The sequence below is a fragment of the Prochlorococcus sp. MIT 1318 genome, from assembly GCF_047304505.1.
Classification (GTDB): Bacteria; Cyanobacteriota; Cyanobacteriia; order PCC-6307; family Cyanobiaceae; genus Prochlorococcus; species Prochlorococcus marinus_D.
This window is the reverse complement of the sequence record NZ_CP138958.1, coordinates 1,531,292-1,588,962: the sequence shown is the minus strand read 5'-3', so window position 1 is coordinate 1,588,962 and position 57,671 is coordinate 1,531,292. Positions and strand designations below refer to the sequence as shown.

General features: G+C 52.4%; 54 protein-coding genes, 1 tRNA gene and 1 pseudogene (1 of these 56 cut by a window edge). 25 read left to right on the top strand and 31 right to left on the bottom strand.

Annotated elements, in window-relative coordinates; genetic code table 11:
* Positions 1 to 385, bottom strand: partial view of an LCP family protein gene (locus tag SIB66_RS08000; protein WP_063406557.1) — the start only. Its footprint begins 512 nt before the window's first position; the window shows 385 of its 897 coding nt (coding positions 1-385); its start codon is at positions 383 to 385; the stop codon falls past the left edge of the window.
* Positions 386 to 750: 365 nt separating this feature from the next.
* Positions 751 to 2,553 (bottom strand): ABC transporter ATP-binding protein, encoded by a 1,803-nt coding sequence (locus SIB66_RS07995; protein ID WP_063406556.1) that lies wholly within the window; start codon positions 2,551 to 2,553, stop codon positions 751 to 753.
* A gap of 139 nt (positions 2,554 to 2,692) precedes the next feature.
* On the opposite strand from SIB66_RS07995, the gene SIB66_RS07990 reads away from it, so the two are divergent.
* Positions 2,693 to 2,893 carry a hypothetical protein gene (locus tag SIB66_RS07990; protein WP_063406555.1) on the top strand — a complete coding sequence of 67 codons (201 nt, stop codon included), beginning with the start codon at positions 2,693 to 2,695 and terminating at the stop codon, positions 2,891 to 2,893.
* A 54-nt stretch (positions 2,894 to 2,947) separates the two neighbouring features.
* Here SIB66_RS07990 and SIB66_RS07985 read toward each other — a convergent pair whose 3' ends face one another.
* The 10 genes from SIB66_RS07985 to SIB66_RS07940 form a co-directional block, all read right to left on the bottom strand.
* A complete protein-coding gene (locus SIB66_RS07985; protein ID WP_063400342.1) occupies positions 2,948 to 3,259 on the bottom strand; it encodes an RNA recognition motif domain-containing protein in 312 nt (103 codons plus the stop codon).
* 446 nt (positions 3,260 to 3,705) lie between these two features.
* Positions 3,706 to 3,933 carry a hypothetical protein gene (locus SIB66_RS07980; RefSeq protein WP_413410295.1) on the bottom strand — a complete coding sequence of 76 codons (228 nt, stop codon included), beginning with the start codon at positions 3,931 to 3,933 and terminating at the stop codon, positions 3,706 to 3,708.
* Positions 3,934 to 4,000: 67 nt separating this feature from the next.
* A complete protein-coding gene (locus tag SIB66_RS07975; protein ID WP_236070281.1) occupies positions 4,001 to 5,908 on the bottom strand; it encodes a DEAD/DEAH box helicase in 1,908 nt (635 codons plus the stop codon).
* Positions 5,909 to 5,959: 51 nt separating this feature from the next.
* Positions 5,960 to 6,343 (bottom strand): phosphomannose isomerase type II C-terminal cupin domain, encoded by a 384-nt coding sequence (locus SIB66_RS07970; protein ID WP_063396375.1) that lies wholly within the window; start codon positions 6,341 to 6,343, stop codon positions 5,960 to 5,962.
* 13 nt (positions 6,344 to 6,356) lie between these two features.
* A complete protein-coding gene (locus tag SIB66_RS07965; RefSeq protein ID WP_063406553.1) occupies positions 6,357 to 8,087 on the bottom strand; it encodes an ATP-dependent DNA helicase in 1,731 nt (576 codons plus the stop codon).
* Positions 8,084 to 11,908: a UvrD-helicase domain-containing protein gene (locus tag SIB66_RS07960; RefSeq protein WP_063421356.1), complete on the bottom strand. Its 3,825-nt coding sequence runs from the start codon at positions 11,906 to 11,908 to the stop codon at positions 8,084 to 8,086. Before SIB66_RS07960 ends, SIB66_RS07965 begins: the two co-directional genes overlap by 4 nt.
* A 427-nt stretch (positions 11,909 to 12,335) precedes the next feature.
* Positions 12,336 to 13,601, bottom strand: coding sequence for a YbfB/YjiJ family MFS transporter (locus SIB66_RS07955; protein WP_236070280.1), 1,266 nt, complete (start codon positions 13,599 to 13,601; stop codon positions 12,336 to 12,338).
* A gap of 250 nt (positions 13,602 to 13,851) precedes the next feature.
* Positions 13,852 to 14,424, bottom strand: coding sequence for a methyltransferase family protein (locus SIB66_RS07950; RefSeq protein ID WP_063406551.1), 573 nt, complete (start codon positions 14,422 to 14,424; stop codon positions 13,852 to 13,854).
* 87 nt (positions 14,425 to 14,511) lie between these two features.
* Positions 14,512 to 17,823, bottom strand: coding sequence for an exodeoxyribonuclease V subunit gamma (locus tag SIB66_RS07945; RefSeq protein ID WP_063406550.1), 3,312 nt, complete (start codon positions 17,821 to 17,823; stop codon positions 14,512 to 14,514).
* Entirely contained in the window at positions 17,817 to 18,722 is a 906-nt protein-coding gene (locus SIB66_RS07940; protein WP_063406549.1) for a metallophosphoesterase, read from the bottom strand. Before SIB66_RS07940 ends, SIB66_RS07945 begins: the two co-directional genes overlap by 7 nt.
* Here SIB66_RS07940 and SIB66_RS07935 point away from each other — a divergent pair.
* A complete protein-coding gene (locus SIB66_RS07935; RefSeq protein WP_011825614.1) occupies positions 18,721 to 18,939 on the top strand; it encodes a hypothetical protein in 219 nt (72 codons plus the stop codon). The genes SIB66_RS07940 and SIB66_RS07935 overlap by 2 nt on opposite strands.
* A 175-nt stretch (positions 18,940 to 19,114) precedes the next feature.
* Here the strand turns inward: SIB66_RS07935 and SIB66_RS07930 are convergent, their stop codons facing one another.
* Positions 19,115 to 19,852: a pyridoxine 5'-phosphate synthase gene (locus tag SIB66_RS07930; RefSeq protein ID WP_063406548.1), complete on the bottom strand. Its 738-nt coding sequence runs from the start codon at positions 19,850 to 19,852 to the stop codon at positions 19,115 to 19,117.
* 110 nt (positions 19,853 to 19,962) lie between these two features.
* Here SIB66_RS07930 and SIB66_RS07925 point away from each other — a divergent pair, with 110 nt between their 5' ends.
* From SIB66_RS07925 to SIB66_RS07905, 5 genes are read left to right on the top strand one after another with little or no spacing between them, the layout of a single operon-like run.
* The gene (locus SIB66_RS07925; RefSeq protein WP_063406547.1) at positions 19,963 to 20,700 is read left to right on the top strand and encodes a lysophospholipid acyltransferase family protein; all 738 of its coding nucleotides are present in this window, start codon (positions 19,963 to 19,965) and stop codon (positions 20,698 to 20,700) included.
* Positions 20,701 to 20,726: 26 nt separating this feature from the next.
* Positions 20,727 to 21,263 carry a hypothetical protein gene (locus SIB66_RS07920; RefSeq protein ID WP_063406546.1) on the top strand — a complete coding sequence of 179 codons (537 nt, stop codon included), beginning with the start codon at positions 20,727 to 20,729 and terminating at the stop codon, positions 21,261 to 21,263.
* A 56-nt stretch (positions 21,264 to 21,319) separates the two neighbouring features.
* On the top strand, positions 21,320 to 21,553 hold the full coding sequence (locus tag SIB66_RS07915) for a BolA family protein (protein WP_011130466.1): 234 nt from the start codon (positions 21,320 to 21,322) through the stop codon (positions 21,551 to 21,553).
* 21 nt (positions 21,554 to 21,574) lie between these two features.
* Positions 21,575 to 21,898, top strand: a complete 324-nt coding sequence (grxD, locus tag SIB66_RS07910) for a Grx4 family monothiol glutaredoxin (RefSeq protein ID WP_011130467.1) — start codon at positions 21,575 to 21,577, stop codon at positions 21,896 to 21,898.
* Positions 21,899 to 21,935: 37 nt separating this feature from the next.
* The gene (locus SIB66_RS07905; RefSeq protein ID WP_011825608.1) at positions 21,936 to 22,109 is read left to right on the top strand and encodes a hypothetical protein; all 174 of its coding nucleotides are present in this window, start codon (positions 21,936 to 21,938) and stop codon (positions 22,107 to 22,109) included.
* Between the two features lie 243 nt (positions 22,110 to 22,352).
* Here the strand turns inward: SIB66_RS07905 and SIB66_RS07900 are convergent, their stop codons facing one another.
* Positions 22,353 to 22,625 carry a DUF6761 family protein gene (locus SIB66_RS07900; RefSeq protein ID WP_011130468.1) on the bottom strand — a complete coding sequence of 91 codons (273 nt, stop codon included), beginning with the start codon at positions 22,623 to 22,625 and terminating at the stop codon, positions 22,353 to 22,355.
* Between the two features lie 146 nt (positions 22,626 to 22,771).
* On the opposite strand from SIB66_RS07900, the gene SIB66_RS07895 reads away from it, so the two are divergent.
* Entirely contained in the window at positions 22,772 to 23,476 is a 705-nt protein-coding gene (locus SIB66_RS07895) for a response regulator transcription factor (RefSeq protein WP_011825606.1), read from the top strand.
* A 600-nt stretch (positions 23,477 to 24,076) separates the two neighbouring features.
* Here SIB66_RS07895 and SIB66_RS07890 read toward each other — a convergent pair.
* The gene (locus SIB66_RS07890) at positions 24,077 to 24,502 is read right to left on the bottom strand and encodes a hypothetical protein (RefSeq protein ID WP_063406545.1); all 426 of its coding nucleotides are present in this window, start codon (positions 24,500 to 24,502) and stop codon (positions 24,077 to 24,079) included.
* Between the two features lie 457 nt (positions 24,503 to 24,959).
* On the opposite strand from SIB66_RS07890, the gene SIB66_RS07885 reads away from it, so the two are divergent.
* Both SIB66_RS07885 and SIB66_RS07880 read left to right on the top strand, forming a co-directional pair.
* Positions 24,960 to 26,072, top strand: a complete 1,113-nt coding sequence (locus SIB66_RS07885) for a histidine kinase (RefSeq protein WP_063406544.1) — start codon at positions 24,960 to 24,962, stop codon at positions 26,070 to 26,072.
* Positions 26,073 to 26,156: 84 nt separating this feature from the next.
* Positions 26,157 to 26,229 (top strand) — tRNA-Glu (locus tag SIB66_RS07880).
* Between the two features lie 130 nt (positions 26,230 to 26,359).
* Here the strand turns inward: SIB66_RS07880 and SIB66_RS07875 are convergent.
* Complete coding sequence (locus SIB66_RS07875) at positions 26,360 to 26,932, bottom strand: SRPBCC family protein (RefSeq protein WP_074160284.1); 573 nt, start codon at positions 26,930 to 26,932, stop codon at positions 26,360 to 26,362.
* Between the two features lie 171 nt (positions 26,933 to 27,103).
* Here SIB66_RS07875 and SIB66_RS07870 point away from each other — a divergent pair, with 171 nt between their 5' ends.
* From SIB66_RS07870 to SIB66_RS07845, 6 genes are all read left to right on the top strand, one after another.
* Positions 27,104 to 28,204 (top strand): FAD-binding oxidoreductase, encoded by a 1,101-nt coding sequence (locus SIB66_RS07870; RefSeq protein WP_063406603.1) that lies wholly within the window; start codon positions 27,104 to 27,106, stop codon positions 28,202 to 28,204.
* A gap of 171 nt (positions 28,205 to 28,375) precedes the next feature.
* Entirely contained in the window at positions 28,376 to 29,899 is a 1,524-nt protein-coding gene (gene zwf, locus SIB66_RS07865) for a glucose-6-phosphate dehydrogenase (RefSeq protein WP_063406543.1), read from the top strand.
* A gap of 41 nt (positions 29,900 to 29,940) precedes the next feature.
* Positions 29,941 to 31,230, top strand: coding sequence for a glucose-6-phosphate dehydrogenase assembly protein OpcA (locus SIB66_RS07860; RefSeq protein ID WP_063406542.1), 1,290 nt, complete (start codon positions 29,941 to 29,943; stop codon positions 31,228 to 31,230).
* A gap of 41 nt (positions 31,231 to 31,271) precedes the next feature.
* Positions 31,272 to 32,699 carry a cobyrinate a,c-diamide synthase gene (locus SIB66_RS07855; protein ID WP_063406541.1) on the top strand — a complete coding sequence of 476 codons (1,428 nt, stop codon included), beginning with the start codon at positions 31,272 to 31,274 and terminating at the stop codon, positions 32,697 to 32,699.
* Between the two features lie 69 nt (positions 32,700 to 32,768).
* On the top strand, positions 32,769 to 33,359 hold the full coding sequence (locus SIB66_RS07850; protein WP_063406540.1) for a histidine phosphatase family protein: 591 nt from the start codon (positions 32,769 to 32,771) through the stop codon (positions 33,357 to 33,359).
* A 79-nt stretch (positions 33,360 to 33,438) separates the two neighbouring features.
* Complete coding sequence (locus SIB66_RS07845) at positions 33,439 to 34,128, top strand: GAP family protein (RefSeq protein ID WP_063406539.1); 690 nt, start codon at positions 33,439 to 33,441, stop codon at positions 34,126 to 34,128.
* On the opposite strand, the gene SIB66_RS07840 is transcribed toward SIB66_RS07845, so the two are convergent.
* From SIB66_RS07840 to folD, 4 genes are read right to left on the bottom strand one after another with little or no spacing between them, the layout of a single operon-like run.
* Positions 34,103 to 35,578 carry an ATP-dependent DNA helicase gene (locus SIB66_RS07840; protein WP_063406538.1) on the bottom strand — a complete coding sequence of 492 codons (1,476 nt, stop codon included), beginning with the start codon at positions 35,576 to 35,578 and terminating at the stop codon, positions 34,103 to 34,105. The genes SIB66_RS07845 and SIB66_RS07840 overlap by 26 nt on opposite strands.
* A complete protein-coding gene (locus tag SIB66_RS07835) occupies positions 35,575 to 36,087 on the bottom strand; it encodes a divergent PAP2 family protein (protein ID WP_011825591.1) in 513 nt (170 codons plus the stop codon). The genes SIB66_RS07840 and SIB66_RS07835 overlap by 4 nt, the downstream gene beginning before the upstream one ends.
* The gene (gene crtE / locus SIB66_RS07830; protein WP_413410358.1) at positions 36,084 to 36,986 is read right to left on the bottom strand and encodes a polyprenyl synthetase family protein; all 903 of its coding nucleotides are present in this window, start codon (positions 36,984 to 36,986) and stop codon (positions 36,084 to 36,086) included. The genes SIB66_RS07835 and crtE overlap by 4 nt, the downstream gene beginning before the upstream one ends.
* 42 nt (positions 36,987 to 37,028) lie before the next feature.
* Positions 37,029 to 37,937 carry a bifunctional methylenetetrahydrofolate dehydrogenase/methenyltetrahydrofolate cyclohydrolase FolD gene (folD, locus tag SIB66_RS07825; protein WP_063406536.1) on the bottom strand — a complete coding sequence of 303 codons (909 nt, stop codon included), beginning with the start codon at positions 37,935 to 37,937 and terminating at the stop codon, positions 37,029 to 37,031.
* Positions 37,938 to 38,007: 70 nt separating this feature from the next.
* On the opposite strand from folD, the gene SIB66_RS07820 reads away from it, so the two are divergent.
* Positions 38,008 to 40,101: an HDIG domain-containing metalloprotein gene (locus SIB66_RS07820; RefSeq protein ID WP_063406602.1), complete on the top strand. Its 2,094-nt coding sequence runs from the start codon at positions 38,008 to 38,010 to the stop codon at positions 40,099 to 40,101.
* A 90-nt stretch (positions 40,102 to 40,191) separates the two neighbouring features.
* Here SIB66_RS07820 and SIB66_RS07815 read toward each other — a convergent pair whose 3' ends face one another.
* The 5 genes from SIB66_RS07815 to SIB66_RS07795 all read right to left on the bottom strand — a co-directional run bounded on the left by SIB66_RS07815 (position 40,192) and on the right by SIB66_RS07795 (position 42,170).
* Complete coding sequence (locus SIB66_RS07815; protein ID WP_063406535.1) at positions 40,192 to 40,815, bottom strand: RluA family pseudouridine synthase; 624 nt, start codon at positions 40,813 to 40,815, stop codon at positions 40,192 to 40,194.
* 68 nt (positions 40,816 to 40,883) lie between these two features.
* Positions 40,884 to 41,291: a hypothetical protein gene (locus SIB66_RS07810; RefSeq protein WP_063406534.1), complete on the bottom strand. Its 408-nt coding sequence runs from the start codon at positions 41,289 to 41,291 to the stop codon at positions 40,884 to 40,886.
* Between the two features lie 68 nt (positions 41,292 to 41,359).
* Positions 41,360 to 41,536, bottom strand: coding sequence for a hypothetical protein (locus SIB66_RS07805; RefSeq protein ID WP_236070276.1), 177 nt, complete (start codon positions 41,534 to 41,536; stop codon positions 41,360 to 41,362).
* A gap of 57 nt (positions 41,537 to 41,593) precedes the next feature.
* A complete protein-coding gene (locus SIB66_RS07800) occupies positions 41,594 to 41,743 on the bottom strand; it encodes a hypothetical protein (protein ID WP_236073606.1) in 150 nt (49 codons plus the stop codon).
* A 46-nt stretch (positions 41,744 to 41,789) separates the two neighbouring features.
* Complete coding sequence (locus tag SIB66_RS07795) at positions 41,790 to 42,170, bottom strand: hypothetical protein (RefSeq protein WP_236070274.1); 381 nt, start codon at positions 42,168 to 42,170, stop codon at positions 41,790 to 41,792.
* A 965-nt stretch (positions 42,171 to 43,135) separates the two neighbouring features.
* Here SIB66_RS07795 and SIB66_RS07790 point away from each other — a divergent pair.
* Positions 43,136 to 43,432 (top strand): hypothetical protein, encoded by a 297-nt coding sequence (locus tag SIB66_RS07790; protein WP_236070273.1) that lies wholly within the window; start codon positions 43,136 to 43,138, stop codon positions 43,430 to 43,432.
* A 324-nt stretch (positions 43,433 to 43,756) separates the two neighbouring features.
* On the opposite strand, the gene SIB66_RS07785 is transcribed toward SIB66_RS07790, so the two are convergent.
* Together SIB66_RS07785 and SIB66_RS07780 are read right to left on the bottom strand one after the other, a co-directional pair.
* Entirely contained in the window at positions 43,757 to 43,891 is a 135-nt protein-coding gene (locus tag SIB66_RS07785) for a hypothetical protein (protein ID WP_328585311.1), read from the bottom strand.
* Positions 43,892 to 44,424: 533 nt separating this feature from the next.
* A complete protein-coding gene (locus tag SIB66_RS07780) occupies positions 44,425 to 44,670 on the bottom strand; it encodes a Nif11-like leader peptide family natural product precursor (protein WP_063406532.1) in 246 nt (81 codons plus the stop codon).
* A gap of 142 nt (positions 44,671 to 44,812) precedes the next feature.
* Between SIB66_RS07780 and SIB66_RS07775 the strand changes: the two genes are divergently transcribed.
* Positions 44,813 to 45,175 carry a hypothetical protein gene (locus SIB66_RS07775; protein ID WP_063406531.1) on the top strand — a complete coding sequence of 121 codons (363 nt, stop codon included), beginning with the start codon at positions 44,813 to 44,815 and terminating at the stop codon, positions 45,173 to 45,175.
* A gap of 61 nt (positions 45,176 to 45,236) precedes the next feature.
* Here the strand turns inward: SIB66_RS07775 and SIB66_RS07770 are convergent, their stop codons facing one another.
* Together SIB66_RS07770 and SIB66_RS07765 are read right to left on the bottom strand one after the other, a co-directional pair.
* On the bottom strand, positions 45,237 to 46,076 hold the full coding sequence (locus SIB66_RS07770) for a carbohydrate ABC transporter permease (protein WP_196757490.1): 840 nt from the start codon (positions 46,074 to 46,076) through the stop codon (positions 45,237 to 45,239).
* Positions 46,077 to 46,103: 27 nt separating this feature from the next.
* The gene (locus SIB66_RS07765; RefSeq protein WP_063406529.1) at positions 46,104 to 47,726 is read right to left on the bottom strand and encodes a 2-isopropylmalate synthase; all 1,623 of its coding nucleotides are present in this window, start codon (positions 47,724 to 47,726) and stop codon (positions 46,104 to 46,106) included.
* A 147-nt stretch (positions 47,727 to 47,873) separates the two neighbouring features.
* On the opposite strand from SIB66_RS07765, the gene SIB66_RS07760 reads away from it, so the two are divergent.
* Positions 47,874 to 49,442 (top strand): glycoside hydrolase family 57 protein, encoded by a 1,569-nt coding sequence (locus SIB66_RS07760; protein WP_063421359.1) that lies wholly within the window; start codon positions 47,874 to 47,876, stop codon positions 49,440 to 49,442.
* On the opposite strand, the gene crtL is transcribed toward SIB66_RS07760, so the two are convergent.
* Positions 49,439 to 50,665 carry a lycopene beta cyclase gene (gene crtL / locus SIB66_RS07755; protein ID WP_413410293.1) on the bottom strand — a complete coding sequence of 409 codons (1,227 nt, stop codon included), beginning with the start codon at positions 50,663 to 50,665 and terminating at the stop codon, positions 49,439 to 49,441. The genes SIB66_RS07760 and crtL overlap by 4 nt on opposite strands.
* 2 nt (positions 50,666 to 50,667) lie before the next feature.
* The gene (gene gyrA / locus SIB66_RS07750; protein ID WP_063406599.1) at positions 50,668 to 53,295 is read right to left on the bottom strand and encodes a DNA gyrase subunit A; all 2,628 of its coding nucleotides are present in this window, start codon (positions 53,293 to 53,295) and stop codon (positions 50,668 to 50,670) included.
* Between the two features lie 158 nt (positions 53,296 to 53,453).
* Between gyrA and SIB66_RS07745 the strand changes: the two genes are divergently transcribed.
* The 5 genes and pseudogenes from SIB66_RS07745 to rsmD form a co-directional block, all read left to right on the top strand.
* Positions 53,454 to 54,593 (top strand): CAAD domain-containing protein, encoded by a 1,140-nt coding sequence (locus SIB66_RS07745; RefSeq protein WP_413681221.1) that lies wholly within the window; start codon positions 53,454 to 53,456, stop codon positions 54,591 to 54,593.
* 75 nt (positions 54,594 to 54,668) lie between these two features.
* Positions 54,669 to 55,832: a GuaB3 family IMP dehydrogenase-related protein gene (locus SIB66_RS07740; protein WP_063406598.1), complete on the top strand. Its 1,164-nt coding sequence runs from the start codon at positions 54,669 to 54,671 to the stop codon at positions 55,830 to 55,832.
* 224 nt (positions 55,833 to 56,056) lie between these two features.
* A complete protein-coding gene (trxA, locus tag SIB66_RS07735) occupies positions 56,057 to 56,380 on the top strand; it encodes a thioredoxin (protein WP_011130499.1) in 324 nt (107 codons plus the stop codon).
* Positions 56,381 to 56,474: 94 nt separating this feature from the next.
* Positions 56,475 to 57,116: an imidazole glycerol phosphate synthase subunit HisH gene (hisH, locus tag SIB66_RS07730; protein WP_011130500.1), complete on the top strand. Its 642-nt coding sequence runs from the start codon at positions 56,475 to 56,477 to the stop codon at positions 57,114 to 57,116.
* Positions 57,113 to 57,631: pseudogene (gene rsmD, locus SIB66_RS07725) on the top strand (16S rRNA (guanine(966)-N(2))-methyltransferase RsmD); the annotation flags it as partial. The gene hisH and the pseudogene rsmD, both read left to right, overlap by 4 nt.
* Positions 57,632 to 57,671 lie beyond the last annotated feature (40 nt).

Here is a 57,671-nt window from a genome sequence, read left to right as displayed (position 1 = left end):
GAGTCAACTCACTTTTTACCGCCTCGATACCACCATATGCATACAAAGCATTAACTTTCATTGGCCCAAAACTACGCGAATTGATATAACTATCACGTGGAATCTGGGTGATTCTTGTTTCGCCCCCCGTAACTCGAATTGTGAAGATCACATCAGTGTTACCACGCCCTGCATCCATGCCAAGCACAACCACATCACGATTACCAAAGCCCTGCCAGGCATTAAAGGGATTGCTAATCGGGAAAAGGGGAGTGGTTGTGCCTGCAGTCTTTTGCGAGAGTGATCGACTGAGTGGAATTGAAAGGAACAGGCCTGCGATCAACCCCACGCCAATGGCAGTGGTCATAGAACGCCAACCAGAACTGCCTTGATGCTTGGGAGTCATATCGCCATCTTAGAGCCCTTCAGATTTTTCTCTAATAAAAGTAGCCTGCGGCTTTAAAAATCACTCTAGCCAATGCTCAATTGTGTTGAACAGCTAGATTTAATCATAAGCTCAATTTGAATTGTTAACTGTTGCTTGCTTCAAGATCTTTAGTCAGTGCAAAGAAGATGCTGCTTTTATCTCTCAGCAGCAGCAGCGAAGGCTTATGAAAAGTCAAAGCTCTTTTTGGCAATCTGTGTCGACAAGACAACCAAATGCGCCATATTATAGTTAATTAACAACGAAACAATCGTGCCATGTGGATATTGCGCTAATCAGAAGACATCTCACAAATATGACAAACCAAAGACTCGAAAAGAGTTGATTCAGGCCAACAGCAATTCGTCAGCACGTAACCCAGCCTGAACTCGCCAGAGATCCCTATAGATACCTGATTGCTTCAAAAGTGAATTGTGAGTACCTTGCTCGACAATATTACCTTGATCCATAACAATAATCTGATCTGCATGCCTCACAGTACTGAGACGGTGAGCAATCACAACAGTGGTTCGGTTTTTGGTGATATGCATCAAAGAACGTTGAATCGCTGCTTCTGTCTCATTATCAACCGCAGCGGTGGCCTCATCCAAGACCAGAATCGGTGCCTGCTTGAGAATTGCCCTAGCCAGGGCAATTCGTTGACGCTGACCACCAGAAAGACGTTGCCCACGTTCACCCACCAACGTATTGAAACCATGCGGGAGGGCTTTAATAAACTCTGAGGCTTCAGCCAAATCTGCCGCATCATCAATTATTTTCTGAGTTGTCTCAGGACTGCCATAAGCAATGTTTTCAGAAACTGTTCCATGAAATAAATAAACTTCTTGACTGACCAGTGCGATTGAACGACGTAGATCCCTTAACTTGAGCATGTCAATCGGCTGTCCATCCAGAAGAATCCGTCCCGAGCTGAGTGGATAAAGCCTCAGCAAAAGTTTCACCAGGGTGCTTTTTCCTGACCCTGTAGCTCCCACAATTCCGATCGTGCAGCCAGCGGGAATATCAAGATTGAAGTGAGTTAGAAGAGGAGCGCGGCCTTGGTAATGGAAGCCCACATCCTCAAAGCACAAAGCGCCCCGCACTCGTGCTGTTATCAACGGCTGTGATCCTTCAACGATGGTAATCGGAGTATCGATCAAATCCAGCACACGATTGGTGGAGGCCATTGAACGCTGATATTCATCAAGTGTGCGACCAAGGGTTGTAAGAGGCCACAGCAAGCGTTGTGTAATAAAAACGAGCACGCTGTAAAGCCCAACAGCCATTTGCCCCTTCCATGCCTGAAGGCCTCCGATCACCAAGATGGCCAAAAAAGCAAACAAAATGGCAAAGCGAATCAGAGGAATGAAGGCTGCTGAAAGTTTGATTGCCTGCTTATTGCTGCAGCGATAGGCCTCACTGCGATAGCGAATCTGCTCTAGTTCCCAGGCTTCTGTAGCGAAACTCTTGATTGTGAACATCCCGCCGAGGTTGTTGCTGAGATGAGCAGCCAGCTCACCAGCTTTATCTCTGACCTCGCGGTAACGCGGAGCCAACCGCCGCTGAAATTGAATTGATCCCCATAAGATCACTGGGATAGGCAAAAAGGCGAACAAAGCAACACCTGGAGCGACGAAGACCATCGCCCCACCTACCAACAGCACAGTTGTAATCAACTGCAAGATCTGATTGGCCCCGTAGTCGAGAAATCGTTCTAATTGGTTGATGTCGTCATTAAGAACAGCCATCAGCCGCCCACTGCTATCTGCCTCGAAAAACGCCATCTCCAAATTCTGGAGGTGGTTATAGGCCTTCAGGCGAAGATTGTGTTGAGTTGTCTGGGCGAGATTGCGCCACAACACGCCATAAAGATATTCAAAGAAGGATTCAGCACTCCAGATCAGAAAGGAGAGCAACGCAAGAAATCCCAATTGGCTAGGGACAGTGCTAAAGCCAAGATTCGCCAACCAGGAGGTCTGTTCGTGTACGACGACGTCAATGGCCAAACCGATGAGTACCGGCGGGGCGAGATCAAACAGTTTGTTGAGAATGGAGCAAGTGGTTGCCGCAAGAATCAGGCGCCGATGAGGCTTAAGGCTGCTGAGCAGCCTTCTCAGGGGACTTGCAGTGCGCCGAACGCGAGAATCCATAAACCTTGGGCACTACCTTCATTCAAGCGCTACAAGGTTTCGGATCAAAGCATTGAGCTGAAACCTTGCTGAGCAATCCCGTCTGAACTGTTCATTTGGCCTGAAAGGGGGTAGAAATTAAAGACTTGAAGGAGGTTCGATGACCCGTTCGAGAGCGTTCAATCGATTCCATCGCTTCACCGCAAAGAAACGCAGGCTCAGTCTTCGTGCAGCGGTTCCAAATCTGCAAGACGACATTCGTTCTGGCAATGAAGCGGTTAACCACCGCGAAGAGCTCCACCAACGGGCTTGGCAAAAGGATCTAATGCTCGAATTAATCGATCCAGAAGAAGCTTATTAAGACGAATAAGGCCACCCACAGGGTGGCCTTATTGAAAAGGCTAAGGCTACTGATTTACCAGCGGTTCCCGCCACCGCCACCGCCACCGCCGTATCCACCACGGCCACCACCGCCACCTGTGCGTTCACGTGGTGTTGCTTTATTCACGCGAATCATTCGCCCCATCCATTCAACATCCTGAAGATCGTCAATCGCTTTTTGTTCGTCTGCATCGTTTGTCATCTCAACGAAGGCAAAACCACGCTTGCGCCCCGTCTCTCGATCGAGAGGGAGGCTGCATGTCTTGACTTCGCCGTATTGGCTGAACAGGTCGAGCAAGTCCTCCTGTTCCGCCTGGAAAGAGAGGTTGCCTATGTAAATGGTCATTCCTAAAAGGACCGATGGGATTTGATCAGTGAAGCCTTGGTCCGAAAAGGAAAGTCCTTGAATGCTGGAGCTGGAAAGCCGAAGCCTAGGGAGCGAGCCGTTTGGGGCCGGTGAGCTGATGCTGATGCTCACCTAAGTTACAGGGGAGCGAGTCAGAAGCTCTCAAAAAGCCATAAGACATACAAACAAGCTGTTGTCTGGCGACAAAATCAGGCGATTGTCAAGAGTGGCCAATCACTAGCTCTAGAGTGGATTGTCCTTCTTATCAATCTTGGTTGCAGCTGCGATGGTGTGCTGAACCAAGGGAATCATCAGAATCGGCCTAACATTCTTATGAGCAGAACAGAACTATTGAAGAAGTAGCGTTCGAATTGATCAGAATGACTGGGGTTCTTGATCTAAATCGCTTTCAGGCCAATGTTCAGATCAATACATTAAAAGCAAGTTTAAATGTCGTAGTGAGCACCTGCCTTGGCTTGGCATTTGGACTGCGCTGAACTGATGAATTCCCCGGCATTCACCTGATCTAGGAAACATTGACAGGTGAACTGGCCCATCCCTGCAGGGGGCGTCTTACCTGCATTGGCCATAGCTGCGTTAAAACCCAGCAAACACATTGTGGTAATAGCGTTCTCATCCTCGCTGCTTTGAGCTAAACCATCAGCCGTAGACATAGCAAAAAGGACACTGCTCAGACTGATAGATAGGCAGATTCGCTGCAAAAGAGCCATCGACGCTGAATTAAGAAGCACGCTGGATATGCAACTCTCGATTCATCACCTTGAGACGTTTTAGATCTTTAAAAACATCCTCAGGCATTCCTTTGGGAAGATCCACAAGACTGTGCGACTCAAAAATCTGAATGCGACCAATCATCCGTCCTTCTAGCCCGGATTCATTGGCGATGGCACCAACCAGATTGCCAGGCTTGACACGATCGCGATGACCGACTTCCACACGAAAGCGCTCCATGTGATCTTCCGGCGGTCTCGATGAACGCTCAGGCCTTCGGCCAGAGCCTCCACGACTTTCGTGACGATCGTTGCGACGGTTTCGCTGAGTTGATTGCTGCAACCAACCCTCATCAGCCTGCACCAAGATTGGGCCTGGGCCAACAGCAAGCTCTAATGCTGCTAGAGCCAATTGCTCTGGACTGAGGCTAAGCTCCTGCACAACACGCTGGATTAGCTCCTGGAGAAGGGCTGTCTCCTCGGAGTTATCTCTCTCCGTCTTAGCGGCAGTGGTGAGACGTTGACGAAGGCGATCAAGACGACTCTGGTTAATCGCTTCATTGTTGGGGATATCCATCGGTTCGATGGGTTGACCTACAGCACGTTCAAAGCCGCCCACAAAGCGACGTTCCCTAGGGTTCACGAACAAAATGGCCTCTCCACTGCGGCCAGCCCGGCCGGTACGCCCGATGCGATGCACATAGGCTTCGCTATCAAAGGGGATGTCGTAGTTGATCACCAGGCTGATGCGATCGACATCTAGACCTCGAGCGGCAACATCAGTAGCAACCAAGATATTCACGCTGCCTTTGCGCAAACGTTCAACCGTTCGTTCCCGTTGGTTTTGAGGGACATCCCCGTTCAGTACGGCAACATCGTGTCCAGCGGCTTCCAGTGCCTCAGCAACGGTGAGAGTGATCACCTTGGTGCGGGCAAAAATAATCACTCCCTCACCAGTGAAAGCCTCAAGAACCCTTCTAAGGGCTTCAAGTTTGTGGCTGTTCTGGAGAGTGATACATCGCTGACGGATGAGACGAGCCTCCTGATCACGGCTCTTGATCGTGATCTCTGCTGGTTCGTGTAGGTAACGCTTCGAAAGTCGACGGATCTCTGATGGCATCGTTGCCGAAAACAGCACCATCTGGCGCTCCTCAGGCAACTGCTCCAGGATCCATTCGACATCATCGATGAAACCCATACGCAGCATTTCATCGGCTTCGTCAAGCACCAAACACCTCAAACCAGAGGTGTCGAGAGTGCCCTGCCGCATGTGATCCATCAAGCGGCCCGGGGTGCCTACCACGACATCCACGCCACGTTTGAGGGTATTGATCTGAGAGCGGAAATCGGCTCCGCCATATACCGCCAAAACTTTGAGATGCGGATGGCCAACGGCATAAGCACGGAACGAATCCGCGACCTGCATCGCCAACTCCCGGGTCGGGGCCAGCACCAACACTTGGGGACGACTGCCATGATCATGAAGCCGCTCGATCAGGGGCAATGCAAAAGCGGCTGTTTTGCCTGTTCCAGTCTGAGCCTGACCAACTAGATCACGACCCAGCATCAATTCTGGAATAGCAGCTTTCTGAATTGGGGAGGGTTGCTTATAACCCTTTTCTGCAAGGGTCTTGAGCAACGGCTCGCTAAAGCCAAAACAATCGAATTCGGAAACTAACTCTGTCGCTTCAGTCTCTTCACAGGCCTCAGCGGCTACTGCGACCGAGCCATCGCCTGAATTGTTTTGATTGGTGGCCTCAGCCACAGTGGTTAAACCATCATCTGCGCTCGTTGAAGAGATCTCAGACGCACTCTTTTCAGGGGAACACGAGACATCCTCGTGCGCTTTTGTATGGGTCATCGAGAGAAGGCGTTGTCTGCCTGATTGATCCTTTAAATCAGGCAGACAACGCCCCATACGCGGATACCCGCGTTGTGCTGCCTCGCCTTTTCTTCAAAGGTTGATTTCCTAACTTATCACCCGTCCGTAGTCATCCTCGAGGCGTTCAATATCTGATTCCTGCAATAGCTGACCATGCTGAACCTCAATGACCACCAAATCGCTTTGGCCTCCACGAGCTCGGTGAAGCACTCCCAGAGGGATATACAAGGTGGTGCCAGCTTGAGCATCGTGCCAAGTGTTTTTACAGAAAAGCTGCCCCTGGCCTGAGACCACAGTCCAATTTTCACTGCGATGTTGATGACGCTGAAGGCTGAGCTGTTGACCGGCAAAGACCAAAAAACGCTTGACCTTATAGCCCTCTCCTTCGAGCAGATCTTCATACCAACCCCAAGGACGCTCAACTCTCTGGGGGGCCTTGCTCATGCCTCTGCTAGCAGTTGCATTCAGCATGGCGGTGTCAGCCTCAGCCGTCACTATGAGCAGATGGCATTGCAGTAATGAGATCCACTCGCTGTCGCGCGCGCGTGATAGCAGTGTAGAGAAGTTTCCTCTCGAAGCTAGAAGCGCTCTCACGACCATCAGCGCTGGTAGCCGACACAGCTGTGATTTCCGGCCAGAGAAGAATGACATGATCAGCCTCACTCCCCTGAGACTTATGAACCGTAAGAGCCAAAGCTGGCTCCACCATGCTCAATCGGGCCGGGTGGATGATGCGTGTGGTCAGTCCTCCCTGCTCAGAGAGCACGCGAAACAGGATGCGCAGATTGTCTCCTTGACCAACCACCAAGCCAATGTCACCGTTTGCTAGCCCCAGTTCCGCTTGGTTCTCGCAACACATCACCGGCGTTCCCAACGGCCAGCGCATCACTCCAGCCTCAAGGCTTTGACCCAACAATGCGCGATGCACATGATCGACTCCCCAAAAACCACGACGTTTCGGACAAAGCACCATCAACCGCTCGAGAGAATCCAGCAAAGACTCAGCTGCAACGGCAAGATTGGTGTTGATCATGGTTGAGGTATAAGCATCATCTGGCAGCTCGAGCATCAGTTCGGCAGTGAGTCGTTGCAGTGTTCTGCTGTGCTCCTGCAAGTGCTGAACTAAAAAGCTTGGCATGCTGCTGAGGTTGCATTGATGCTGCTCAACATTCGCTGATTTCGGCAGAAGAGAAAGTTGTTGCCAAAAAGCAGACAGGCCCTGATTACACAGAACTCTGCTCAACGTTGCTAGTGAACCGCGGTTGCGATAGAGCTGATGCAGGTGAATGGCACCATGATTGAACTGTTGGCGGATATCAGCCTGTTGGAGTTGATGCCAAACCGCTCCACTACCAACTGGAGGCAACTGATCGGGATCGCCAATCATTACAAGCTGACTATCAACAGGAAGAGCGTTTAACAACGCCTGCATCAGGGTGAGATCTACCATCGACATCTCATCAATAACGAGGAGATCAAGCATTAGGGGGTGTTGTTGATGCCTACCAAACCCACCAGGCCTGGCCTGAAGCCAGCGGTGAAGGGTGCTACAAGGGAGGCTGGTCAATGCCTGCCGCTGGGGGGGAGAGATTGTCTCAAGCCCCTTGCGAACAGCCTCCTCTAGGCGTCTTGCCGCTTTGCCTGTGGGAGCAGCAAGACCAATCTTCAGGCCTGGTCTCAACGTGACTGCCCGCGCCAACATTTGCACGATGGTGCTGGTTTTGCCCGTACCCGGACCGCCACTCAACAACACCACGCCATGGTGATCGATAGCTTCTACGGCAGCCTGCTGTTCAGGGTTAAGCCCATCCAACAAAGCAGGATGATGGGATGGTGTGGTGCAGATTGAAGTCGGTTGACCAACATTTGACCTGTTGATCAACTCCTTGATCACAGCGTCCATGTCACCATGCCAACGACGCCAACTCAATTGATTGCCGTTTAAAACCATCGGAGAAGCCGCGCCTTCCAGCCAGCCACTAGCCAGCAGAGCCTGACAATGAGCCTCAGGCCATCCCATCGCTTTGAGTTCTTGAGGGGGAGACATCGCAGTGAGATTCAGCTGCAGCTCACCGCGGGCTAATGCATCCATCAAGGCGTTGACCAAGTCCTCGAGATGAATTGATGAAGCCTTGGGCGGGAGACGCCTCAACAACGTTTGATGCAGTGCTCTGGGAAAACCTGATGGCCAAGTGGATGAATCGCTGCGAGTCATTGTCCTCCGTTCTTGAGCAAGCGATCCAAAAGCAAAACCCGCTCCAATGGTGCAGGCTCCACAATCAAGCCAGGCACTGATTTAGTAAGGGAGCGACCGTTGATGGCCTTAGCGCCTGGGAGACCTCTAAGAAAAACGTAGACGTATCCGCCTAGATGGCGCTGTGGTTCGTAACTTGGCAACCGCCAACGCAAAAAACGATGGAGTGCGACCAAATAAAGATGGGCTTGAAGAGGGTAATGATGAAGGAGCATCTGCTGCTCCATTGCGGAGTCGTCGTAATGGAGCGGACCACAAGCGACAGCCTGCCCCTCTGGATCACGCCGACCGATCCAGTTGCTTTTCCAATCAGCAACCCACCAACGAGCTTCTAAAGATTCTTCTGAATCGGTGAACACAAGATCAATCGAACCGGTAAGAAAACCACGACTGCAAACATTGAGACCTTGAATCATTTCGGCATAGGGCAAGCCAAAGCGAGCCAATGGATTCAGATGAAAAACACTGGCTAGATCAAACGAACGCAACACTTTGCCTTGATGAGCAATTGGCAAATCGAAGCTGAGTTCATGAATGCGACGTTGACCATGCAGTTGATTCAGTCGCAAGCCTCCCAGGGAACCACCAATTGGAGTACTCAACACCCTGTCAAGACCATCCTGAACTGAGGCGAGCAGAGTGATGTCAAGGCTTGCGCGTCGGAGCTCTTCTTCAATCACGATGACGGCATTCGGATCTTGCAATGGCTTGCAAAAATCCAGTCGTTCAAGAATCCGGTGTAAGCAATCCCCTGCTGCAGCACCACGAGGGAATTGCCCCAGAGGGCTCTGGTCAGACCAGTTCAACGTTGGAGTTGAGCGAGAGGCATCAGCAATCGCACTCTGATCTTGAAGTTTGAGCATGGGTTCAAGCTTCTGCTGATCGCTATCTCGACCTTCTTCCAACTCCAAAGGATCAGCAGGAGCACTGCCGTCATAAGTGTGTGTAGCAGACACCCAAGCGGAATAACTACTGCGACCCCAAGACAGATCAAGGCGCCGTTGCGGTGTTGGGCCAAGAGTTAACTCACCTTGAAGCGGCGGCGGTTGCCAGCGCTGTTGCATCGAATTCAGCTGAGCCGGAACAACAGTGATCGGCAACTGCTGGCGATCAAGCCAAGCACTCATTCGTTCTGGAGTGAGATCCTGCATCGCTGCATCGATGGCATCAACACCAAACAGCCAAGCGCTGAGGGGATTGCCTTCCTGTTTGGCGCCCCGAGCCCAAATCAACATCAACAGAGAGCAGGCTCTTGTGATCGCCACATAGGCAAGACGTTCGGCTTCCTGCAGGGATGCTTGATGAGCCTGCTGTGAAAGCTGCCACCCTTTCCCCCAGCCTGTGCTGAGTGCTACACACCAACGCGACTCTGAGCCGGATCTCCACAGGGGGCCGTGGGGGAGGGAGGGGGCTTGCCAGAGGTAGGGACAAATCACAACGGGATATTCCATCCCCTTGCTGCGATGCACTGTGACCACAGCAACCGCACTCTCGGCTACATCACTGTGAGGTTGTCGAACCTCTGGAACCGGATCAACAGGTTGTAGTCGTTGGCGACGCAACCAATCAGCTGCAGTAGCCGCATCCAAGCCTTGACGATGAATCACCTCCTGTACAAGCTGCGCACATTGATATAAGTCGCCTAAAAGACGTCCGCGTTCTGAGAGATCAGCCATTGTGCGGCCTTCAAGTAACTCAGCTAGGCAGCCCATAAGACCAAGGCGGGGAAGATTCATGGCCCAATTACGGAAGCGAAGGGCTAATTGATCGAGCTCACCATTGCATTCAGCATGAGCGAGCTGCTCTGTCTTCCATTGCATCAGAGCTGAACAGGCCACAAGCTTCAAACTGCTGCTGTGGGAGGGTCTGGCCAAACAATCCAGAAAACGTTGTAAGACCTGTGCCGCTTCACTGGTGAGAACATCCCCCTGGCTAACAAGCCGAGTGGGCACTGCAGCGACAGCAAGGCCCTGGCGAATGCTGGCTGCCTGTCGATGACGACCAACAAGTATGCAGATATCAGAAGGGCTGAAGTTGTATGAATCACTCTGAAGCAGATCCAAAACAGCATGGGCAACAGCCGTTGGGATCTGTTCTTCCAGGTTGGTTTTAGAGGTCAGTGGAGCAGGTTGCGCACCTGTTGGATGAGTAGCTTCATCAAGATTGAGCAGTTGCAGTGGGTGCACACCAAGGGGCAAAGGCCTTGGTGTTGCTCCACTACAAGCAGTTAAAGATGGAACATTTAGTTTTGAACGCCTCAAACCTGGAGCCATCAAGTGGTTCAAGCCATCAAGCAATGGAGTCGTTGTACGGAAGTTATCAAGTAAGGCGTCGATGCGATCAACCTTTGAACGTGCATGCAAGTAGGTGTTGAGATCACCACCACGAAATCGATAAATCGCCTGCTTAGGGTCACCCACCATCAACAGAAGATGGTCAGGGCTATGTGCAAAGGCCCCTTCAAGCAGACGCCATTGCACAGGATCCGTGTCTTGAAACTCATCAATCAACGCGACGCGATAACGCTGTCTTAACGCCTCAAGCCATGGTGCTTGTTGATCAGGGTGGATTTGAGCGATGGTCTCGGATTGAGGATTGGGATCCAGTGCAGAGAGAAGCTCTGCGTAGTTCATCACACCACGCTGCCTGCGGCGCTCAGCTAACGCAGACAGCCCCCAATGCAAGGCATGATTCCACACCTGTTCAGCAGGGCCATCACAAAGATCAGCAATTGATCTCTGCAATGCAGGCATCAGAGGAGTGGGGTTTTCTTCGCCGCAACGCCGAGCAACAGTGCAAACAACAGCTGGATGAAAGTAATCCGTGAGCAAGGGTTGATCACGGATCGCTTCGTAGCCAGGAGTAAAAGGCTGATCAGAATGTTGTGGTTTTTGGGAGAAAACTTCAAGCCAGTGATTGAGGATGGCGAAACGATCTTTTTTGGGTTTAGGGCTAAAGGGTTTTGTATCTTTAGCGCCCAGAGATCGCCAATCAGCAGCGCGACTCGATAAAGCGATATCCAATTCAGAGCCGTGTCGTTGCCAGTGATCAACAAACTGTTGCCAGCACTGCTGAAGGTAGGCATCGAACTGGCTTGATAGCGGTTGTGAAGACTGCAGATGGCTGGGGTGAGTTTCGAGAGCCAAGCTGGGATCGCTATCGAGTTTGAGCAACGCCTTGGCCAAGTTCTCAACGCTAAAGCCAGCATCGAGAAGGCCGGGTAGATGCTGGACATCGAGAGCTAAGACCTGTTGCTGCCAATAATCATGAACAACTTCTTGAACAAGTTGTTGTCCGGAGTCATCCAGGCGTGGGTCCATGACAGCACCACTCTCAAGAGCCTGGCGCCGCAAGGTACGCCTGCAGAAGCCATGGATGGTGGTGATATCAGCCAGATCAAGGCTCTCAAGTGCTACCAAGAGGGAAGAGATCCATTGATGCCGTTGAGAAAGATCGTGGCCGTTGCACTGAAGCCATTGCTCGAGAACAAGATCAGACGGCTTATCAATGGCGCCATGATCGAGGGCTTCAAGACCTTCAAGAGCATGCTCAAGGCGTTGGCCAATGCGAGAGCGCAGCTCTGCTGCTGCAGCTTCAGTGAAAGTAACCACCAACAGTTCACTAATTTGGTGGCCGCCTTCCGTGAGCAGTCGTAAAACCAGATGAGCAAGAGCAAAAGTCTTGCCTGTGCCTGCACTGGCTTCTAGTAAGCGAAAGCCAGGTCCGAGGGGGTAATCATTGGACTGGAAACAATATTCAGGCTCACGGCTGACATTAGCCATTGCAGTGAAGCAGAGCTAATTGGTAACTCTCACCGGTCATTCTCTGCCTTTGACATCGTATTTACCAAAAGTGCCTAAAGGCGTTGAAAAACTCAACTTACCAAACACTTTAAAACAATTGTTGACTAGTAGCTTCAAATATAATTATTGTTCATTACCTAGTCTAATCTGCCAAAGATCACTCCATCCCAAACAAGCCCAAGAAGTCACAGGTTACCTAATCGGTTACTGAAGGATATTAGTCATCAATCTTGCCATCCACTAATTATGCACTAGGCTTATATAAAAACGATAACATATAACGCGCCTCAATGATTCTCTTGTTCCACTGTCTAAGTATTTCAATGAAGCATCAATAGGATTGATCTCTCCACTTGCATCTCAGGCATATAATCTCATCAAACTTGGCCAAGCCGTAACAGAACCCTCAATAACTAGGAGCTTTTGAAGAACCTAATCTTTGTAATAGTTCCATGCTTAACTGAACTAACAGAACTCCAATTCCTATTAAAAGAACTAAATTAAGATTGGTACTTGCAAGATGAGCGAATGAGAAAGAAAAGCATGCATAACCGCAACCTGCCAAAGAAACCATAACGGCCCACACACGTCGATGAGCCTCCGCAGATGGCAAAAACTCTCCAAGTCTGTCATAAGTAAGAGTGGCCGTCATCCACATCCATACACCAATCAGAAACGTTGCTAAAAGGATGATTGAAACTTCATCGCTAAAGAAAAACAACACGCTGGCGAGAAGTCCAATACAAGACACCAATGGGAGCATCAAGGATGTCGGCCATCGGCGCGGTAAAAAGGCTGCAGTGAGTGCCCCAACCGTAGATCCCAATCCAAGTAAAGCTAAAGAGTCACTGCTTAAAGAAGAGGCCCCACCAAATTTCTGAGCAACAACGATCGGTGCATAAAGGGAAATCGGCACTTGCCCCGCTCCCACTAACAGCCCTCCACCTACGACCAGAACCACAACTCGCCAACGATTGCCTGGTTTGATTGTACTTAAGTCAGTTGAGCTCTCAGCAGATTGAGATTGTCCAGAAGCAGATTGAGACTGTATTGACTTGCTAAGCAACCAAAGCACAGGCAATGCCAATGCCATCGACAACAAGGCCAAAGCGACCCAGGCGATCATCGCCGAATGATGGGCAAAGAGGCCAATTGCAGAGGCCCCAAGCAATGCTCCAATCCCTCCTCCAGCCAGAACCAAACCCGAACCTCGGCGTCGATGACGCGAATGCAAACCAGCAAGAGCAATCGCTGGAATTCCACTAATCAAATGGCCTGCTGCAAAGCCTGCACAAATTCGAGCAACTGCTTGCCACAAAAAACTCGATTCAAATGCCTCCAGCCAGAAAGACAGCGGCAGCAGCAATAATGCAAGCATCATCATACGCAGAACAACCTTTCGATTGCGTATCTGCGAATGGTGCAAAGAGCCCAATAAATAAGCACCAAGATTTAAGCCTGCAAGATCTCCCATTCCAGTGGTACTGATCCAAGCTTCATCGATCATGAAGCGTCCAACTGCCCCAAAATCAAAGCGGGCTATACCAAGCCCGATTGCAGTAGCACAGCTACCTGCAATGACCATCAGGTTGAAGGGTCTGAGATTATTATCAGCTTTTTGTATCAAGATAACTCCGTAAAAGTTGGCGCGAATCTCGTGAGCATGGCCCACTCCCCATTCAAGTTACTTTTGCAGCCAAGAACACCAAGGGCAAAAAAGCTTAACAATAATGGGCAGGATAGATTTTGGCGTAACTTCTCAAGTCATCATTGCTGATCTCACTTTTAAGAAGCTGGTGTGTCTTAAAATTTCAGGCCTTAAGTATCATACAGAATGAAGCTGGTTTTTTAAACAACTCAGCCCCAATTGTGCGCCTCTATCCAATACACACCCAACCCAAAAAAGTAACTTTTAATCCCAATCAGCTTCTCCAGTCCAGCAGAGGAAACCCTGGAATAATCGCTGCAGTACTAGTGCGATAGGCACTGTATTCAGGATGCAAGATCATTAACTTTCGCTCCTCCCGCCGAGCCTTACCCCTCAGCAAAAGGCACAGCGCAAGGAACAACGCCACATGCAACAGGCTGCCAAGGGCAATGGCAACTCCAGCGGAACACAGCAACAGCGCTTGATAAAGCGGATGGCGGCAGCGTCGATAGGCACCCATCGTTACCAGGGCAGCAGCGGGCTTTGGATCAGGCAGTGGTGAAAGGCTTGCGCCAAGACGCCAAAACGCTTGAACCACTAACAACACCCCCACACCAAATAGGCAGGCGCCAAAAATGGTAATTGGCAATGGCCAGCGATATCCCCAACGCTCTAAAGCAGGCCAAGGGGGCAAAAGATGGGCTGCAATCAGGATGATCTGTGCCAACAGCCACCACTCACCCTGGCGATTATCCAGCCAGCCTCCCCAACTCAGGCCCCAACCAGAAAAAGCCATACCCAGAGACTCTGCTGGGCTTTGCTTTGTAGAATTTGACATCGAAGCCATGACATGGATCTATTCACACAAGTCTGCGCAGACTGAATAGCAAAAAGCTTGCATGAACTTCAAATCAATGATCAGCCGCAATGACTTCTAGATCGCCAATGCCTCAACCAAAGGGCCATAGAGGCTTGTGTATGCCTGCTCAAAACCAGCGCTGTTGAGAAGCTCTGAAGCTTCGCAGTTCAGACCAAAACAGAGCTGCATCTCAGCCCGTTCACGCTCACCCTGAACATTAAATCCGCCACTCCACGAGTGACGGAAGGCTTGTTCACCCCTACCAGCCGATTTGTTGTTGGCGTTGGCGTAGGCCCAACCACTCATCGGTGGCACCGGCCAACACTGACTCAAACCCTGACAGGCCAAAGCCTGCAAAGCAATGAGTTGTTCTCGTGCTTGCTCGGCTGGAAGTGGCTGCCAACGCAGAGCTATCTCAAATTGATCCTTCTTGGCTGCTGATCCACAACGGGCTACGACGACAGTTGCCGAGGTAAGTGTGTGATTTGCGCAGACCTGCAAATGGCTTAGCCATCCCTCCATCACCCCCCTTGACTTCAACTGACCTGGTTGCACCACCACGACCGTGTTCCCAGCCCAAAGTATTTGCCTGGAGCCATCCGCCAATTCAAGACGTCGTGTCGAGCATGGTCCCATGCTCAGTAGCGTTGCCTGTAAATGTTGCCAACGCTTCTCGAGTCGTTCGCACTCCAACGTCGCAGCTGCTCCTGGTGGAAGGGTGCCTTGGCCGGCATAGCGATGCTTCCAATCACCGGCTTCTGATTCCTGCAGCAATGCCTTCTCATCCGTAGGGAGATGGCCAAGCAGCTCTGACAAGCGTTGCCTGAGCAAACCATGCCGATGCCATTCATCTAGATCGAGGGCCTCAAGATCTTCAACAGGATCAAGCCATTCACGTGGTGTTACCTGAAATTGCTCCAGCCAAATCAGTTGGGGAGCGATTAACCAGCGCAACAACAATTCAGATGAGATAACCGCAGAAGCCTCCAATGACACCGAACTCCAATGCAAAGGCAACGCAAGGGCAAGGGGTGGTGGCGCTAGAGTTTTATCCAACCAGCGGCGCGCCTCGAAATGGCGACGGTCACAGCTAGGAGGCGGTTGGCTCCCCTGAGATAGAAAATTACTGCGCTCAAGGGGATTGGCGGCTGGTTCTCGACATAGGCCCTCAAATGTCTCATCGCTGAGCTCATGCTGCAGCCGTCCAAGCCATTGCTGCACAGGGCTAGCAGCTGGGCGACATTCGCCCGTGTGCTCATCGCGGCTGTTCCAGGTGATCAGCAGATGCTGTCGAGTCGACATCAATGCTTCCAAAAGCACATAACGATCTTGATCACTACTGCGTGGATCACCTAACTGACGCTGCTGCTCCAATAGATGAAAGCCAGCTCGCTCGCGATGGCGAGGGAAAACATCAGCGTCCAATCCCATCAGCACGATCACACGATGAGGGATGGCACGCATCGGCTCCAGAGCACTAACTGTGAGGGCACCAGTGCGATGTCCAAACCGCCCGCTATCTGCAGAGAGAGCTTCATTCAACACATCTGCTACAACAGCCGCTTCCAGCAACAACGTGCAGTCAGCACCAATCTGACGCCAATCCTCCAAAGCAATCAGCAGGCACTGCCGCTCCCAGGCCCAAGAGCCACCATCACCAAACAACTCCTCGACAAAACCCTGTAGAAGCTCTACCCAAGCTCCACAAGTTCGAGCACGACGAAACTCTTTCAGCTGCCGGCAGAACTGAGCCAAAAGCTGCCACCACTTCGCAAGCTGTGCTGGTTCCAGCCCCTCTGCGAAGGGTGCTGCTCCTCCAGGGGCCAGACCTGGTGTGCTGGGCAACACCAAGCCAAGCAGCCAGCGATCCAAGCACCAGCTGAGGCTATGGGTCTCATCACCACCACGCTCCTCGGCATCAAGTCCCCAGCGAAATCCTGTGCGCTGCAAACAGCGACTAAGGCTACTGGCATCGTCCTGGCTGAAACCTTGCTGCTGCTGTATTGCGGGATTAGCGAGCAAGCCCTCAAGGGCGGTGGCAGTCAATCGCTCACCTGCGATCTGAAGCAGTTGCAACATCCCCTGCGTCAGCCCAGGGCTGTCCTGCTGGCTGCGATCTGTGAGCCGCCAGGGAAGCTCCACGCCAGTGGCTGCAGCATCGTTGAACACCGAGGCGAGCAGAGGAGCAAAACGATTGACCTGTGGGGTCATCACCAACACATCACGGGGTTCGAGGCTGGGGTCGGCAGCAAACCATTGCAAGATCTGATCGCGGACCAACTGCACCTGGCGCCATTGCCCAGGGCAAGCCAAAAACTGCAAAGAACTGTCCTCTTGCCTGCGCCGTAGAGGTTGATGCTCCTCCGGCGAGACAAGCTGCTGCTGAAGCTGCTCAAGCAACGTAGGTTCTTGTCCGGATTCACAAGCCATGCTGGCCGGCGCGGCGAATAGATCACCCTCCTGCCACTGGCCAAGCTGACTCTCACCGCCACCTTCCAGCAACTGCTGAAATTCCGCGCCCATGCGTCCAAGGATGGCTTCTAAGCGCGGCGCTTCGAGCAACCACAAACCATCAGCCGGCTCGGTCCACTGATTCCCCAACGTCTCCCTTCTGCTACGACATCGCTGCCAAAGATCCGGGCAGGGGGTCAGCAGAAACATCTGTACGTCCACAAAACCCGAGAGGGCCTGAATCAACTCCACTTGCACCGGAGCAAGACTGCTCAGACCAAAAAGCCGCAGTTGACTTGGCAATGCCATGGCGGGGTTGTCTCCGCTGCGCAGCTTTGAGACAGCCCTATGCACCTGAATCCCGAACGGTTCAACCTGCAAACGTTCAGCCAATGAACGCAGCAACTGGGGTTGCCAGCGCAGGGTTAAAGGCATCTCCTGCGATGAGTTCAAAAGCTGATCACTGCCCTCCAGCCATTGATGGATCAACTTGGGGCGGTAAAGCGCATAGTCGTCAAAGGCATCGGCAATGCTTCTGGCTAACTGCCATTGCACTCGGTTGAGGTGGCCTGGCCGAGATGGCTGCCGATTGACCCATTCTCTCAATGGCGCAGCTTCTTCAGTCTCCAAAAGCTGTGGCAACAAATCAAGCAAAGGCCAAACGAGTCGACTAGCCCGCCAGGGATCATCAGCATCACTATCGATCCCCAATATCATCCGAACCAATTGCCTTAAACGTGATCCTGGGAAAGGGAATCGCACCAAAGCACTGATGCCATTCACGCTTGCCAACTGTTCCCCCAGCCAGCGGCTTGTGGGCCAGGTGTTCACCACGACATCCACTGAGTCAAATAGACCTGGTGGTGCCAGACGCAGCTGCTCCGCCAACACTCGAGCTAACCACTCCGCTCTGTTGCTGCGGTAGATCGTCAGCAAGGCTTAGTAGAAACCAGGGATGATGATGTAGTCATCTCTTGAGTAAACGCCTCTTTGAGCTTGTCGACATCGCATGCAAGATGCTGATTCAACTTGCGGTCACCGCAGACCTGAACAACAGCATCGTGTTCTGGGCAATAGGCGCTCAGCAAGCCCCCGTAGCAAGCTCCCGTATCAATCATCACAATATGGCGATGGCGCTCCACCTGCGGACGAGGGGTATGAGCCACGATCACGCGTCCATAGCGACCGTCGTAATCCTCCCAGAATCGCTGACGAATGCTCAAATCAGGATTGCCATCGAGGTCAAAGCCAGCGTGAGTCGCAATCCATCCCTTGGCTTTGTAAACAAGAGGAAGCACTTTCAATCGGCTTAACCACTCTCGAGCCTGGCGATCACCCAATTGCCGGTACGTGTCAATCGCCAGCAAAGCAGCCTGGCCATCTTGAGGGTCGACCTCCAGACAATCGATCAGGTGTTGTTCATGGTTTCCACGCAACCAATGAGCACGACCGCCACAGACCATTTCCCAGGCAAGCAACATGGTGGCCTCAATGGCCGGCCCTCGATTGATCACATCTCCACAAAACACGAGCTGGTCTGAGCTGGGGAGCAAGGCGATGAGCTCTACCAAGGATTGATAACAGCCATGGACATCCCCAATCACCCAGTGACATTCGCGGGGTGACTTCACAATCGCAGCAGCATTCTCTTCAAGATTCTGGCTGGGCAGTAGCCATATGTCAGCGCTACTGCGTACGGTGAACAGTCTTGAAGTGGTTGATTTGGATCCACGCACGTTGCCGGTCATCAAACGAGTCGACTTACTCGTCAAATCCCTCAATGGTGCTGAGCGCACCAATGAAGCTTTGGCGCGTTGCGAGGATGCAGACTCCATGATTGACGTCCTTCTAGGTGCGGCAGCCCAGCTTGAGCTTGGTCTCACCCGGGAAGATTTGATGACCACACCACCAATCCGTGACTGGATCTGGTGGAAGGAGAAAGAGGCCCTGATTACCATCGGTGAAACCAAGCCCCGTTACAAACAGGACGATCGAGCCTCCGCAGAGAATTCGACTGGACGTCGCACCTTCCTAGGGTTGTTCAGATTCTGATTGCTCAATGTTGGAGGGCCTGTTTTAGGCTTCAGCAGAAGGATCAGTAACGATCGAGATCACCATCACTGCAGGCAGATTCATCTTTTTTACTCAGTCAAGATGTCCGGCATCAAAGATTTACTGATTAAGCGTTAATTTGCAGAGATAAATAATGCCTACTCATCCTTACTAACTACCCAAAAAGAGGCTCTCGTCGAGGATTCTGGACAAGACGCTTCATCTCTCTTACAGCTTCTTGAAGGCCTACAGCGATCGAACGGGCCACAATCGTATGACCAATATTCAATTCTTCAATCCCTTCAATCGCAGCCACGGCTTCTACATTCTGATAAGTGAGGCCATGCCCAGCATTCACCCGTAAGCCAACGCTGCGCGCTCTTGCTGTTGCTTCAGTCAAGCGTGCAAGTTCAAAGGATTGATCAGCCCAACAGGCTTCGGCGTAAGCGCCAGTGTGCAGCTCCACCCAACGAGCACCACTCTTACAAGCTGCCTCCAGTTGTTGAGAAACAGGATCTACAAACAAGCTGACGGGAATCCCTGCAACCTGCAGCTGATCAACCATGCCTTTAAAGGATCCCTGCTGGGCAGCAACATCCAAACCTCCTTCTGTGGTCACCTCCTGCCGTCGCTCTGGTACGAGTGTCACCATGTCAGGTTGAATTTTTAAAGCAATCCCCACCATTTCAGCAGTGGCTGCCATCTCCAAATTGAGACGACTGCGCACTGTTACCCGAAGCAGGTCCAGGTCTCGATCCTGAATATGACGGCGATCTTCTCTTAAGTGAACTGTGATGCCATCGGCTCCACCAAGTTCCGCCAATAGAGCCATCGGTACTGGATCGGGTTCCACGGTTTGGCGAGCCTGGCGCACATTGGCAATGTGGTCGATGTTGACCCCGAGGCTGGCCATAAAGAAAGGGAAACAGGCCTGATCCTATTGGGGATAATTGACAGCCTTCTATTCTCTAAGGGATTTGACCGCCGGTTCAACTGCCCAATCAACATTGGGTTCAGAGGTTCTTGGCCTTTAACTTCGGATGTTTGAACTCGCCAGAGACGGTGTCCTCGGCCCTAGCGACTCGTGAAAATTCCCTGGGTCTCGCAATAGACCCTTTTTTGGCCCCCGTTGCCATGGTGACGACGCAAGACATCGTCCTGCGCCAATACTTTCGAGAGCGCATCGTTCTGGGTCAAGAGAATCTGCCCATGCAAGGGCCAGTGTTGCTGGCTCCCACCCATCGTTCACGCTGGGATGCATTGATGTTGCCCATGGCCGCTGGCCGTCGGGTTACGGGTCGTGATTGTCGATTTATGGTCACTGTTGATGAAATGAAGGGCCTACAGGGATGGTTTCTCCATCGCTTGGGATGTTTCCCGGTGAATCAGAGCAAACCTTCGCTCACCAGCCTGCGCTATGCGATTGATCTGATGGCTGATGGACAACAGGTCGTGGTTTTTCCAGAAGGAACAATCAATCGCACAGAAAAACCCATCAAGCTCTATCAAGGTTTGGCACGTCTGGCTCAACTTGCAAAAAGCCAAAAAATTGATGTCCAAGTCGTACCAGTTGGTCTTGGCTATAGCGAAGCCATTCCCAAAGCCTGTGGACGGGCATCAATTTGCTTCGCAGAACCGATGAAGGTCTTGGAGACTGGTCGTGAGGCGGTGAAAAGCTTCAATGCAGAGCTGTCAGAAAAGATGCATGCAGCTGAACAAGCGGCCCTCCATGCAGTAGGCCGTCTCAAGAAAGCACCTTAAAGTTTCGCCCATCTGTTCTTCAGTTCATGCGTTGTCGCCTTCCGCTGACGGCCCTGGCTCTTTCTGCTGGCCTACTTCTCTCATCTGGTTCAGCACTAGCTCAAACAGCAGCTTCATCCAATGACAAGGTGCTGGCCCAAGCGGGCGGTGGATTCAATGTGGCAGCAGTTCAAGCCCTCCTGAATCAAGGAGATGCTGCTGTATCCGCTGGAAATCTCACTGAAGCCCGAAATGACTACGACAACGCTCGCGATGCTGCAAAGCAGCTGCTTTCCTTTTATCGAGACCTCAGTGGAGCCTTCCGCGGACTGGATGCTCGTATCCCTCGCGAAATGGATGCCAACGGGCGTAAAGCCATGGGGCTCCTTGCCCAGGCCAACCTTCGCCTTGCAGCACTTTTCCGCCAACAAAACCAACCTGAGGTCGCTGTACCGGTGTTGGTAGAAGTGGTGAGAGTGATGTCGCCCTCACGCCCCGAAGGCCAAAAGGCCTATCAGAGCCTTCTGGAGCTGGGCTTCGTAGAAACCCCCTATGCCGGCGCCAAGCTGACAGCTCCCAACTGAGTCAACTTTCGACTTGGATCTGCCAGCATCAAGCTTTGAAGCCAACATTAGTCTCCATGGTTCAATCCGACGAGGTGGGTGCAGCGATCCGGCTAGCCCTACCTGATGCCCAAGTCACCGTTGAAGACCTCACTGGTGGCGGCGACCATCTACAGGTGAGCGTCATCTCAAACGCCTTCGCTGGCCTTTCCAGAATCCGTCAGCATCAGTTGGTCTATGGGGCCCTCAAAGATCAGCTCGCCAGTGAAGTTATCCATGCCCTGGCCTTAAGCACCTCTACTCCCAACTAAACCCTCTCCCCCTCGTTTTCGATGGATCCCACTACCAAAACACGTATTGAAGCCCTGATCCAATCAAGCCCGATCATGGTGTTCATGAAAGGCACAAAACTGATGCCTCAGTGCGGCTTCTCCAACAATTGCGTGCAGATCCTCAACTCCCTCGGCATGAGCTTCGAAACCTTTGATGTGCTCTCCGACATGGAAATTCGCCAAGGGATCAAGGACTACTCCAATTGGCCGACAATTCCCCAAGTTTATGTAAAAGGAGAATTCATCGGCGGATCAGACATCTTGATTGAGATGTACAACGCTGGAGAATTGGCAGAGAAGCTTGAAATCGCTCTTAACAGCTAAGATCTCAAGCTTTAATTCGTTAAGTCTTAGCAATTAAATGCCGTTACTACTCGCCACAACCTTGCAAGCAAATCTCCTCTATGGAGTGGCTGTGATCGGATTTTTTGCTGGTTCCTGGTTTTTGGGTCGAGCGATCACAGTGATCACCAAAGGCAATAACCCGCTGGTTTGGCGAGGCTGGAAGAAATTGTTTGGCCTTAAAAAGGACTGAACGACTAAGCAGCATGGCCCCCCTAGGGCATCCCCATCAGCCCTAGAGAGGCTTGGGGTGATGGGCTTAAACGAAATACCTCTCCAAAACTTAGGGAACCAGGCCCATGTTGGTCGCCACCGAGCCAATCATGGCCAACACAGCAAGCGAAAACAAAAGGCAGCTAACCAATTCCTGGGATGTAAACAGGGAGCATGCCCTGGCCAGCTGGTATGCAAAGGCTGCTGGAATTCCAAAAAGGAATTACCAACCCGCTTCTTTTTTGCGATAAAGAGTTCCCATATCGCCATCTGGGCCAATAAAGCTGGAGGGATCCAAAATCCAACGATCGACAAGATCTTCAAACCTGGCCTGATCCCTTATCTCCAGTTGTCCACTACGCCTTAGAGCATGAATGTAGCCGTCTGCATAGAGCCGCAGCTCCGACTGACTGTGGTAACGACTGGTCAGTTCCTGACAGGCATCACAAAGCGACTGGAAGTGTCTAATCGCCTCAGGGTGATCAAGAGATGTCATGGTCGGAGATCACGGCAGCCTCTTTTGGCAGCTTGCCATTGGATTGGGTTTAGCGTAAGCGCGATCTGTGATCACATGTGACCTCCATTCCCCGCAATCTTCATTCCAATGAGGACACCCAAGTGTCTTCATCGGGGTCTTTGCAGATGCAGACCACGCCAAAGCAGCCCTCAAGGGTCCTTGTTGTGGAACCTCACCAAACTCTTCGCACGGTGCTGGTCCATCGCCTCCGTCAGGACGGCCATCTCACCGCTGCAGTGGCATCTGCCGTGGAAGCCCTTGACGTCTGCCGAGATCAATCACCGGATCTTCTCGTTAGTGCTGAGTTACTTGAGAGGAGTTCTGCAATGCGACTCTCTCATCAGCTCCGTTGCCCTGTAATCGTGTTAACAGCTCGAACAGGCACAGAGCCCATGGTGGGCCTCCTGAATGAAGGCGCCGACGATGTGTTGCGCAAACCATTTGGACTTGAAGAACTCGCCGCACGCTGTCGCACCTTGCTGAAACGGGGACATAGCGGTTTACAGGAGCGCGTCACAGTGGGCCCCCTTGAAGTCCACTTGTTGCTCAGACAAGTGACTCTGCGCGATAAACCTGTGGAATTAAGCCCCAGAGAATTTGCACTTCTCTGTGCACTTTTAATGCCTCCAGGTATCGTACGAAGCCGCCAGGAATTATTGCGAATGGCTTGGCCTCCCTTCAGCGGCGGACCTCGTTCTGTAGACACCCAGATCCTTACCTTGCGACGCAAACTTGAGCAAGCTGGGCTTGGCGAAGGAGGTGGCATCACCACCATGCGCCAGCAGGGCTATCGATTCAGCCTGGATACTCTTCCTGATTCTGAATCATAAATATTGAACCTCAAAACCATCGATTAACCAATGATTAAAGACCCTGATTGAAGTCAAAGAAACAGATTCTAGGCATTACTAGAGGTTCATGATTTATAATTTAATCAAAAGATGAGCGCAATAGGTTGACACTCAGTCAACCAGGGCAAGTGGTCAATCCTTAAGGAATTCTGTAATCAAAACAAACCCTAAAAGACTTACAAGCTTGGATGAGCAGCAATTGCCCAGATCAGCGGAGCGGTACCAATAGCGGTTGCAGTCAGCAATTGAGCACCGACAACAGCGAAGTGTTTTGCAGTCATGATCTAGGACTGATGGCTTCACACACCATCCATCAGATCAACCACATCTGTTCTAACCTTGCTCAAATACTGCTGTGAGATTGATCACAGTGATGAATGCTGCATCGAACATCATCAGCATTTATTAGTCAACAAGTTGACAGCGGCTTAATCAGCCAGCAAGAAGATGTTGATGCTCTCAAGCATGAGCTACTCATCAAAGATGCTTTCTCCAGCTTTAAGCGCAATTTGCATGCAAAGCTGTTTAACAGGTGCATTTAGATGCAGCTGTTAAACAGCACCTGAAAACTCACCTCGTCTACTTGCTGTCCTGTTGTTTCTTGACAGCCTCCTCAACCTTGGCCTTCACATCTGCTGGCACCTCCTTAGGGCAGTACTGAATAGCCCCAGTGATGATCTGAAACTCAGCGCCAGCGAAAAGCTGTTTGGTGGTGAGTTTGCTAGTTCCTGCCGAAGCCACTAATCCACCATGGCGGCCCGTAAGGATCTGCGCGTACGTAGCGGCAGCGATACCAACGGCCTTGGGAAATTCCACGCCAGCGGCACGTGCATTACAAACGTACGAAGAGCCAATGCCTCGATAGAGAAAGATGTCTTCGTTGCTAGCCGGTGTTGCTTTGGACCCACCAGCTTGCTGAGCAAACGCAGCAGGACTAATCAAACTGAGGGGCATCAACAACGAAGCCGCCAAAACTGAACGAAGTCGACGGGAAAGGGTTTGCAATGGATCTGGTCTTCAAGACTTCGCCATGGTGCCCTATCCGACAAGGGTTTAACCACCCCAACCGAGTCAGTTATGACATATCAACGCTTTAGAGAGTCGAATCAACTCCTATCCCTTCTGAATCGAGGCTGAGGCCCTCTCAAGCAAATTCTGATGGTGGATAAACCCTCGTCTTCAATCAGCCCGTCCCACTCATCGCCAGGTTTTTCGTCAATGAGTCGCACTGTTTGTATGGCCAACAGCTTTAGCGATAACGGCTATCCCCCTCTTTGGCTTATGCAACAACCTCCACGCGGATCAACTGATCCACATATGGGAGCAACCAATTCTTGCAATGGGAAGAGAGCTATCAGCAACGCCCACTGAGCAACAGACTGTTCATCAAGGTCTTAGCGGCTCTACCAGTTCAAGTAAAAACCCATAATGTGAACCTCAACCTTGCCAGGCACCCGCCACAGTGGATGGGGTCAAAGCCAATCAGCGACAACAGCTTCAGCTCCTGCTTGTAGCAGCTCGCCATCAGCTCTCCAGAAACGATCTGCGATCAATGATCCAGTTTCTGGAGAATGAAGACTGCGGCTTCAATGTCACGCTGCAGATGGCTGATCCAAGTGAACAGCCGGAGTTGCTTGAACTGCATCGACTAGTGGCAACCCCTGCACTGATCAAGCTATCGCCAACGCCAAAGCAAGTGTTCGCAGGCAGCAGTATTTTCCAGCAACTACAAAACTGGATCACTCGCTGGCAGCAAGACATCGTCGTCACTGGCCTGGGCCTGAGTTTGAGGCCAACAGAACTAGATGGCAGCCGCACTCAAAGGGAATTGCAACTGGAAGATCAGCTGCTGGTATTGCGCCAGGAGAACGAAACCCTGATCGACCGCCTCAATGCACAGGAAAGAACACTGAGAATGGTGGCTCATGAGTTAAGAACTCCTCTAACCGCAGCAGTCCTAGCGTTGCAGAGTCAACAGCTGGGGCAAATCAATATTGAACACTTTCAGGATGTCGTCAAACGGCGTCTTGATGAAATCGAATTGCTATCAAAAGACCTGCTGGAAGTAAAAAGCACGAAATGGGAAGACCTTTTCAATCCACAAAATCTTGATCTAGGAAATATCGCCGCTGAAGCGATCCTAGAGCTCGAAAAGCTATGGCTTGATCGAAACATCGAGATCCGTACAGACATTCCCTCCGACCTACCCAAGGTATTTGCTGATCAGAGGCGCATGCGACAGGTGCTGCTCAACCTGCTGGAAAATGCCCTGAAGTTCACTGAGGATGGCGGGGAAGTTTCACTGACCATGCTGCACCGCACAAGTCAATGGGTGCAGGTGAGCATCTGTGACAACGGGCCAGGGATTCCAGAAGATGAGCAAGAGCGGATTTTTCTTGACCGAGTGCGCTTGCCACAAACTTCAGTGTCAACATCTGGATTCGGAGTCGGCCTATCGGTATGCCGCCGCATCGTGGAGGTCCATGGGGGCAAAATCTGGGTTGTCTCAGAACCCGATAAGGGCGCATGCTTTTACTTAACAGTTCCAGTCTGGCAACGAAATGGACAAGATTGAACTCCGCTTGCCTTGACGGAGGGTCAGGCTTAAACGTAGTTTTTCCGAGTGATCACAAGCACAGACAGCTGTGATTACGGCCTCGCCCCCATCGTCTAGAGGCCTAGGACACCTCCCTTTCACGGAGGCGACAGGGGTTCGAATCCCCTTGGGGGTATCAGTTGATAAAGGATTGAGCTTGCTAAAGGTGTGCTTCTATTCGCAGAAGCAATGACCTTTTTCGTAGACCCTTAGCTCGAACAATTTAAATAAACGCTTCTCAAGATCATCTGCATATTTTGAGATGCTCAAACCAAGGACTGGCGACGCAAGCCCTCCATCTCCACTGCAAGTAGATTTGCAGTTAGATCATCTCTCAATCGCTGTTCAATCAAGGCAACTGGCATACCAATGCAGCCCTGAACAGTGAGCTCGTAGAGAAGGGAAGTTGACGTTCCCTCAGCCAGCTCGCGCATGATCCAATTTCCCTCAAAACGTCTGAAGTCCCCTTTAAGCAAATGGAACTGCAACTGGCCCTCAGATCGATATTCCACCAACTCCAACTGAACCTGAGCTGAAAACCTCAGCCCCAGCAACTGTTGAGAACCCACCTGGTTCAGCCGCACTCGATTGCCAGTGCGTTCCAACACTGTGCTGCTCGCAAGGTTTGGGATAAATTCACTAAGTTTGTCGTAATCGGTCAGAACGTCCCATAGCAAAGACTCTTTGATCGGCGTTCTCAGCTGGACCGCCAGTCGTCGCGCCCCATGAGGCAAGCGTTCCATCGTCTGCTCGATGGCCTGTCGCTTCACAGAGACCGACTCTGGTGAGGCTATGAGCACGGAACCCGAACGTGGTTGAAGATCCTGGATAGGTACCACAAGAAGAGGCTGTGCTCAAGACGCCTAAGAATACCGAAAGAATTCAATGACCGTTGAGCCAATGCCCAGAGACTGAGCTGTGCCAATCGCTAAACGTAACCCGAAAACGCGGATGAGTATGCATACCATCACACCTTCTAAGGTATTCTCGCCGTCACGCTCTTGCTCTTGATGGCTTTCAACCAAACTGAAGTAGTTCTAGGTGGAATCGCCCATATCCCTCTTGTTATTGGCGCTTTCTACGTTGTCAAAGCACTCTTTTACCGAGGCCAAGACGGAGAGTTAGCTCCTTTTAGCTTTTCTTACCGCCAAGCAGCTGAAAGAAAATCATCATCGACAACCAGCTCAACCAAAAAGCCTGATACCAAAAGCCCACCCGCTCAAAAATCAATACCCATTAACCTTTACAAGCCGAAGGCACCCTTTGAAGGGACTGTTCTAGAGAACTACAGCCTGGTCAAAGAAGGTGCTGTTGGCAGGGTCAATCACATCACTTTCGACCTTGCCGGGAGTGATCCCCATCTCAGTTATGTAGAAGGCCAGAGCATTGGCATCATTCCTGCTGGTACAGACGCCAACGGCAAGCCCCATAAGCTCCGCTTGTATTCCATTGCCAGCACCCGCCATGGCGACAACCTAGAGGGCAAAACAGTCTCTTTATGTGTTCGTCAGCTCCAATACGAGCTAGACGGCAAAACGATCGACGGTGTCTGCTCCACCTATCTCTGCGACATCAAGCCTGGAGCCAAAACGAAGATCACCGGACCGGTAGGCAAAGAAATGCTTCTACCAGATGATGAAGATGCCAACGTGATCATGTTGGCCACCGGAACCGGCATCGCTCCAATGCGTGCCTATCTTCGCCGCATGTTTGAGCCCACAGAGCGCTCCAAGAATGGCTGGAAATTCCGCGGAAAAGCCTGGCTCTTCATGGGTGCTCCCTACACGGCCAACCTGCTTTATGACGAAGACTTTGAGCGTTATCTCAGAGAGTTTCCCGACAACTTCATCTATACCAAGGCCATCAGCCGTGAACAGCAGAATCCTAAAGGCGGCAGGATGTATATCCAAGACAGGGTGATGGAGTATTCCGATCAGATCTTCAAAATGATTGAGAACCCCAAAACCCATGTTTATATGTGCGGCCTAAAGGGCATGGAGCCTGGCATCGACGAAGCCATGACCGCAGCAGCAACTGCTAAGGGGATCGATTGGTCAGAGTTACGACCCCAGCTGAAGAAAGCTCATCGCTGGCACGTGGAAACCTATTAATCCTGCGCTATCCAGGTTTTTTAACCTGATAAAAAGACCCGCCCAAATGGGCGGGTCTTTTTATGCTTCCTCAAATTTTTTTGGGCATACGACGACAAAGCATGCCGGGATGGTCTGGAGCACTTTGAATTCACAGATCCTTGGTTACCCGTCAGAAGAGGTCTGTGTTCCATGAGCACCACGATCACCAACCCTTTACGGGTTGGACTACGTCAAGAGCGGGTAATCGCTCCGCAGTGCCTAGTCATCTTTGGTGCAAGTGGCGACCTGACCCACCGAAAATTGGTTCCAGCCCTTTTCGAGCTATACAAACAACGGCGGCTACCGAGTGAATTCGCCCTACTTGGCTGCGCGCGACGTCCTTGGAGCAACGAAATATTTCGCCAAAAAATGGCTGAAGCCCTCGGCGAGACTATCAACGAAAACCATCTTGCTTGGGATCAATTCGCCGCTGGTCTTTTTTACGAACCTGTCGATCTACAGAAGCCAGAAGACCTCATCAAACTCAGCCATCGGCTGGAAGAGATTGATCGACTCCGCGCCACCCGCAGCAATCGCACCTTCTATCTTTCGGTGTCACCAAAGTTCTACGGCAGTGGCTGCAAAGCTCTTGCTAATGCAGGTCTTCTAAGCGATCCCAAACGCAGTCGAGTGGTCATCGAAAAACCATTCGGGCGTGATTACGCCAGTGCTCAGTCTTTAAATCAAATCGTCCAAAGCTGTGGCCAAGAGAATCAAATCTTCCGCATCGACCACTACCTCGGCAAAGAAACAGTCCAGAACATCCTTGTACTGCGATTCGCAAATACCATCTTTGAACCAATCTGGAACCGGAATTACATCTCCAGCGTTCAAATCACAGCCGCTGAAACCGTAGGTGTTGAAGAACGAGCCAACTACTACGAATCGTCAGGGGCCCTACGCGACATGGTGCAAAACCATCTCACCCAGATGCTGGCCATCACCACAATGGAGCCGCCAGGGCGCTTTGACCCTGAGGCAATCCGCAATGAAAAAGCCAAGGTTTTGCTAGCGGCTCGCCTAGCGGATGAGTTGGAACCTTGGAACTGCTGCATCCGTGGCCAGTACGCACCTGGCGGCACCAAGGAAGCTCCGATAGCAGGCTACCGACAGGAGCCGGGTGTCGATCCCAGCAGCACCACCGAGACCTATGTAGCGATGAAACTTTTCATCGACAACTGGCGCTGGCAGGGAGTGCCCTTTTACGTTCGCACTGGCAAACGACTGGCAAAGCGTCTTAGTGAAGTGGTTCTCACCTTTCGAGAAGCACCTGTGCACCTTTTCGATGCCGCTGGGGGCAGCCCTACAGCGAACCAACTCATCCTGCGAATCCAACCGGATGAAGGAGCCGAGTGGAGCTTTGAGGTGAAGTCACCTGGTTCAGGCATGCGCAGCCGACCAGTAGAGATGGAATTCTCCTATGACGAATCCTTCGGTGAGCCATCCGATGAGGGATACGTCCGACTTTTGGCCGATGCCATGCTCAGTGACCCAACTTTATTCACTCGCAGTGATGAGGTTGAAGCAGCGTGGCGCCTTTACACCCCTCTACTGGAACTAATTGAAGACAGCCCATGGCAATTGCCCATTCATCCCTATGAATCACGTACCTGGGGGCCCGCTGCTGCCGATACCCTGCTTGCCAATGACGGATTGCTCTGGCGCCGACCCTGATTCCGCCTGGCTCATCTCATCTTGATTACTCAGCTCTATCCATGTCCCCCCAGCTCACGCTTCAGAGCCCTCTGCAACTCCCTCCTAGTGAGGTCCCTAGCTATCTCGAGCAGCTCTGGTTAAACGATCAACCTGGCAACACAGGCGCCAAAACATTCTCCCTGCTGGTTTGGCAGCCAGCCTGGGTCGAACAGCAGCTGGTTAGAACCGGCCAGATTGATGGCCCGATCATTGGATCGCAGAGCCAAGAGCTCATCCAAGCTGCCCGCAAAGCCGTTACCGAAGGCGATCTACCCCACAGCACACCTCCTCTTGATTCAAGTGTTGCAGCAGTCCTTGCCAATCGCAAAGGCAATCAACATGGCGAGGATTTACGTGGGCAACACATTGATGCTGCAATCAGTGCCTTAGAACCCCGCCGCCTGATCACACTGGCACCAACCCTCGAGAAGGGGCATGACCTCGAGACACTGGTGGCTGCCTATTGCCCATTACCAGAAGAAGGAGGAGGAAACAACGCCTGCGGAGATGTAGTGGTACTTCGCGGTGACCATCACGCCCTAACAGATGGGCTGGGAATCCTTCAACCTCTACTACCTGCAGAACTACCCTCCTGGGTCTGGTGGAACGGCAGCCTGGACGAAGCCCCCGAATTGCTCGAGCGGCTGGCTGTGACCCCACGACGCCTGGTGATCGATACAGCATTAGGAGATCCCCATCGCTGCATTGAGCTGCTCAAGGCCCATGTGGAAGCAGGCCGAGCGGTGAATGATCTGAATTGGTTAAGGCTGCGCACTTGGCGAGAACACCTCGCAATGGTGTTTGACCCACCACACCGCCGCAATGCCCTTAGTCATGTTGATCAGCTCGAAATCGACGTTGAGGGTCATCACCCCGTCCAGGGGCTGTTGTTAGCCGCATGGATCGCCGATCGACTGGGATGGCAATTACAAGCCGCCCAGACAATAAAAGAGGAAGGCATTGCTGCCGAATTCCGCCGAACCGATGGAACCACTGTTCAGTTTCGCCTTATGCCTGTACCCATGGGGCAACCGAGCATTCATCCTGGCCAGATCGTGGGGGTCAGGTTGATCTGCAAGCCAGATGCACAACTCGAACATGCCGTTTGCGTGATTCTCTGTGCCGAATCTGGCGGCTGCATGAGACTCGAAGCAGGTGGCATGGCCAGCATGGAGCTGATTGAAGAAGTCGTCCCCATGCAGGTCGCATCTGTAGAGATGGATGTAGCCAGACTCCTCGCTGGTGGCCATAACACCACCACCCCCCTGCTTGCCGCTGCAGCACCCCTTGCTGCCAAGCTGCTTAGCTAAGACCCCCCTTTGGCGAAGCCCTTTTTCAGCCGCCACCCGTCATGGCCTGTGTGATTGCTGCCCCAGCCAGTGGCACTGGGAAAACCTTACTAAGCCTCACCCTCACAGCCTGGGCACGCAGCCGTGATCTAAGTCTCCAACCATTCAAGGTGGGGCCCGACTATCTCGACCCGCAACAACTAACAGTTGCTTCCGGTAGACCCTGTCGAAACCTTGATCTACTGCTCTGTGGCCCCGACTGGGTGCAAAACAGCTTTCATGGCTTTGGTGCAGCTGCCGACCTTGCGCTGGTGGAAGGCGTCATGGGCCTATTCGATGGTGTCGGCACATCGCAGCAAGGCAGTACTGCTGCCGTAGCTCGTCATCTGCAACTACCAGTCGTGCTTGTCGTGGATGCACGCGGCCAAGCAGGCTCCCTAGCTGCCCTTATTAAAGGCTTCCGAGACCACGATCCACAACTGACTCTGGCCGGGGTGGTGTTGAACCGGGTCAATAGCAATCGCCACAAAGAATTACTGAAAGAAGTCCTCAACAGCATTGAGGTTAAAGTTCTCGGTTGCTTGCCCCGAGATCCTGAACTCAATCTTCCCAGTAGACATCTCGGCCTTGCCCCAGCCCATGAGCTTGAGCGATTGGAAGCTCGACTACAAGCCTGGAGCGCCCTCGCAGAAACTCATCTCGATCTAACGAGCTTCAAAACGTTGCTCCGCGCGCCTACCCCGGCAATAGATCCAATTCATGCCCTGCTTGGAGAAAAGAGCATCCAATCACCACAACCACTACGGCCTGTAGCAGTAGCTCAAGACAATGCCTTTCACTTTCGCTATCCAGAAACCAAAGATTGCCTTGAAGCTCTTGGGATGCCAGTCCTGCCCTGGAAACCACTGGAGGATGAACCCCTACCTGCACAAGCGAAAGGGGTGATCCTTCCAGGCGGCTTCCCCGAGCAATATGCGGCGAGTCTTAGTCAATGTGATCGCAGCATGGCAGACCTACGAGCCTGGTATGGACGGCGCCCGATTTATGCCGAATGTGGCGGGATGCTGCTGCTTGGACAGACCCTCACTGATCTGGAAGGACAAGCCCATCCGATGACAGGCCTACTTCCTTTTCATGCCAAAAAAGGCTCCCTTCAAGTGGGTTATCGCAGCCTTGATGGCACAGAAGACAGTCTTGTTGTACGCAAAGGTGATCGACTGATGGGCCATGAATTCCACCGCTGGGAACTCCACCCCACGGGCCCTAACAATGGCTTAAAAAAACCTCTTGCTCGACCACACAAGATCAACAAACCAAGCTCTCTATGGCAAGTTCAAGGGTGGCGGGTGCCGCAACACAAAGAAGGATGGAGCCATCAGACATTGCATGCCAGCTGGGTGCACCTCCACTGGGCTAGCTGCTCAATGATCTCCCGTCGATGGCGAGCCGCACTCGAGCCGCAATCAATCCCAGCAACAAGTGATTTCTGAACAGCACAAACCCAGGAAGACATCATTTGACGATGCTCGTCAAAATTCAGCCAGCAGCAACCGTCCTGCATGACATCTCGGCAACTTTGGATCATCCGCCATGGGGCTACCGAATGGGCACTCCAAGGCCGCCATACCGGTAGCACCGACCTCCCCTTGCTACCCAAAGGGGAAGAAGAGGCGAAGGCTCTTGCTCCTGTGCTCAAAGGCGTGAGATTTGCCGCTGTGTTGTCATCTCCCCTGCAACGAGCCATGCGCACCTGTGCGCTGGCTGAGCTTGAAATGCCCGCTGAAATCCTGCCGGAGCTGATCGAGTGGAACTACGGAAACTATGAAGGCATCACCACAGCAGAGATCCGTCAAACCGTTCCTGAGTGGACCATTTGGGACCAAGGTTGTCCTGGTGGCGAGCACGCTACTGCCGTGCAAGACCGTTGTGAACGAATCATTGAACATGCCCTCGGCATCTCAAACAACGGTGACATCGTTCTCTTCGCCCATGGACATATCTTGCGAGCCCTGACTGGCACCTGGTTAGGCCTCGGTGCCGCAGCCGGCCGACTGTTCAGACTCGATACCGGCAGCATTTGCATTCTTGGTTTCGAAAGAGAACAGCGCGTGATCACACGCTGGAATGCCCTCTGCAGTGGCAAGTTCTAAATCGAACAACGAAAGGTTCTTGCGCCAAGATTGACCATTGATCATGAGCGAATATTGACAAGCTCACCTGATCGCCTCAATGGCTGACACCACCCTATGGGCCGAACTATTGGCCTTTGGCACCGGCTTAGCTCTCTCGCCGATCCATTTAGGTGTCCTACTTCTCCTACTGCTAGGTCCTAAACCGATTCAGCGGGGAAGTTGGTTCGTTACTGGCTGGATCGTCACCACTCTGGTCACCGTCATCCTGCTGCTGACTGTGGGCCACAGCTTGGTGTTGGACATGACCCAAGGGTCTCATCATCGAACAGCTCTCGACCTTCTTGGCGGAGGAGCTTTGATCTCGTTGGGATTAAAGGAGCTCTTGCGTTCGTTTGCTGCAGGAGAAGAACAACCAGCCTGGACCCATACGATCGAACGATTTATCAATTTGCCGCTGCCGCTTTTGATCGCCGTTGGTGCGCTAACAGAACTCATCAGCCCAGATGACCTCTTCCTATTTGCCAAGACTTCAGCCGTGGTCCTAGCCGCAAGCCTCCCCAGCTGGCAAGAAATCGTTGGCTTGGTGTTTTTCACATTTGGCTCGAGCCTGCTGCTACTGATCCCCCTAGTCGCCGTGATCATTGGCAGAGAACGCGTGATTCCCTTGCTGCAAGCTGGCAAACAACTTTTATTTTCCAAAGGTGACTTAATCGTTGGTGGGGTGAGTTTTGCTCTAGGTGCCTACCTTGGTTGGCAAGGAATCAGCGGTCTGACGATTGTGATCTGAGTTGATCCAACCAGCGACCTTGTGAGGCGGCGGCTCCTGTTTTCCCCACAAGCCACACACCTGTACGGGCACGACTAACTGCCACATAAACCAGTTGCCGTCTCAAGCTGAGATCTTGAGGCCAGAAAACATCACCAGCAACAAACACCTCCCCGAAGCTGCTCCCCTGGCTGCGATGGACGGTAAGAACCGCCGCAGGCCCCAATGATGCGAAGGCATCTCGAAGCAGAAAAAAACGCCGCCACAAAGAGCGACCATCCCTTTTGGCCGCCGCTTTTGCCTCAACCCTGAGCCTTTGCAACGTGGTATCGAGCAAACGTCTGCCCTCAGAACCAACTGGCGGCTGCAAACGCAACTCCAAATCAAGCTCGCCTGCTCGAACTTTGGCCGTCAGGGTATCAACCACCGGCACAGACCAATCGCTTTGTCCTTCTAAACCAAACTCTGCAAGGTCACAGCGTTCCGGAGTGACGTCACGGACAACCACCTCTCGGTTTGATCCGAGCACCATGTCGGGTTCCTCGCCAGTCTCGGCACCACTACGAGAAGCCGGGGCCATGACTGCTTTGCGTGCAATCAAGACCTCTCCAGGGAGTACCGGCAACTGATCGGCCATATCACCATGAATCGCCCGCCTTGCATGGGGAACCAATTGCTCCAAGCTGCGATTCGTGTAGCAAAGAATCCTTGCTGCATCAGGGTTATCCTGAGTCGCCGCGGATTGCAAGGCAGCCTGAGCTCGCTTCAGCCAGTTGTTTTGATCCATGCATCCAACCCGGCCCAGCTCATCCTCAATCAAGGGAAAGCATGGCGGGGACTGACAGAGCAAGCTCCCATCGCGAAGACGACTCGCCAATCGCAACACAGGGCCCTGATGACGCACCACCTGCTGCAATGTTGCTGTACAGGCTCTATGCATCGAAAACACAGGACTTTGGGCCTCACCGATAGGAGGCAGTTGAGCAGGATCGCCTACAAAAACGAGACGTGTCCGAAAGGGGTGGGCACACTGCAGAGCAAGACCCAGCAGGGTGCTGTCGATCATCGAAGATTCATCGATCAGAACCAGGCCCAATTGCTCTAGAGACTGGGCCGTTTGCTCTGTTGACTCACACAGCTCAAGATCACCCTGCCGCTTCAATTTCAGGCGAAGCAGCCTATGAATCGTGGAGGGATACCAGGTGGGTCTGAGGCCTTCAAGATCTAGAGCCTGACGAAGCACACCAACAGCCTTGTGGGTTGGCGCAACAACTGTCCAACACAGTCCAGTGTCCTCAACCTGACGCAACAATCGCATCGAAAGGAACGTCTTGCCACTGCCCGCGAAACCACTCAGAACAAAGGGATTGCCATGATTCGCGTCATACAACCAAGAACTGAACGCTTCGGCCGCCTGCTGCTGATCTGCGGTGAGCTCAACAGTCGCAGGATCGAAAGAAGACTGCGTCACCCCAATGTCATACCCAATAACTGGCTGAGATGGAGTGGAGAACCGACAAAAACCAACCCAGGCAAAGCCACTGCGGGGCCGATCAAACTGCCCACTAACACTTCAAAACGAGTGTGACCAAGGCTTTCTTTAAGCTGTTTTTCTGGTGGAGTGGGCCAGGTCTCCACAGGCAAAAGATTCACCCGTGCTGCGGTGAATCCAGCAGCACGTCTAATCCCACTGGCGTCATACATCACCACAAAAGCCACAGTGGCTGCCAGCGCAAATCCTGAGTGATCAAAACCCATCTCCCATCCCACACCTGCTGCTGTACCAGTTACAAGGGCCGAATGGCTCGAAGGCATACCACCTGTTTCCAGAAGCACTGCAGGTCGCCAGCGACGATAAAGAATTAACTCCACAATCAGCTTGGAAAGCTGAGCCAAGCCACAAGCGGCAAGCCCCCAAGCCAATACAGCATTATCTAAAAGCCCAAGCCACGCAGATGGGGAAGAGTCGCTGACAATCATCGATCGCGGCTGGTGATGTAATCGGCTAGTGCCAGCAAAGGCGCAGCAGAAGCTTGCCAAGGCTCTAGTGCTGCCTTGGCTTCGCTCACAAGGAGTTCTGCTCGCCGGCGGGATTCGTCTAAACCCAACAATTTGGGATAGGTGGTCTTATCGGCAAGCAGATCCTTGCCAGCAGTTTTGCCAAGAACATCGCTGCTCGCCGTTACATCAAGAATGTCATCAATGATCTGAAACGCCAAACCAATCCCTCTGGCATAGATGCGTAGCGCATCAATCAAATCGTCTTCTGCTCCACCAATCAACGCTCCGCAGATCACACAAGCACTCAGCAAGGCCCCGGTCTTATGGAGATGAATGAACTCCAAAGTCTCCAGATCCACCTCTTTGCCCTCACACTCCAGATCTACAACCTGCCCCCCCACTAAGCCAGGAGCACCAGCAACCAGCGAAAGCTCACCAACAACCTTCAACAGCCGCTCAGGCGCTACACCCTGGCTGCGCAAGGCAACCATCTCGAAGGAACGTGTAAGCAACGCATCACCCGCGAGGATGGCAACAGCGTCTCCATACACCTTGTGATTGGTGGGACGACCGCGGCGTAGATCGTCGTTATCCATGGCGGGGAGATCGTCATGAATCAGCGACATCGTGTGAATCATTTCCAAAGCCACTGCTGTCGGCAGAGCCTGTGCCGGTTCACCTCCAGCAAGTTCGCAAGCTGCCAGGCAAAGGATGGGGCGTAAACGCTTACCACCCGCCAAAAGGGAGTAGCGCATGGCCTCCCTGAGTTGCTCAGGGCGCTCAGGGCCAAGCGAATCATCCAAAGCCTCTTCAACGCTGGCTTTGGCCGCAGCCAAATAAGCAGGGAAGTCGAAGAAGGTGCTGACCGCCGCCGCCATGAACCTTGTCTCGTTCATGAGATTCTCTCAGGCCAACCAGTCTCAAACCAGCAAATCTCTCAGGCCGAAGGGCAAACCGCAATGCTGCTGCCATCTAGCCACGGTATTCACCAAGAGCATGGTCACGGTCATCGGACCTACACCACCAGGGACAGGGGTCAATGCACTTGCTAAAGGTTCAACTTCTTCCGTTCGTACATCTCCACACAACCTGGCCTTGGCTTGCGTCCCTAGTTCAGGATCTACGGGAAGGCGATGAATGCCAACATCTACAACCACTGCTCCTGGCTTGACATGCTCTGAGCCAATCATTTGTGGCCGCCCGGCCGCTACCACCAACACATCGGCCTGCTGAGTTAACGAGGCCAGATCACCGGTATGAGAATGAGCCACGCTCACGGTGGCATTTGCAGCCTGAAGCATCAATGCCATTGGTTGGCCTACCAGGATGCTGCGCCCAATCACAACAGCCCTTTTCCGCTCCAAAGAAATCTGATGGCGTGCCAACAAGGCCATCACACCGGCAGGGGTACAACTGCGCGGCCCAGGTTCACCTTTCAACAATCGGCCAAGGTTGAGGGTATGCAGACCATCGGCATCCTTCTCGGGATCAATCGCAGCAAGCAAAGGCCCTTCATCAAGGCCCTTTGGCAAAGGCAATTGCAAAAGAATTCCGTCCACTCGCTCATCGATGTTTAAGGCCTGGATCGTGGCCAAAACCTTTGCAGCTGAAACCGTTTCCGGCAAATGGGTTAGATGGCTGGCCACGCCAATACGCCCACAAGCTTTCTGCTTGTTGGCCACATACACCCCACTGGCGGGGTCGTCCCCGATACGCAACACAGCTAACCCTGGCGGCCTTCCGGCTTGCACCAAGCCAGCCGCAATTTCAGCTTGGAGACGCTGCTCCAATTCTGCGGCCAGTTGTTTGCCATCAAGCCTAAGGGCCATTCACCGATCCGATGCTTCCCCAAGCATGCACGCAGAAGAGAGCTAGCGTTTAGGACAAGTGCCAGCTTCTGTGGTCCGTCTTCCAACCTTAAACAGGCTCTGGCAGAGCTGGTTACGCAGCGAGTCGCCGCGGCGTCCGTTGCTCCGCTGGTCGATGCCCCACAAGGCTGCTCTCCTGATGAGTTGCTTTGCTGTAGCAATCATCTCTAGCTGGCCCTGGTTCTTTCAACCGAATTTGAGCCCAGGACTTCCAGCTCCATTTGAGGCGCGAGCTCCCAGGGATGCTCGCGTCGTTGACAGTGAAGCTCACGAACAAAGGCGATCTCAGCTCGTACAGAACACCTTTGTGCAAGTGATCGATCAACAAGAAACAACCCGACTCAAAAAACGGCTAGAGCGCAATCTCGCTGAGCTGGAACGTGTTGCACGCAACATTGATGCAGGACGAATAGGGCCTGTCAATCTCAACGTCGAAGAACAAATCTGGCTCCAAGCGCGCTCCCAACAAGAACGAAAACGCTGGGATATGGCCATCCGCCGTGCCTCAGAACGCATGCTCAGTCAAGGACTGAACAATCTCGCCCTTGAGCAGCTACAAGAGGCGGCCGCAATTCAATTAGCCGACCTAGGGGAGCGGAACGGTCCTGCGAGAAGCCTTAGCAGCAAGCTGCTCGCCAGCACCTATCAAGGCAGTAGCAATCTGCGCACAGATCCAGCCCTCAGCCAACGCCTCATTGAAGAGCTGATCACCAAACAAGACATTCCAATAATTGAAGTCCGCCGCGGCGATCTGATCACGAGCAAAGGAGAACCCATCAGCCCAAGGGCCTATGCCGTTTTAAATCACTTCGGTCTTGTCAGTCGAGGCCCAGAATGGGGTCCTTTGCTCAGCCGATTCAGTACAGCCCTTGCCGGCTGTGGCGTGATGCTGCTGATCATGCGACGGGAACGTCCCTGCCTAGAAGCACGTCATGGCCTACTGGCAGTGGGATTGCTATTGGTCACTCAGGCCAGCAAGCTCTGGTTCGTTCCTACTGTGAGCCCCCTAGCCGTAATCGTTCCGCCGACACTCCTGCTCGCCCAAGGTCTTGGCACAACCTGTGGCTTGGCTTGGATGGCGGTAGAGAGCCTGCTGTGGCCTATGCCAGTCAACGGCCTTGGCGAAGGCCGAATGATCATTGCCTGTGCAATCGCTGCAGTGGCAGCTATATATAGCCGCCGCCTACGGAGCAGAGCACAGCTGCTGCAAATGGCATTTTTGTTGCCCTTAGGAGCCCTTCTGGCTGAGTGGCTGCTCCTGAGTGCCGGCGGCAGCGGGGCCTTGGGTCAATTTGCACCCAATGGCAACGAACTTCTCTCAGAAGCACTGCTAATGGGGATCTTGCTGATGCTAGCGATCCTACTGATCCCAATTTTGGAGACCTCTTTTGGCCTGCTCACCAGAGCCCGCTTGATGGAACTAGCCGATCAAGAGCGTCCCCTTCTGCGCCGCCTCTCCTCAGAAGCTCCAGGAACTTTCGAACACACATTAATGATCTGCGGACTTGCAGAGGAAGGGGCCAGAGCAATCGGTGCCGATGTAGACCTGATCCGAACCGGTGCCTTGTACCACGATGTTGGCAAGCTCCACGCTCCTCAGTGGTTTATCGAGAATCAGGTCGAAGGAGAAAAAAACCCTCACGATCAACTGAACAATCCCTTCGCCAGCGCAGAGGTCCTTCAAGCCCATGTGGATGAGGGATTAAAACTTGCCCGTCGCTACCGCCTACCGCGCCGAGTAGCGGACTTCATCCCTGAGCATCAAGGCACCTTGAAGATGGGGTATTTCCTTCATCGTGCAAGAGAACTGGACCCCTCCGTTGCCGAAAAAACCTTCCGCTACCGCGGACCGATACCTCGTTCCCGCGAAACCGGAATCTTAATGCTGGCCGACGGCTGTGAAGCATGCCTTCGATCCCTACCACCGAACACCTCTGATCGCGAGGCACACTCCACAGTGAAGAGGATTATTGAGGAGCGGCAACGGGATGGCCAACTGAATAAAAGCAGCCTCAGCCGAGCCGAAGTAGAACTCGTTGTACGAGCTTTCGTACGCGTCTGGCGACGCATGCGCCATCGCCGTATCCCTTACCCGATACCTGCGCAAAAGGCTTTCCCCGATTAAAGGCACTGTCTAACTTGCTGGACATTCATCTATTTCAGCAACAACCAAGAAAGACCTATCTACATTTTTGAAGCTGTACTTTTCTCTTACTTAATTTTCCTGAGCAGGAAGGAATGGAGCCCTACTTCGTAGGCGAAGCCTCAGACCTGTAAAAGGATGTCGAAAGCTCAAGGCTGTCGCATGTAGATACATCCTTTCAAAGGAAACGTCTTTGCCATAAATCGGATCACCCAAAATCGGATGTCCAACGCTTGCTAAGTGTGCGCGCAATTGATGGGATCGACCTGTCAAGGGCCAAAGCCATAACGTTGAGCCGTTTGCGTGGCAGCTTCTAACCCTCCATTGGGATCGGCTTTCTTTCCCTTGCGGGTTCTTGCCATATAGAGGCGGATTCTTCTGTAGCCGAGCTATCGGGAAGCTGATCGTTCCAGCATTGCGATTCATCCGGCCAACCACCACTGCCAAATAAAGCTTGCGCACTCGACGCGCTGAAAAAAGCATGCTGCAACGCCGCAAGCTCTCCGCCCCTCGCGCCAACAACAACAACCCTGAGGTGTCTCGATCAAGGCGATGCACCAATCGCAGCTCAGGGTCAATAAACTGCATGCGACCAATCAGAGAATCCTGCTGATCAACACCAAGACCAGGCTGACTCAATAAGCCTGGTGGCTTCTCCACAGCTATTAGCCAGGAATCCTGAAATAAAATCCTCATTCATTAAACCCACGCGAGCTCAATGAACAGGCAATGAAAACTGATCAGAAAATCATCAACGACTGAGATCAAAGTCGACCTCCTTGACGATGAATCGGACGACACCAATAAAGCAGCGCCAGCAGATTCAAAACGAACATCAGTAGAGACAAGCCACCAAGAGCCTGAGAGTCAGGCACCATCAATGCCTTATCCAAAACCAGGCGGACAATTCCGTAAGGCAACGACCCTGCTAAGGCCATCGATAAAGCAACAATGGCAACGATGACACCCCATCGCCGCTCAGCCAAAAGGCCGGCAGATGCCACGATGCCAACGATGGCAGCCGGCCAGGCGAGGCTAAAGGCGAGGCTGATATTGGTTGTTTGCAGAGCCTGATTAGTAAATGCAACCACTCCAATAATGGGGAGGGCCGCCACGTTGGCTAGCAAGCCGATCCAGGCCATCAACCAATAACCACGAACCACAGCACTCATCACAAATACCCTGACTAGTGCCAACGTAAGCAGGCCTACTAGACGCTTCTAAAAGAAATCAGGTTGATTCAGGAATTGGACTGAGCTCGCGGATCGACAAGAACGCCACCTTGAGAAGACTTTTCGGCGGCGGCGCCATTGTTTGCGGCCTCATCGCTAGAGACTTCTCCTGCACTCTCAAGCTCAGTCTCAAGAGTGGAAAACAGCCGAGCTATTGCTTCTTTACAGCCTAGAGGAGAGGCCATGACCCACTAAATCGAGCCCAAGCAAAGGCTTTCAATCTCCTGAATCAGCGGGCTTAGTTAGCGAAGAGCTTTCGTTACTTGGGCAGAACGTTGCAGGCCAAGATCATCGCCATCAAACTCCAACCCCACATAATGGCGCCAATCTTCGCCCAGGTACGTGAGCAGACTTTCGATATCAATCGTTGGCCCTGTTATAGACGTGGTCAAATCATCTGCATGACCATCTAAAGCGCAGTGGACCACTCTCAATGAGCTAAGGCTCTAAGCGATCGGCACAGTACTGCAAAAAAAGACTTTTCACTTCCTCAAAAGGAAGGACCTGCACAAGGCGTGCCTCAACCTCCTCACGTTGTTGACTCTGGTGATAGAGGCGAAGCTCCCTCACCACCTCCGGAGAGCTCAGTTGCACAGTTAAAAGTGCTTTGCCTAGCTGATGATCTGCCAACAAGGGACCGTCTTGGCAAGCTTGCATCACATGGGCCGACTCATGGGCAAGCACTGTCCATACCTCTGTCGGATCATCCTCAAGGTTGTTGGCACAAAGCAGCACTGCATTCCTGCCAACATGAAAAGCACCCATCAATCCTGATGAACAGTCACCCGCTACCAAAGTATTCGTACCAGCCTGCTGCAAAAGGTTTTGATAACGACCAATCTGCTCCCAACTACTGGCATTGCAAACATCAAGTCAAGCCAAACCAGACACGGAAACCAGCAAACATCCCAACCATCGCAATAACACCACAGCCAATCGGGCAATCCTCTGTTCTTATTGGATACAAATCGGCCGCGTTGGTTGCTTCAATGCACCGAACTTCTCCGGTTTTCATTCAAGCTCCTCAGAGCAAAAGCACCCCAGAGATCCTCAACGCAATGAGCGATTCAGCATGAGGTTGACCAAATCCGTTGAGCAGGGCCCTCATCAGCCAGAGGAAGGGGCGGGAGGGTCCACACATTCAACCAAGACGAGTCACGAGTTAGTCGTTCAAGGCCTGATCGGAAATCCTTGCCAATCAGGCTCACAAGAATCCCAACGATTAAATCATTTCTTAGGCCGATCCCTACAGGAGTCTCTTCAAGAAAAACCCTGCAAATCCCTAAATACGATCCGCCTAAAACTTCTGCGGGAATCAAAGAAAAAAGCTTTGCCGATACAAGTCAGATGAGATTCAAATCTCCGCAGACTAAATCTTGAAGCCAAAAGAGCCCGTCACCAATTTAAACCCTTCTTTTCATCCTATCCTTGCAGTACATGTCGACAAGCCCCCTTGAGAAAAAGCTACAAAGAATCACCAAAAGACCAAGGCAAGTATTCTTGACTATTTAAAAATAAAGCCAACTTATGCTCGAATCAGACTTCAAACCCTGCTTTCAAAAGCATCAGTGCAGAAAATTTTACCACTGGACCATTGCCAAGCTTTTCATGCATTCTTCTTGCCTAAGATAGAAAATCTATTAAAATTAAAATACGGCCTCTTAGCACTCCCTACACTTTTACAAGTCAATGCACTGCCAACCCGAGCGCCCAATAGCCCCTATAGTTTTCCAACCAGAAAGGCTGGCCATTTGTTAAAAAGACATTTCAGCACGGTCGCCAAGGTGGCACAAAAGAACCAACCACAAAGCCATCACTCGCAGCTGCGCAATCAGCTCAGCCTGATTATTAGGGCTTTCACCGCACTCACAGGAGCTCTTTTGATTCTGCTACCCATGCAACCAAGCTGGGCTGCCTTGGACTATGCCAAGCAGGATGACATCCTTAGCAACACCAACATGCCAGAGGAAACCTTCGATTCGGCAATGTTTGACGACCTTCCTTTCGCACAACGCCGCCAAGCTCTCAGGGAGGAATCTGGGATCAGGCGTCGTGACGCCTCTACACCTCTAATCCCTTAAGGAGGAGCATTTCACTCATCCAAATGTTGTAAAGCTGGCTCATCAAATAGCGTCTAGTCAACCCAGCCAATGAATAGCAGATGGACTGACAACCGGACTCAAGATCAGGCAATCAACAATTAACCAGGTCCACGACATCCTTAGCAGCAATAGAAGTAACGCCTCTTGTATTTGAACGTGTGTTTGTACATCATCGCCAAGGCCCTAACTGTATATTTAGCCACTCGAGTATCAAGTTGGCACAATGGGTCAGCCTCAATTTCTCGGATAGCCCACAGTTCGGCAAGACCCACTACGCGTCATCACTTCAACACCAATAGCCCTTTAACTGATTGAGCAGTTAAGCCCCTGTCCATCACGCCAATTCTTTGCAGCGGCAAGAGCTGCTTCATCTGAGTCATATTGAGAATCCAGCACAGGGAGGGGAGTTCCATCAAGAGCAACCAACCTGTAAAGCATCGTTGGGGCGCCATATTTCTTCCTTTGCTCAACACACCCATAATCTCACGATTGTGGAAAAACTTGCAAAACCAGAAAACGAACTCTCTAGCAGTGTTCTTCCCTGCCAAAAACCCATCTCTCTACTGAGCCTGCCATAACTTGATCAACAAGACTGCCGCACAAACTCTTTTTCAATGAAAAATACACTTCTATACATCCAGAAGGCCAGTGAAGATCAAGCAACTACAAGCTGTTCATATTTTAACCTCCAGCCTTTGAGCGATTGTTTCTTACAGCAACAATCGCAGGTCGGGTTTTAGGATTTACCACGAGAAATTTACGGGGTAAATCCTGTTATTTCCATAACATAACTACTGTATTTATCACTAAAAGCATGTATGCAATCATCAATGATTCAAAGTCATACTGAATTAATAGCCAGTCAATCGAAAAGTCCAAAGTCGAATTTATGGCGCCACATTCACTTTAGGCAGCCAGCACACAAACTCCTATGGAGTCGTCTTGTTTAGACGCCCTCCTCATCAATCTTGTCAGCCTTGGATGAAGTGACGCAAACGACGAGACTCTTCAGCCATGCGGCGTTGCAATTCCTCAGCAGAAAGAGAACCCTCATCGCGTTGTTGAGCAGCAAAAAGATCAGCTTCCGTCACATCAAGCCCACGGTCCTGCGCTAACTCCAGGAACTGCTCAACCTCGATAGCGTCCTCAAGTTGCTTATCGAGCAATGGATCCTCCTTCCTTAAAGCCAACAGACGGTCTAGGTCCTTAATCGACACGACCCCAATGCGAGAGTGATCGGTCTACATCAGCCAGCCGCAAATTGGCAGATGATGCGTTCAAGCATTCCTGAATTTGTAGCTGCATAGATGCAAAGTCAACACAGAACCGCTACACCCATAAAGTCTCCTTAACGACGGCATGAAGAACTGGAAAGGCTGGCGGCTGATTGGTGCCGGAGGGATGAGCATGCTGACAGTGCTTTTTATCGTGATTTGGCAAGCGGTTGCCAAGCAGACCAACACTCTTAACCAGGTTATGGAACGGCTGAGTGAGCTTGAACAAAAACCACAAACAAGCAGCAGCCGTTTGCTGGGCGAGCAACTACACAGCCTTCAGATCCGACTCAATAATCAAGGGGAAAGGCTTAACGCACTCATCGAACAACAACGACAGATCAACAAGCCGCAACAAGAGTACATCCATAGTCAATCTGACCCATGGAGAATGCAACCTGAACCTCCAGCCACACCATCAGCTCCATGGCTGTCACCACAACCTTGAGCTGCATAGAACCCTGAAAGTCTTGACAAGAGCCTGGGATTGATTCTTGGCGATCAAAAACCTATCCCTTCACCGCATCCCCACTTGCACTAGGGAGAATAAAACGCTGCAAAAGAATGAAGAGTGCCAGCACCGGCAAAATCGACACCACCGACCCAGCCGCCACAATTCTCCAGTCAAGAGAGAAGCTGCTGGCGAGCTGCTGTAGGCCGAGTGGAAGGGTGTAAAGGCTGGGGTCATCCAAGATCACCAAAGGCCAGAGGAAATCGCTCCAAGTGCCGATAAACACAAACATGGCCAGGGTGATTAGATCAGCACGAGCAGCCGGAATCATCACGTTCCACCATTCACCCAATCGACTACAACCATCGATTCGCGCAGCCTCTTCAAGTTCCACGGGCACCGTCAAAAAACTCTGTCGCAGGAGATAGAGCCCAAAGGCTGTTGCGGCCTGTGGAATCACCAAGGCCATCAGAGAGTTACGCAATCCCAACTGCACCATCAAAAGATACAAAGGGATCATCACCACCTGAAAAGGAATGAGGATGGTTGCCACCACAAGGGCCAAGACCAGACCTCTTCCGGCAAAGCGCATCCGAGCGAGTGGATAGGCCGCCAGGGAGCAGAAAAGCAGATTGGCTACCACCGCCAAACAGCTCACTACTGTGCTGTTGAGTAAATAAATCCCTAGCGGATTGTCGGCGAATAGTCGCCAATACGCCATCAGGCTCGGTTCGGCAGGTAGTAAGGCTGGAGGACTAGTAAAAATCTCTTCAGCGGGCCCTTTCAAGGACGTGCTTACCAGCCAAAGCAATGGAAGGAGAATGACAAGCGCCAACACGATAAGGACCCCTAACTGAAGACCTTTCAGCAGTGGCGAAGCCAAGCTCTTACGCCTCATCTCCACATAGGGAAAACGCCCCATTATTCAGATGCCTGGCAGTAGATCAGCTAGCACAGAATCATGTTGAGGATGAAGAGACTGGCGACCGCAACCTTCCACCAGCCGATTAAGCGCATTCACAAATGCTTGAGCTGCAGCAACAACCACATCAGTGTCAGCGGAATGACCTGAGAAAAGCTGCCCATCCCGACGTAGCCGAATCGTGACTTCACCCATCGCATCAATCCCTTCCGTTACCGACTTCACCGAGAACTCGATCAGCTCATTAGGTTCGCCAGCTAGAGCATTCAATGCACGGCAGACAGCATCTACTGGACCTGTGCCCACTGCAGCGGCAGTCTGCTCCTGTCCATCCTCTTGCGCAAGAATGACAGTAGCCGTAGGCCTAAGACTGCTACCGCAACTGACTTGCACCAGTCGTAACTGAAAACGAGCTTCTGACTGCTGAACCTGTTCGCTGACAATGGCCTCAAGATCTCGATCGGTTATATCGCGCTTGCGATCGGCCAGATCCTTAAATCGTGCAAAGGCCTCGTCAAGATCCTCCCGAGTCAAGTCGTAACCGAGCTCCTCAAGGCGAGCTCGGACGGCACTGCGGCCACTTAGCTTGCCAAGCGAGATCCGATTGTCGCTCAGCCCAACCGTACGGGCATCAACAATTTCATAAGTCAGACGATTTTTAAGCACACCATCTTGATGAATACCTGACTCATGGGCGAAAGCATTGCTGCCTACAATCGCCTTATTGGGCTGCACCACCATGCCGGTGAGATTTGAGACCAATCGAGAGGTCTTGGTGATTTCCTCCGTGCGAACGGCTGTTAGAGGAGTAGGGCTATCAGGTTCACGCCCAAAGAAGGGATTGAAATAACGCCGCCTCACATACAAAGCCATCACCAACTCCTCAAGCGCAGCATTCCCTGCCCGCTCTCCAATGCCGTTGATTGTGCATTCAAACTGCCGGGCTCCACTCTTCACAGCTTCTAAAAAATTGGCTACAGCCAGTCCGAGGTCGTTGTGACCATGAACAGAAATAACCGCCTCATTAATGTTTGGAACATGGCAATCGATACCAGCAATCAACGCCCCGAACTCCGAGGGAGTTGTAAAACCAACTGTGTCGGGGATATTGATGGTGCCCGCCCCCGCAGCAATCGCAGCCTCGATCACCTCATAAAGAAACTCAGGATCGCTTCGAGCGGCGTCCTCACAAGAGAACTCAACATCATCAACAAGTGAGCGGGCGTAGGCAACCATCTCTGGAACAATCGCCAGAACCTCCGCCCGAGATTTACGCAGCTTGTGCTCCAAGTGAATATCACTCGTGGCAATGAATGTGTGAATTCGTCGTCGAGGTGCTGGGGCAACGGCATCAGCACAAGCCTTGATATCAGCACGCGAAGCCCTAGCCAAGCCACAAATGATTGGCCCTTCATCCCCACCAACCTGCTGGGCAATACGTTGCACGGCAGCAAAATCGCCCTGGCTGGCAAAAGGAAAGCCAGCTTCAATCACATCCACACCCAAACGAGCGAGTTGCTGGGCAATAGCCAGCTTTTCCTCAAGATTGAGACTTGCCCCAGGGGACTGCTCTCCATCCCTGAGGGTGGTGTCAAAAATCAAAACGCGGCCTGGATCCTTGGCCATGACAGCACCCTTCAGGGAGTTAGTCGAAATGACTATGAGTTAAACGAGTCTAAGGGGGGACTGCCTACTGCGAAGCGACAACTCAGCAAACCAATGTCGGCTTTATCAACAAAGTCGTTCTACATTCAACTCCACTGAAATCAGAACGTGGGCAAAGGTGCTCTGGCCCTGGTTCTCCATGCCCATCTCCCATATGTGCGATCGGCAGAGCCCGGTTCATTGGAAGAAGACTGGTTTTTTCAAGCCCTGATTGAGTGCTATTTACCTCTTCTCCAGGTTCTGGAAGAAGCTGCCGCAGCACCCAACCAACACCCCAGGCTCACGATCAGCCTTTCTCCGACCCTGCTTTCCCTACTCAGTGACGACGATCTAAAACACCGATTCCCCGCCTGGCTCGCTGTTCGTCTGGACCTCCTAGCCCAAACCTCCTCAGACCTACAACCTGCAGCGGACCACCTCGCTGAGATCATCCAACGACATCTGCATCAGTGGTTGGCATGCGAAGGCGATCTCATTGGTCGCTTTGCCCAACTTCAAAGGTCAAAGGTTGTCGACCTGCTCACCTGCGGAGCCACCCATGGCTACATGCCATTACTGAGGGAACACCCTGAAGCAGTGCGTGGTCAGTTGCGCACTGCCGTACGCGAGCACCACCGCCTACTAGGAGAGCAGCCCCTGGGAATCTGGCTGCCGGAATGTGCCTACTACGAAGGGCTGGACCGTTGGATACTCGATGCTGGACTGCGCTACACCGTGCTCGACGGGCATGGCCTCCTGCATGCCACTCCTCGTCCGCGTTATGGCGTATATGCCCCAATCTGCAGCCGAAATGGCGTGGCCTTCTTCGGCAGAGACAGTGATGCCACGCTTCCTGTCTGGTCAGCAGAGCAAGGGTATCCAGGCGACCCTTTTTACCGTGAATTTCATAGGGATCTTGGTTGGGACCTACCAATCGAACAACTCCATGGGATCGGGCTAAAGGAACCCAGACCCTTAGGGCTGAAACTGCATCGAGTGACAGACCAAACGTCACCCCTAGATGCCAAAGCAGTTTATGAGCCCGCCATAGCTTCCGCACTTACCAAAGAACACGCTCAGCTCTACCTAAAGGGTCGCCGTATCCAACTCGATCAATTAGCTAACACCATGGCCATCGAGCCATTGTTAGTGGCTCCCTTCGACGCAGAGCTCTTTGGCCACTGGTGGTTTGAGGGGCCAACTTTCCTTGCCGAAATCTTCCGCCAGGCCAGCAAGGAGCAGATGTATTTCACCAGGCTTCGAGACGTGCTCACATCAAACCCCCAACTCCAACTTTGTGAACCATGTCCCTCAAGCTGGGGGCAAGGTGGCTACCACGACTATTGGCTCAATGACAGCAATGCATGGGTGGTTCCTGAGTGGAGCCGAGCCGGAAAAGCAATGGTGGAGAGATGCAGCCTAGGAGTGGCTCGAGAATCGGACCTACGGCTGCTGCAACAGGCTGCTCGAGAACTTCTCCTGGCCCAGTCCTCCGACTGGAGTTTCATTCTGCGAGCAGGCACAACCACGGAGCTTGCGAAGGAACGTATCCATCGCCACCTCAACCGTTTCTGGCAATTAATACAGGCCATCAATGACAAGCAACATCTGCCCGAAGACTGGCTGATCACACTCGAATCGGAAGATGGCCTCTTCCCATTCATTCAAGCGACGGACTGGGCTCGCATTCGTGACTAGGTCAAAGAGGCCCCAAAAAGCATCCCTAACCGAATCTCCCAGGAGGAAAGCAAGAACAACCGCAGCATCACCATCAGAAGACGAGGTAGTGGCAGCGTGTTGGCCAGAAAACCTGCCCAATCCTCACGTGGCAACCGAAAGAAAGTGGCAAAGAAGCTGCGCAAGCGAGCTTCGTCAAAGCTCATCAGTCGCCGCAAACCAAACTGATAAAGGCGATGACGCTGCACAAGCTCCGGCGACCAAAGCACCTGCCAGCCTTCCCGAGCAAGAGCGGAAGAATCCAGAGGAGGCTCCACAGCCATAGCCATTGCCAAATGCTTTGCCAATGCCGGAGCTCGACGTAAAAGAGCTCCAACCATGTAGCCCGAAGCAGGATGGACCATGCTTGCTGCACCACCAAACGCGAGCAAAGGTTGACGACGATCAGGCAAAGGCAAGTTCATCGGGAACAGGCAATATTCCTCATGGATCACTTCTTTAATCTCCACCCCGCGGTGAGACAAGCGTGCATGCAGCCTTTCCCTTAATTCACTCCATGACAATGGAGGCGCGCAGGCAAGCGAAGTCTCCTCAACAAAAAAGATTCCCTCACCAAAATCCATGGCATAGAGAAAGCTGGGGGGTTTCTCTCGTTGTTCATCACTGAGATGGTCGGGACGAAAATCCATTAATACGAACTGACCAGACTCCACTGGTGATGAACTGAAGCGTCCCACGACGCCATAGGCCGCCTGCTCCGCTACGGGCCCATGATCAGGGCGACGGATAAATCGACTGCGATGACCACTGGCATCAATGACAACCCGTGCTCGATAAGCGTTGCCAGAGTGACAGAGAACTTCCGTATCTCTCCCCAACACCTTAATGCTCACAGCGGTTTCAACATTCCAACTCAATTCACCACAACGACTCAGCAATGAATCTTGTAATGCGGCTGGATCGAAAAGGCCGTAGTCGAAATGATGTTGAATGGGAGCAAGACCCTCCTCGTTATCACCATCACCGAAATAGCTAACTGTGTTGGTCCAACGCTGGCCCAGTAAAGAAGCCATCCCAAGAGACTCAAGCTCCTCAGCCCAGATTCCATAAGTATTGGGCCATGGCTGCTCAGGTGTATGCGAGGCGAGGGCAGTCACTGCCAAGCCTTGCTCGACTAACTCAGCAACGATACAGAGAGCCGCCGGACCAGCTCCCATCACTAAAACATCCGTACGACTGGTCAATGTCAGCTGGAAGGAGCGTCGTCAACCCCAGCCACTTCACTGGGATCAGATCGATCATCTGACTGGTCCTGATCCTCAGAATCAGGTGGCACAAGCACCACCTCAGAGAGGCGATCACCTGCATCCAAGCGCTGAAGCCGAACACCAGTAGCAGCCCTTGACTGCTGAGGAATTTTATCGGCACTGGTACGCACAATCACTCCACGCTCGCTTACCAACAAAAGCTCTTCTCCATAGCCAAGCACCCTTAAACCCACCAACTCGTCTCCTTCGCGCCTGAACTTGATGGCACGCAGACCCATGCCTGCACGTTTCTGCAAACGGAACTGATTGACCGGTACCCGCTTACCCAGTCCACTAGCGGAAGCAACAAGCACCCATGGTCCATCACTAACGACAACGGTCTCGCCGCTTTCATCCTGATCATCCTCAAGACTCTTGGCGACCTGATCGGCAAGCTCGACAGGCAATACATCCATGCTCACCAAGGAATCGCCGCCTCGTAAATTCATGGCACGCACGCCACGAGCAGTTCGTCCTAAGGGTCGTAACTCCTCATCACAGAGTCGGAAATGAATGGTCATTCCAGCCCTAGAAGCAATCAAAACACTGTCACCAGGAACTGCCAACCTCACCCAAGTAAGAGCATCACCCTCCTCCAGACCAATGGCAATCAAACCATTGGAACGAATCTTGCTGAAAGCTGATAGAGAGGTGCGCTTGATAAAGCCACCCTTCGTCAACATCAACAAGTGGGTGTCGTCATCGAAGGATATAACTGACAGAAGGGAGGTAATTGCCTCTTCACGGGGAATGGGCAAGAGCTGTACGACAGGTGTTCCCTTCGCTGTGCGGCTGCACTGAGGAACACGATAAGCAGGAAGGGCATAGGAGACACCGCGGTCACTGAACAACAGCAACGTGTCATGGTCATTGCAGCTGATAAACAGCTTCACCGCCTCCTCACCTTGACTGCGAGTGCCTGCCTTGCCTCGTGTCCCACGACTAGTGGCCTCAAACTCGCTTACCGGCATGCGCTTGAGATAACCGGTCTCAGTGAGCAACACCACAGATCGCTCATTGGCAATCAAGTCGATGTCTTCGAGCCCCCCTCCTAAATCGAGGATCTCGGTGCGCCGAGGCAAGCAATGCTTCTCGCGCAGCTTGGTCAATTCGTCCTCAATTAGACCGAAAACACGCTCACGTCGGCCAAGGATGTCCTTGTAATTGGCGATCTTGGTGACAAGATCCTCGTGTTCCAAACGAATCTTGTCAGCCTCTAAAGCGGTCAGACGCCGCAACTGCATCTGCAGGATGGCATCCGCCTGAATCTCCGTGAGACCATGATGCTCCTGCAACTGTTGACGAGCTGTAGCCGTATCAGAGGCAGCACGAATCAACGCGATGATTGGATCAAGCTGATCGAGAGCAAGCAGAAGACCCAACAAGATGTGGTCGCGTTCCTCAGCTTTACGAAGGAAATAGCGGGTCCGACGTTCAACAGTATCAACGCGAAAATCGAGGAATACCTGCAGCATCTTGCGCAGGGTGAGCAGCACCGGCTCTCCATTGACTAGCGCCAACATATGGGCACTAAAGTTGCTCTGAAGAGGAGTGAGCTTGAAAAGATTATTAAGCACTACCTGAGGGTAGGCATCACGTCGCAGCTCCACGACAATACGCATGCCATCGCGATCGCTTTCGTCGCGAATATCAGAAATACCCTCTAGCTTCTTATCATTAACCATCTCTGCAATCCGCTCAATAAGCGCTGCTTTATTGGTCTGATAGGGCAATTCAGTAATGATCACTGCATCCCGGTCTGCTCGACCGGGATGTTCAATCGTCTCAATATTTGCCACACCGCGCATCGTTACCGAACCACGACCGGTGAGATAGGTTTCACGAATACCACTACGACCAAGAATCTGACCACCAGTTGGAAAGTCCGGCCCAGGGATAAGCGTCATCAACTCAGAATCACTTAGCTCGGGATTACTGATCAGAGCCTGCAGACCATCGATTAATTCACTGAGATTGTGCGGTGGAATATTGGTAGCCATGCCAACGGCGATCCCTGAGGAACCATTCAGCAGCAACTGAGGAATACGTGCTGGCAATACCATTGGCTCCTGTTGGGAGCCATCAAAGTTGTCCGCGTAGTCAACTGTCTCTGCTTCGATATCTTCAAGCAGACTGTCTGTCGTAAGCGACTGAAGACGCGATTCGGTGTATCGCATGGCCGCAGGTGGATCGTTATCGACCGAACCAAAATTGCCGTGACCATCAATCAACGGCATTTGCATGGAAAAATCCTGAGCCATGCGAACCAGCGCGTCGTAGACGGCTGTATCCCCATGGGGATGGTATTTACCCAGAACCTCACCAACAACTCGGGCACACTTTCGATAAGGCCGATCGCTGGTCAGGCCCAACTCATACATCGCATAAAGGATGCGCCTATGCACAGGCTTGAGACCATCGCGAGCGTCGGGCAACGCACGCCCAACGATCACACTCATCGCGTACTCCAGATAGGAGCGCGACATTTCAATGCGCAGGTCCGTCTGGATTATCCGATCGTCGGACTCGCCGGGACCGCCGTCACTGGGTCCCAATGGATCCGCCATAAAAGAGCTGGTTGCCAATAATCAGGTTATCTCGGAAGCTGATGAATTGAGCCACCAGCATCAACAAAAACCAGCCTCTGCACTGTTAGGGCTTAATACAGCCAAAGGCTCAGTATTAAAGAGGCCTCTTAAACTATTTAGAGTGTGATATTTGGACCATGAGCTCGGCTGAGGAATCCAAAGCAGACGGAACCTCCGAAGCAACGGAAGGCACCGAGTCCTCATCTGAACCCGCTGAGTCCTCAGCTGCTGCAAATAACCTCAAAGTGAGTGCAGCCCAAGCTGCTCCCTCACAAGCCAACCCTGCTGCCCCTAAGACACCAGCTCAACAACAACCTGCTCCAGTTCAAGACAGCCCTGCTATCTCCAAGCCAAGCACCATCCCCTCAAGCCCAACACCAACTCCCAAACCCTCAGACGCTTCAGATGACCTCAAAGTGAGTGCAGCCCAAGCTGCTCCCTCACAAGCCAACCCTGCTGCCCCTAAGACACCAGCTCAACAACAACCTGCTCCAGTTCAAGACAGCCCTGCTATCTCCAAGCCAAGCACCATCCCCTCAAGCCCAACACCAACTCCCAAACCCTCAGACGCTTCAGATGACCTCAAAGTGAGTGCAGCCCAAGCTGCTCCCTCACAAGCCAACCCTGCTTTCCCTAAGACACCAGCTCAACAACAACCTGCTCCAGTTCAAGACAGCCCTGCTATCTCCAAGCCAAGCACCATCCCCTCAAGCCCATCACCAACTCCCAAACCCTCAGACGCTTCAGATGACCTCAAAGTGAGTGCAGCCCAAGCTGCTCCCTCACAAGCCAACCCTGCTTTCCCTAAGACACCAGCTCAACAACAACCTGCTCCAGTTCAAGACAGCCCTGCTATCTCCAAGCCAAGCACCATCCCCTCAAGCCCATCACCAACTCCCACATCCTCAGACGGGCCCGAAGGTCTTGATCAAGGAGAGGAGTTGAAGCTGCTTTTGGAGAGACTGCGCAACTTCTTCAAGTTGAGCAACTGGATTAAGCAAGACGATCAGACAAGCCCATGGCAACAACTGAGACGACCCGTTCTTCTCATTGCGGCATTGATCACCCTTGTGATTTTTGTTCGTATCTACGGCGGTATTTTGTCCACGATTGAGAGCGTTCCTCTGGCTCCATCTCTCTTCGAACTGGCCGGCATCCTCTGGCTGACATGGTTTTCAATCACCCGCCTGATCCGCAGCGAAGATCGACAGGATGTGATCTCCAAAGTGCGCACCCGATGGGAATCCTTCCGTGGAACAACTGACAACAAGCCCTAGCCAAAGCTCCTTTTCCTCAAGGCAAAATTTGAATCACCCCAGTTGGTAACTTGGCGTGACTTTATTCGGTCTGTGGTGAACATTCAGCTCGGACGCACCAAGGTCGTTCGCCGGGCCTATGGCATCGACGAAACCGCCCTTGTTCCGGGTGGACGAACCGTAGACCCGGAGATCACTGACACCTGCTGGAACCTCGCAGGCATCGAACGTGAGATACCGATCATTGCGAGCGCTATGGATAGCGTTGTCAATGTCGATATGGCTGTTGCCCTATCTCGCCTTGGAGCCCTCGGCGTAATGAATCTGGAAGGAGTCCAAACCCGCTACAAAGACCCCAACCCAGTACTGGATCGGATCTCCTCAATCGGAAAGGACGCCTTCGTGCCACTGATGCAGGAGATCTACAGCAAACCTGTGCAAGAAGCCCTGATCTATCAACGCATCAAAGAGATCAAAAATCAGGGGGGCATTGCTGCTGTAAGTGGCACACCCGTGGCAGCAATGCGCTTTAGCAAAACCATTGCAGAAGCGGGTGCTGACCTCTTCTTTGTGCAGGCGACAGTGGTCTCAACCGAACACATTGGTCCTGAAGGTCAACAAACTCTCGACCTCGAAGCCCTTTGTCAAGGCATGGGGGTCCCTGTGGTGATGGGTAATTGCGTCACCTACGAGGTCGCTCTGCAACTCATGCGTGCAGGTGCCGCAGGGGTGATGGTTGGCATCGGCCCTGGTGCTGCTTGCACCTCTCGTGGGGTTCTTGGCGTGGGCATCCCCCAAGCCACCGCCGTAGCGGACTGCGCTGCCGCCCGTGAGGACTACGAGCGAGAGAGTGGTCGCTACGTTCCGATCGTCGCAGATGGCGGCATCATCACAGGAGGGGACGTCTGTAAATGCATTGCCTGCGGTGCCGATGCGGTCATGATCGGCTCTCCTATCGCCCGAGCAGTGGAGGCTCCTGGCCGTGGCTTCCACTGGGGCATGGCCACTCCCAGTCCAGTATTGCCAAGGGGCACAAGAATCAAGGTGGGCAGCACAGGCAGCCTGGAACGCATCCTTAGAGGGCCTGCTCTGCTAGACGATGGCACCCATAACCTTCTAGGAGCTCTCAAAACGTCCATGGGCACTCTTGGGGCCCGTACGATCAAAGAGATGCAACAGGTTGAGGTCGTCATCGCCCCATCTCTGCTGACCGAAGGGAAGGTTTATCAGAAAGCCCAGCAGCTAGGCATGGGCAAGTAAACATTCCGATCGCAGACGAAAACCAATTGGATCCGAGAGAGGCCATGGCTAGTATGAATTCGTGAGGGCTACGGCCCACACACTCCTCACACACACCGGCCCGACGAGCTCGGGCTTTTCGTCTTCTGTGCAAGAGACCGTCACAGTTCCTACCTGTGGAGGCTCTTAAGCATGAATAAAATACAAACGATTGCTAAATTTCCGCAAAATCAACGACCTAAGGAATGTCCAATGCCGCCGCAGTTACCGACGCCTCCTTCGAGCAGGACGTCCTTCAAAGCGACGTGCCTGTGCTAGTTGATTTCTGGGCGCCTTGGTGTGGCCCATGTCGCATGGTTGCTCCGATCGTCGATGAGATTGCCAAGGAATTCGAGAGCAAGATCAAAGTCTTCAAGCTCAACACTGACGAAAACCCCAACGTCGCCAGCCAATACGGTATTCGCAGTATCCCCACCCTGATGGTGTTCAAAGGAGGTCAAAAAGTCGACACAGTTGTTGGTGCAGTGCCCAAAGCCACGCTTTCAGGAACCATTTCAAAGTACCTCTGAAGCTTGATCCAACTTCGATTCCAGCCCTCCTAGATCACCATTGGCCTGATTCAATGCCTCACATGGCTAAAAGGCCAGATTGCGGAGGGTTTCTTTGATTACACGTCTAGGCTTAATTGATTACGGCATGGGCAATCTGCGCTCTGTGCAGATTGCCTTTGAAAGGCTCCACAAGGCTCTTCACATAGTGAGGCAGCCCGCCGACCTCAGCCGCTGTGATGCCTTGATCTTGCCTGGAGTCGGTGCCTTTGATCCCGCCATGGTGCACCTTGAGCAGACCAGATTGGTTCCAGATCTCAAGAGTTGGGTGAAAGGAGGACGACCTCTTCTAGGCATCTGTCTGGGCCTGCAGCTGTTGTTCGAATCGAGTGACGAAGGAAATGCCACCGGCCTAGGGTTGCTTAAGGGCCACGTTCAACGACTGCCCTCCAATCAAGGCGAACGCATTCCCCACATGGGCTGGGCTGCTCTAGAACATCGAAACGACTGCCCGCTGCTTGACAAGGAAGATCCAGACAGCTGGATGTATTTCGTGCATTCCTATGCTGCAGTCCCTAGCCAAAACAGTGATCTTGCGGCCATAGCGCCGTTTGGCCGAGACAACATCACAGCGATGGTCTGGAAAGGCCGACTAGGGGCCTGTCAGTTTCACCCTGAGAAATCCGCCGCAGCCGGCGAACGCATGCTGCGGCGTTGGCTGAATTGGCTGGAGACCGGCGCAAAACCTGTGCCATGAGTAGCCAGCTAAGGCTTTCCGGAGGGCGCAAGCTTCAGAGTCCCGCTGGCCAAGGCACTAGACCCACGACGAGTCGTGTTCGTGAAGCAGTGATGAACGTGCTAGCCCCACGCTTGCATGACTGCCACTGGCTTGACCTATTTAGCGGCAGTGGAGTAATGGGCTGTGAGGCGTTGCAAAGCGGCGCACGACGTGTAGTAGCTGTTGAACGAAACGCGAAGACAGCCAAAGTCTGTCAAGCCAACCTAATTGCCACCGCCTCTGGCCTCTCCCAGCAGAGCAACATTGAAGTGATCCGCCATGACGTACTGAGCTGGCTGAAGAGAGGTTGCCATGCCGCCAAGTTCAATCAACCTTGGGCAGGGGAAAACCCTGGTTTCAACCTGGTCTACCTCGATCCACCTTATTCTTCAAAACTCTATTCAGAAGTCTTCAAAGCCCTGCTTTCAGGCCATTGGCTGCAGAGAGATGCCCTCGTGATCTGTGAGCATGCCACGAACAAAAGCGTGGAAACCCCAATGCAGTGGCGTGAACAAGATCGCCGTATCTATGGCA

Bases quoted from the DNA above. Each gene is read 5' to 3' on its own strand.
- SIB66_RS07995 (WP_063406556.1), bottom strand. From the start codon at position 2,553: ATGGATTCTCGCGTTCGGCGCACTGCAAGTCCCCTGAGAAGGCTGCTC.
- SIB66_RS07990 (WP_063406555.1), top strand. From the start codon at position 2,693: ATGACCCGTTCGAGAGCGTTCAATCGATTCCATCGCTTCACCGCAAAG.
- SIB66_RS07985 (WP_063400342.1), bottom strand. From the start codon at position 3,259: ATGACCATTTACATAGGCAACCTCTCTTTCCAGGCGGAACAGGAGGAC.
- SIB66_RS07980 (WP_413410295.1), bottom strand. From the start codon at position 3,933: ATGTCTACGGCTGATGGTTTAGCTCAAAGCAGCGAGGATGAGAACGCT.
- SIB66_RS07975 (WP_236070281.1), bottom strand. From the start codon at position 5,908: ATGGGGCGTTGTCTGCCTGATTTAAAGGATCAATCAGGCAGACAACGC.
- SIB66_RS07970 (WP_063396375.1), bottom strand. From the start codon at position 6,343: ATGCTGAATGCAACTGCTAGCAGAGGCATGAGCAAGGCCCCCCAGAGA.
- SIB66_RS07965 (WP_063406553.1), bottom strand. From the start codon at position 8,087: ATGACTCGCAGCGATTCATCCACTTGGCCATCAGGTTTTCCCAGAGCA.
- SIB66_RS07960 (WP_063421356.1), bottom strand. From the start codon at position 11,908: ATGGCTAATGTCAGCCGTGAGCCTGAATATTGTTTCCAGTCCAATGAT.
- SIB66_RS07950 (WP_063406551.1), bottom strand. From the start codon at position 14,424: ATGGCTTCGATGTCAAATTCTACAAAGCAAAGCCCAGCAGAGTCTCTG.
- SIB66_RS07935 (WP_011825614.1), top strand. From the start codon at position 18,721: ATGATTGACGTCCTTCTAGGTGCGGCAGCCCAGCTTGAGCTTGGTCTC.
- SIB66_RS07940 (WP_063406549.1), bottom strand. From the start codon at position 18,722: ATGGAGTCTGCATCCTCGCAACGCGCCAAAGCTTCATTGGTGCGCTCA.
- SIB66_RS07930 (WP_063406548.1), bottom strand. From the start codon at position 19,852: ATGGCCAGCCTCGGGGTCAACATCGACCACATTGCCAATGTGCGCCAG.
- SIB66_RS07920 (WP_063406546.1), top strand. From the start codon at position 20,727: ATGCGTTGTCGCCTTCCGCTGACGGCCCTGGCTCTTTCTGCTGGCCTA.
- SIB66_RS07915 (WP_011130466.1), top strand. From the start codon at position 21,320: ATGGTTCAATCCGACGAGGTGGGTGCAGCGATCCGGCTAGCCCTACCT.
- grxD (WP_011130467.1), top strand. From the start codon at position 21,575: ATGGATCCCACTACCAAAACACGTATTGAAGCCCTGATCCAATCAAGC.
- SIB66_RS07905 (WP_011825608.1), top strand. From the start codon at position 21,936: ATGCCGTTACTACTCGCCACAACCTTGCAAGCAAATCTCCTCTATGGA.
- SIB66_RS07900 (WP_011130468.1), bottom strand. From the start codon at position 22,625: ATGACATCTCTTGATCACCCTGAGGCGATTAGACACTTCCAGTCGCTT.
- SIB66_RS07895 (WP_011825606.1), top strand. From the start codon at position 22,772: ATGCAGACCACGCCAAAGCAGCCCTCAAGGGTCCTTGTTGTGGAACCT.
- SIB66_RS07870 (WP_063406603.1), top strand. From the start codon at position 27,104: ATGGCTTTCAACCAAACTGAAGTAGTTCTAGGTGGAATCGCCCATATC.
- zwf (WP_063406543.1), top strand. From the start codon at position 28,376: ATGAGCACCACGATCACCAACCCTTTACGGGTTGGACTACGTCAAGAG.
- SIB66_RS07860 (WP_063406542.1), top strand. From the start codon at position 29,941: ATGTCCCCCCAGCTCACGCTTCAGAGCCCTCTGCAACTCCCTCCTAGT.
- SIB66_RS07855 (WP_063406541.1), top strand. From the start codon at position 31,272: ATGGCCTGTGTGATTGCTGCCCCAGCCAGTGGCACTGGGAAAACCTTA.
- SIB66_RS07850 (WP_063406540.1), top strand. From the start codon at position 32,769: ATGACATCTCGGCAACTTTGGATCATCCGCCATGGGGCTACCGAATGG.
- SIB66_RS07845 (WP_063406539.1), top strand. From the start codon at position 33,439: ATGGCTGACACCACCCTATGGGCCGAACTATTGGCCTTTGGCACCGGC.
- SIB66_RS07835 (WP_011825591.1), bottom strand. From the start codon at position 36,087: ATGATTGTCAGCGACTCTTCCCCATCTGCGTGGCTTGGGCTTTTAGAT.
- crtE (WP_413410358.1), bottom strand. From the start codon at position 36,986: ATGGCGGCGGCGGTCAGCACCTTCTTCGACTTCCCTGCTTATTTGGCT.
- folD (WP_063406536.1), bottom strand. From the start codon at position 37,937: ATGGCCCTTAGGCTTGATGGCAAACAACTGGCCGCAGAATTGGAGCAG.
- SIB66_RS07815 (WP_063406535.1), bottom strand. From the start codon at position 40,815: ATGAGGATTTTATTTCAGGATTCCTGGCTAATAGCTGTGGAGAAGCCA.
- SIB66_RS07810 (WP_063406534.1), bottom strand. From the start codon at position 41,291: ATGAGTGCTGTGGTTCGTGGTTATTGGTTGATGGCCTGGATCGGCTTG.
- SIB66_RS07805 (WP_236070276.1), bottom strand. From the start codon at position 41,536: ATGGCCTCTCCTCTAGGCTGTAAAGAAGCAATAGCTCGGCTGTTTTCC.
- SIB66_RS07785 (WP_328585311.1), bottom strand. From the start codon at position 43,891: ATGCTTTACAGGTTGGTTGCTCTTGATGGAACTCCCCTCCCTGTGCTG.
- SIB66_RS07775 (WP_063406531.1), top strand. From the start codon at position 44,813: ATGAAGAACTGGAAAGGCTGGCGGCTGATTGGTGCCGGAGGGATGAGC.
- SIB66_RS07770 (WP_196757490.1), bottom strand. From the start codon at position 46,076: ATGAGGCGTAAGAGCTTGGCTTCGCCACTGCTGAAAGGTCTTCAGTTA.
- SIB66_RS07765 (WP_063406529.1), bottom strand. From the start codon at position 47,726: ATGGCCAAGGATCCAGGCCGCGTTTTGATTTTTGACACCACCCTCAGG.
- gyrA (WP_063406599.1), bottom strand. From the start codon at position 53,295: ATGGCGGATCCATTGGGACCCAGTGACGGCGGTCCCGGCGAGTCCGAC.
- SIB66_RS07745 (WP_413681221.1), top strand. From the start codon at position 53,454: ATGAGCTCGGCTGAGGAATCCAAAGCAGACGGAACCTCCGAAGCAACG.
- trxA (WP_011130499.1), top strand. From the start codon at position 56,057: ATGTCCAATGCCGCCGCAGTTACCGACGCCTCCTTCGAGCAGGACGTC.